The sequence below is a fragment of the Brevundimonas sp. DW-iso22 genome, from assembly GCF_058725425.1.
This window is the reverse complement of the sequence record NZ_JBZXEB010000009.1, coordinates 56,071-113,741: the sequence shown is the minus strand read 5'-3', so window position 1 is coordinate 113,741 and position 57,671 is coordinate 56,071. Positions and strand designations below refer to the sequence as shown.

The following is a 57,671-nucleotide window of genomic DNA, read 5'->3' as shown; positions in this document are numbered from 1 at the left end:
ACGTTGGGAATCGCGCCCACCGAGGCTTCATCGGCCTATGGATACATTTGTCCGGCGGGATCCGGTCTGGTGGCTGTCCAACGGTTTGTCGAAAAACCGGATGCCGAGACAGCCGCCCGCTATGTGGCCGAGGGGTATTTGTGGAACAGCGGCAATTTCATCGTCAGTGCACAGACGCTACTGGCAGAAATCGACATCTACGCTCCTGAAATGGCCGCCGCCGCGCGGGCCTCGCTGCCGCCCGAACCTGATCACGACACTGTCAGACTGACCGAGGCCTTTCGCGCCGCGCCACGCCTTTCGATCGACTATGCCGTCATGGAGAAAAGCAACCTCACCAGCGTGCTGCCCGTCACTTTCGACTGGTCCGATCTGGGAGCGTGGGACTCGGTTCTGGCGACGGGCACCGGTGCCTCGGGCCTGCACATAGGCATCGACAGCGAGACCTGTCTCGTCCGCGCGCCCGAGGGCATGGTCGTCGCAACCATAGGACTGAAAAATCTTGCTGTGATCGTGGAGCCGGACGCTGTTCTGGTCGCCGATCTGGGCCGGTCGCAGGAGATCAAGTCTCTGGTGGAGCGGATCAAGGCCGAAGCCCCGCATCATGCCGATGCACCAGACCTGCGTGAAGGACAGCCTTATGTCCGTTTCGCGGACTGGATGCGCACGGCCGCCCTGCCGCTGTGGTCGACCTTGGGCGTGGACGACCAAGGCGGCTTCGTCGAGGCGCTCGACCTGGACGGTCGGGCCGCGCAGATGAAGCGACGCGCCAGGGTCCAGACTCGCCAGATTTTCGTCTTCTGCCGCGCAGGACAGCTGGGATGGACCGGCCCCTGGCGAGCGCGGGTGGAAGCGGGACTCGATCGTCTGTTCGATGCCTATGTCCGGCCAGATGGCGCGATCCGCAACATGCTGGAACTGGACGGTTCCGTTCTGGACGACAGTGCACCGCTGTATGAACAGGCGTTTGGATTGCTGGCTCTTGCTGCGGCACACGAGGCCGGGGTCATGGTCGAGCGATGCGCGACCCATGCCGGTATAATGCTGGAGACCTTGCTGGCGACCCAACCCTCACCGGGATCCGGCTGGCCCGAAGTCGGCAGCCATCCGTATCAGTCCAACGCCAACATGCACCTCTTCGAGGCCGCTCAGGCCTGGGAAGCCCGCGGCATCGATCCCCGCTGGTCGCAAATCACGGACCATATAGCCAACCTGGCCCTGACCACGCTCATCGACCCTCGAACGGGTGCTTTGCATGAGTTCTTCGACGCCGACTGGAAGCCCGCCGCCGGCGAAGACGGCCGATTGATCGAGCCCGGCCATCAGTTCGAATGGTCCTGGCTGCTGTCCCAGTACGGGCGGACGCGCGACGACGCGCGCGCTGTGGCTGCTGCGCGCATTCTGTATGATCATGGGATGCGGGGGGTCGATCCGCGCCGGCTGGTCGCGGTGGACGCGCTGAACAAGGACCTGACCATGGCCACGGGGCGTGCCCGGCTCTGGCCCCAGTCGGAGTGGTTGCGGGCGGCCCTGAACATGGCGGCGCACAGCCAAGGCGAAGAACGGGAACTGCGCCTTGACGATGCGGCCAAGGCCATGCGGGCACTGCGGCGCTATCTGTCGCCAAACGGCACCTGGCGAGACAAGCTGGACGAGCACGGGACATTCCTGCCTGAAGCGGCCCCGGCAAGTTCGCTCTATCACATCATGGGAGCACTGGATCAGGTCTGCGTGGCGGGGCGTTCGGGCTTGCTGGAGGACGCACGCGCGGACCTGACCTGAACCGTAACGCCTTGAGCACGTTGGTGCACGGCCATGCCGATGCCACGCTTGCAAGATTAGAACGCGCTCCGGGCATCATGCCAATCCGGCGGCGACCTTAGGAATTCGATCGTGATCGATCTGCACTGTCATATCCTGCCTGGCATCGACGATGGCGCACCCGATCTGGAGACGTCGCTGGCGATGGCCCGCATCGCCGTCGCGGACGGGATCACCGTCACGGCCTGCACCCCGCACATGATGCCCGGCTACTACGACAACACCTCGGCAGGCATACGGGCCGCGGTCGACAGTCTGCGGATCGAGCTGGAGAAGGCGACCATCCCCCTGCGGCTGGTAACCGGGGCCGATGTGCATCTGATCACGGGTCTGGCCGGAGCCCTGCGTCGCGACGAGCGGCTGACGCTGGCCGATACACGCTATTTCCTGTTCGAACCGCCCCACAATACAGCTCCCCCACGCATGGCCGAGACCGTCTTCGACTGCATGGCCGCCGGCTTCCATCCCATCATCACCCATCCCGAACGGCTGCGCTGGATCGAGGAACACTATGACCTGATGGGTCAGATGGTGGATGCCGGGGCATGGATGCAGCTGACAGCAGGCTCAGTCACCGGCCGTTTTGGCAAACGCACCCAGTACTGGGCAGAGCGCATGCTGGACGAGGGACTGGTTCATATTCTTGCTACCGACGCGCACAATCTGCGTAGCCGGGCACCGGTGCTTTCGGAAGCCGCCGAGGCTGTAGCCGGGCGACTGGGCCAGGAGGCGGCGAATGACATGGTGTTGACCCGCCCCCTCGCCGTGCTGGAAAACGCCTCTCCCGCTTCTGTCCCGCCTGCTGTAGGACACCGTCGTCCGACTGCACGGTCGGGATTTTTCAAACGGCTGTTCAAAGCCGCCTGAGGTTCAAGGTCATGTCGCCCATGATGCGTGTGTTCCCGCTGGTTCTGTCACTGACAGCCGTGATCCTGTCCGCTTGCGCCGGCGGCCCGAAGATGGACGCCAGCCAGATGACCGCGGCACAGCCTGTCGATTCCCAGATCTTCTCACCTCTGGGGCAGGCGCAGGAGTATCGCATTGGGGCCGGCGACAAGCTGAACGTCCGGGTGTTCCAGGTTGAGGACCTGTCGTTCGAAGAGCTGGTGGTCGACACTTCAGGCGAAATTCAGATGCCCCTGATCGGCGTGGTGCGCGCCTCGGGTCGCACGCCCAACGAACTCTCGACCGATATTTCCGGACGTCTGGCCGCCCAATATCTGCGCAATCCGCAGGTCACCGTCACGGTGACCGAAGCCGCCAGCCAGAAGATCACAATCGACGGGGCCGTTACCAAGCCGGGCGTCTATGAGATGCGGGGCACGACATCACTGCTCCAGGCCGTGGCAATGGCCGAAGGGCCCACTCGCGTCGCCGATCTGAGCAAAGTCGCGGTGTTCCGTACAGTGAATGGCCAACGTTCGGTGGCCTTGTTCGATCTGGGCGCGATCCGTCAAGGACGCGCCGATGACCCTGCGGTGCGTGGCGACGACATCGTGGTGGTGGATACATCGCGCATGAGCGCCTTCATGCGTGACGTGATCGCGGCGCTGCCGGGTCTGTCCGTCTTCCGCCCTTACTAGGCTATGATGCGGCCCCTCCGCCGCATCGCAGCCTTGCTGGCGCTCTGTCTGACCACAAGCGCAGCGGTGGGGTGTGGGCATACTGCGATCAGCCCCACCGTCGAACAGGCGCAGAAGCTCCCGGCCGACGACGCCGCGTCGCGGCTCACGGCGCTCATAGCCAAGGACCAGCGGGTCGCGGAAATCGCGTGGCGTCTGGCCTTGAGCAACGCCGACCTATGCCCAGTCACTAGATTGCGCGCCGGATGGGTTCTCCAATCGGCCGGCCAGTACAGCACCGAGTTGCGCCCTGTCGCCGAGAGGCAGTACGGCCTGCAAGGCGACCTGCCCGGCATCCTGTCGGCACCATTGAACAGTCCGGCCCGTGCCGCAGGTCTTCGACCCGGGGACCTCATCCTGGCCATAGAGGGTGAGCCGCTGAACTCCGGCGCGGGCGGTGGACGCGAGTCCTACGACGGGTTGCAGGCAAATATCGATCGTTTGAACTCTGCGGCCGTTATGGGACCGATGTCACTGACGGTCAGACGCAACGGCACGGAGCGCGCGGTTGCGGTAATGCCCGTGCAGGCTTGTGCCTACGTGACCCAGGTGGAGGTGCGCGACGATCTGAGAGCCCTTTCGGACGGCCGAACCATCTTTCTGTCAGCGCGTATCGTGGATGTTGCACAGGACGATCATCAGCTGGCCTTCCTTCTGGCCCACGAACTGGCGCATGCCGTGCTGGAACACGCCACAGTGCCGGACGTCCAGGGTGAGCGCGGCGCATTGAACACCAGCCTCAGCCTGCGCCGCGGCCTGTCCTCGCGCGCCGAAAGCGACGCAGACACCCTAGGCCTATACCTGCTGACGCGCGCTGGCTTCGACCCACGTCTAGCGATGCAGTTCCTGAACGCCTACGCGGCGACGGCTCCCGGTGCCCGATATCCGCAGATCAATCTTCGCGGCGTCTATCCATCAATACCGGACCGTCATCGCGCGCTGGAGCCTGTGGTCTCCGAAATCATCGACAAACAGGCAACGGGCATGCCGCTGATACCCTGACGGGTCAGCGTTCAGGAGGATACCTCGACGCAAGTGCGATGAACAGCAGCCCGAGCAATGTTCCCGCAACGTCCGCGACGACATCAAGAACGTCGGCATCGCGCCCTATCACGGGAAGCCCCTGTACCAGTTCGATGGCAACCCCCGCGACCACCATGATCAGCAACAGCGAGGTTGAAGACAGCCGCGGCCAACCCAACCCGGTCAGAACCGTCAACACCATGAAGGCAAGTGCGTGATTGCCCTTGTCCCACGGCAAGCCGCCCGTGACCTCGGTAGCAGGTCGGAAAGCAAGCCAAGCCACAATCAGGGCAAGCCCCGCAGCACACACACGCAACGCCATTCGAAAGTCAGGCGAGCGGACGAGGTGGGTGTTGTTCACTGGCAACCAACATGAATCTGAAGCCTGCAGATTCGGCCTCGGAAGCGACACGTCTTGTCATCAAACTGGCCATCACGCACAAGGCCAACGCACGGTGCGAACGCCTGATTGGCGAATTTCGTGTGCGTGGCGAGTGTGCTTGGGCTATCAGCCCGAGAGTTTCAATGCGTGGTCAATGGCCACGCCAGTGCAAGCGGATACCATATGTCGGCCGACAAACCGTTCGTAGACGAGCGCAATACCCAGAGCCAGCGCACGCCTGCAGGCTTCGCTCCCGTCGGCATGCCTCAAATGGACCAGGGTGGCTGGGCTGCCGACGAAGAAGGGCCTCCCGTATTCGATCTGGCCGCATACTGGCGTCTCGCTCTGAAACACCGCGTTCTGGTGATCGCCTGTTTTCTTTCGGCCTTGGCCATTGGCGCCGCCCTCACCCTGTTGATGACGCCCATCTATACCGCTCAGGCCACGCTCCAGATCGACCGGGAATCTGCTCGGGTCTTTAATTCCGAAGACGTGACCCCGCGTGAGAACCTGAGCCAAGGGGAAGACTTCTATCAGACCCAATACGGCCTGCTTCGCAGTCGCTCGCTCACCGAGCGCGTCGTTGACAGCTTGGGTCTGGCCAGTTCCGATCAGGCGCTGGCCAGCCTGGAAGTCACCTTGCCCGATGGCGAGGGAAGCGCTGCAGACCGGGCCCGTGCCCGTCGTGAACTGGCCATCAAGACGATACAGGACAATTTGAGCGTAGCCCCCATTCGCGGCTCTCGCCTGGTGGCCGTAGGCTACGACAGTCCCAACCCTGACGTCGCCGCCCGTGTGGCAAATGCATTTGCGGAGAACTTCATCCAGGCCAATCTGGACAGGAAGTACGAAAGTTCCTCCTACGCGCGCGAGTTTCTGGAAGAACGCATCGCGCAGACCAAGGAGCGTCTGGAGGATGCCGAACGGCAGTTGGTCGATTACGCCACTGCCCAGCAGATCATCAACGTAGGCGACAATGAAGACGGATCCGGGGTTGGAACGACCCAATCCCTGACCTCTAACGATCTGGTGGCGATCAACTCGTCCCTAGCAGAAGCCAAGGCGACCCGGACAGCGGCCGAACAGCGCTGGCGTGCCGCCCAGGCCAGTTCTGTGTTGAACCTGCCCGAAGTTCTGGCCAATGGCTCGGCTCAACGGCTGATCGAACAGCGCGCGACCCTGACCGCCGAGTACCAGCAGAAGCTGAGCCAGTATCAGCCGGACTACCCGGAAATGGTCAGTCTGAGAGCTCAGATTACTGAAGCGGACGGCCAGCTACAGGCCCTGGCCAACAACATCCGCTCTTCGATCAGAAACCAGTACACTGTTGCGCTGAACAATGAGCGAGCCCTTCAAGCCCAGGTCAACGGACTCAAGAACGATGTCCTGGACCTGCGCGACCGGTCCATTCAGTACAATATCCTGCAGCGCGAACTCGATACCACCCGCACCCTCTATGAGGGTCTCTTGCAGCGCTACAAGGAAGTCGGGATCACCGGCGACATCACGGCGAACAACATATCCATCATCGACCGCGCCGTACCGCCCACCAAACCGTCCAAGCCCGACATGCTGATCAATCTGGCATTGGCCGCCCTGTTCGGGCTTGGTCTCGGTGCCGTGCTGGTCATCGCTCTCGAAGCGCTTGATGAAACGGTTGCCACACCTGACGATGTCGAGCGCAAGCTGGGCGTGCCTGTCCTGGGAGTCGTGCCTCTGCTTGCCAAGGGCGAAACCACGGCGGCGGCGCTGGCTGATATTCGATCAGGCTTCTCCGAAGCCTATTACTCGCTCAGGACTGCGCTGCAGTTCTCGACGCCCGATGGTGCGCCCGCCAGTATCCTGGTCTCCAGCGCCCGTCCTGCGGAAGGCAAATCGACCACGGCCTATGCCACAGCGCTTAACCTCGCTCGCGTCGGCAAACGGGTCCTTCTGGTAGACGGCGATTTGCGTAATCCCTCGATGCACCGGGTCGTCGGGGTCGACAACGAAAAGGGGATGAGCAACCTGCTGTCCGGTTCGGCCGATCTGGCCTCGGTGGTTCAGCGGACCCGCCAGGATACCCTGTTCTTTATCCCTTGTGGCCCACTGCCGCCCAACCCTGCCGAACTGTGGGGCGGCGACCGTGTGCGTCAGTTCCTGGCTGAATGCAGCAACAGTTTCGACCACGTCGTGATCGATGGTCCGCCGGTTCTGGGTTTCGCAGATGCGCCTCTGCTGGCAGCAAACGTGGGCGGGACACTCTTCGTGCTGGAATCCCGAGGCACGCGTCGCGGCCAGGCGCGCGGAGCTCTCAAGCGGCTTCGGGTTGGCCGCGCCCGCTTGCTCGGGGCGGTTCTCACGAAGTTCAACACCAAGGCCACAGTCTATGGCGGCTATGACTACGCCTATGACTACAACTACGGAGGGGACTCGCCCGAGGCGGAGGGGAACAAGTCCAAAGGCAAACGTCCTTGAGGGATCGGGTCGCCTCGCCGCCGGCATCTCCCCGCGCCAAGTCGCGTGGTGGCCCGGCTGGGTGGGCCCCCTACCTGCTAACGGCAGGTGCAGTGTGGCTGGCATGGCAGGTTGTCTTGCAGCCTGTCATTCAGCGCGCGCCTGCCGAGTTGGCGATCCAGGTCGCGCCAGGATCTCCTACTGTCCTTCGTCGAGCAGCCGAGACGAGACAGATCAGGGCAGCCGTCGAGGGCCAGTCCGCCGAGTCTGTGACACGCGCGAATGAGGACGCGGGCGTTTTGGGACGTGAAGCCCTGGCGCGCGCGCCGTTCGATGCCCGCGCTCTTCGCGTCGTGGGCCTGAGCGAAGCCAGAGCCGGTCGCGAAGCGCAGGCCGACGAACTTCTGACCTTGGCCGGAAACTGGTCGTTGCGGGACGATCCGGCCCACGCCTGGCTGGTCGATTATCGGCTTCGGCGGGGCGACTATGTGTCGTCTTTTGCCCATGCCGACACCCTCGCCCGTCGACGTGAGGCCATGCGCCCGAATATCTTCCGCCTGTTCACGACGGCGGCTACGGTCGATACCGAGCGCGCATTGCCCGTCATTGCCAAGCTGGTATCGGAACAGCCGTCGTGGCGGCAGGACTATCTGGACAGCCTGTATTCGACCACGGACGGTTTGCGCGTCGCCATCAACCTGGCCGTGGTTCTGGAAGCCGGACAGGCTCCTTTGAACAATGCGGAACTGCGGCAGCTATACCTGTATCTGATTGATCGCGGTCTACTCGATGGCGCGCGCACCGTTCGAGAGAGCCTGAATCGCCCGGCGATGCAGATTAGTGTCGCCAATGGCAACTTCGATGACCCGTCATCTCCAGAACCATTCCAGTGGCGCATAGCGCAGGGGGCCGGCATCGTCGCTGAAATTCTGGAAGATGATATTCGCTCAGCAGATCCAGCGTTGCGCGTTTCGTTCGACGGGTACACGGAAGAAACCATCGCCGAGCAACTGATGTTCCTGTCCGCTGGACAATACCGGATGACATTTGAAGCAAGGGCAGAAAATGGCGACCCCAACAGGCACCTGAACTGGACCGTCATATGCGCGCCAGGTGACAGGCGGATCATGAGGGCCCCCAGTGCTCCAGCAGGCGCACAAGTGTGGACGGCCGGGGCGGCAGAGTTTGTGGTACCTGACAACTGCCCCGGTCAGTGGCTACAACTTCGCTCGGTGCCTGATCAGAAGCGGGCAAACACGGTCGCATGGTACGACCGGCTCGTGGTCACAAGGATTGGTCCGTAAGCAGATTTGTTCGCGCTCAGCGAGCAACGGTTTCGCCTGAGAGCCGAAAATCGTATTGATTTGGCAACCTCCCACGGCTATACGAGTTCAGCATGCAACGCGGTCTTAGCCGCATAACGACTGTAAAAAGGGGATTCACCATGCGTAAGACTATCGCCGCCGTCACCGCCGGCCTGCTGCTCGTGGCGGGTCAAGCCGCTGCCGCCAACAACACCGCCGCTGCCCGCGTTGGTGACCGCGTGGGCGCCCGCGCCGATGCCGGTTCGGAATTCGCTGGCATTCCTCTGCCGGTCGTTCTGATTGGTGCCGCCGTGATCGTCGCGACCATCGTGGTCGCCACCGACGACGATTCGGAAAGCGATTAATCCATTCTTGCACGCGGGCGACTGCTGAATAGCTGACGTACGCGTGACAAGCAGGGTTTCGAAAAGCCAGTGGGATGCTGTTGCGATCGCAACAGTGGTCTTGCTGGCTTTTTCTTTTGTTTTCGGCGGTGCAAGTCGCGAGCACGCACTTCGGCTGGCGCTGGTGGAACTGGCGGCGCTGCCTCTTTTGGTTCTGGCCGCTTCTCGATTGATCCGGAGTGGTCAATGGCAGACTCATCGCTTCGTTCTGGGTCTGCTTGGGGCTATTGCCCTGATCCCTCTGGTCCAGCTGGTCCCGTTGCCTGCGGCCATATGGACAGGATTGGCTGGACGGTCCGAAATGGTGCTGGCCCTGGAACTGGCCGGTCTTGAGCCGGGCTGGCTACCGCTGTCACTTAGTCCCGACATAACATGGCAGGCCTTTCTGGCACTGCTGCCACCGATGGCGGCGTTTCTGGGGATTTTGTCCCTCCCGCAGACAACAACCTCACGATTTATCGGCTTCTACCTTATAGCCACAGTCCTCAGTGTCCTGCTGGGGGCAGCGCAGCTGGCCAGCGGCGGCCAACAACTCTATGTCTGGGCGACGACGGCGGCAGGTTCTGTCAACGGACTGTTCGCAAACCGGAACCATCTCGCGACACTTCTGGTCGCTCTATTGCCGTTCGCCGCTGTGATGGGGGCGGCTACCCTGAGGCGTCGGCACGACGATCGACGCCTGCCACTGTGGTTGGGTGCTGTGTTTATCGGCATCGTCGTCATCGGGCTTGCCGCCATCCGTTCCCGAGCCGGCGTCATACTCCTTGGACCTTCCATCATCCTCAGTTTGCTTGCGGCCTGGGTTGCAGCAGGACGGGGTCGACCCGGGCCAGCCCTGATGGGCTTGGCCGCTATCCTCGTCGTGGGATTAGTGAGCGTCTCGGCCGTGGCCCTTCCCCCGATCCTTGAACGTTTCGACAGCCAGTCGGCACCAGAGGGGCGATTTGAAAACTGGCCGATTGTGGCTCAGGCTTCAGACGATTACCTGCCCCTCGGCTCAGGCATCGGCAGCTTCGACGCCGTATTCCGGTCGGTAGAGCCCCTCGAAACCCTTGATCCCACCTTCTTCAACCAAGCCCACAACGACTACCTGGAAACCTGGCTGGAGGCAGGATGGCCGGCCGCTGCCCTGCTCGTCGGCTTCCTCATCTGGTACGGACGGCGCAGTTGGGCGGCCTGGCGGGCTGGAACCTCACGCGAGCGCGACCTGCAACGGGCAGCCAGCGTTGGGATTTTGATGATGTTGCTCCATTCGGCGGTTGATTACCCGCTAAGAACAGCGACCTTGGCAGTCCTGTTCGCGGTCTGCGCAGCCATGCTGGAAAAGGCGGGGCAACCCTCGGAACGTCAATCGATATCCTGATCTCCCAAGATGGGTTGTGGCAGCCGCGATCCATCGGCGGTATCGCTAATCCATGAGCATCGTAGGCCCCGTCCTCGTCACCGGCTCCGCCGGCTTCATCGGATTTCACACCGCCCGCCGCTTGCTGGCACGCGGTGAGACCGTGATCGGGATCGACAACTTGAACGCCTACTACGATCCCGCGCTGAAACAGGCGCGACTGGAGGTGCTGCAGGCCCTTCCAGGCTATCACCACTCTACCCTCGACCTGGCCGATCGTGCTGGCATGCGGGACCTGTTCTGCGAACACGTCCCACGCCGCATCGTGCACCTGGGGGCCCAGGCGGGCGTCCGCTACAGTCTGGAGAATCCTGAAAGCTACGTGGACTCCAACGTCGTCGGCTTCCTGACGATCCTGGAGGGAGCCCGGTCCGTTCAGGCGGAGAACCTCGTATTTGCTTCAACGAGTTCGGCGTTTGGAGCCAATGGCGCCCTGCCCTTCTCCGTGCGACAGGGGGTGGCTCATCCCCTCACCGTCTATGCCGCGACGAAGATCGCCAATGAGGCGATGGCGCACAGCTACGCCCACCTGTTCGGCTTTCCCTCCACGGCCCTGCGGTTCTTCACCGTCTACGGGCCATGGGGCCGACCCGACATGGCCCTGTTCAAGTTCACCAGGGCGATACTCGATGGCCAGCCGATTGACGTCTATGGCCACGGCGAGATGGAGCGGGATTTCACCTATATCGATGACATCGTCACGGGCGTCATAGGTGCGCTGGACCGACCGGCCGCGGTTGATCCGCATTGGGACGCCAACGCACCTAGCCCATCGACGTCCGGCGTAGCGCCCTGGCGGGTGCTGAACCTGGGGGCCGGACGGCGCGAGACGCTGATGCGGTATATCGAAGTGCTGGAAGAGGCTCTGGGCAGGAAGGCTGTTCTGAACCTGATGCCCCTACAGGACGGGGATGTCAGTCGGACCGAGGCCGATGTGACCGAGACGACGGCAGCCCTGGGCTATGCCCCCTCCACACCGATCGAGGTCGGAGTCCGCCGGTTCGTGGAGTGGTACCGGGATTTCTACGGCGTCTGACTAAGAAAGGGGCGGTGCCGTCGCCGACACCGCCCTTCCCTCTACTTTCGCAGACCGATCACTGGGTGACCGGCACACCCTCCGGCGTCACGACCTGAACGTCGGCAAAGCCAAGCGCGCGGATCTTCGGCTCGATCGTGGCGCGGTCGCCGACCACAACCCACAGGTCAGGGCCATCGCCGACAATGCCCTGGGCCGCCTGGGCCGCCTGGGCGGCCGTCATCGACCCGACCCGCTGGCCGTAGGTTTCGTAGTAGTTTTCCGGCACGCCCCAGACGACCATGCTCTGGAGCTCCCCGGCGATGGCGGCATTGGTTTCCCAATTACCCGCCATACCCTGGACCATGTTGGAGCGGGCGGCTGTGATTTCCTCTTCGGTCAGAGGGCGAGAGCCCACTACCTCGGCCAGCTCACGGCGCAGTTCAGCCAGGCTTTCGGCCGTCTTGTCCGACTGGACGCCCGCGCTGACCGAATAGATCCGCTCTCCACGAGCGTAGGGTACGCCGCCGCCTGCACCGTAAGACCAGCCCTTGTCCTCACGCAGGTTCATGTTGATCCGGCTGGTAAAGGAGCCGCCCAGGGCGGTGTTCATGGTCTCGATGGCGGGCTCGCTGGCCGGATCGAAGGCGGGCACGATGCGGCCGCCGAGGATGGTCGACTGCGGCCCGGCACGGTCCACGATCAGGATGCGCGGCTGGCCCGGCTCTGGCGCATCGGCCGGACCCGGCTTGGCGGGCATGGGCGTCGACGGGGCGCGCCAGTCGGCAAAGGCCCGCTCCAGCTTGGGTGTCAGTTCGGCCAGTGTGGTGTCGCCGACCACCACCAGGGTGGCGTTGTCGGGACGGACCCAGGTATTGTGCCAGGCCTCGGCGTCTGCAGGCGTCAGGGTGGCGACCGTAGCCTCCGTACCCGAAGACGGCCGGCCATACGGGCTGCCCGGACCCTGCAGCTGCTGGGACAGGATCCGCGAGGCGATGGCACCGGGGTTGCGGTTCGCCTGCTGGATGCCGGCAATCTGCATGGTACGGCCCCGCGTGAAGTCTTCCTCGCGGAAGGCTGGGTTCAGGATGACGTCGGCATACAGGTCCAGCGAGGGGTCCAGCCGTGACGACAGGGCCGTCATTGACACGCTGGTCGAGTTGGAGCCCGAACCAGCCCCCAGGGTCGCGCCCAGCAGTTGCAGACGGTCGCTGATCTCGATGGCCGTCAGGTCGTCGGTGCCGTTGGTCATGACCTGCGGCGTCAGCTGGGCAAGACCGGCCTGGGCATCCGTGTCGACCACCGCCCCGGCGTCGAGAACCAGGTTCATGCTGACCGTTGGGACGCTGTCACGCTGCACGAACATGACCTTCAGCCCATTGGACAGCTGGGCACGTTCGACGTTCGGGAAGACTGCGGCGGGCGCGGGCGGTGCGGGCGGCACGCCAGCCGAGCGATCCACCCCGGTCTGGGCCGTGGTAAAGTCCGGGAAGGGCTGGACCTCCAGGGCATAGCTGCCGTCGGTCAGCCAGCGTTGCCCGGCCTGGGTCAGATCGGCGGGACGGGCCGCGACCACACGCTGATAGCTTTCGCGCCAGGCCCCGGGATCGCCCAGGAAGACCTGGGATGCGGCCAGACGATCGGACTTGCCGCCGAAACCGCCAATTCGCTCCAGACCCCGGATATAGCCGGCAGCCGTCTGGGTACGGACACGCTCCAGTTCCTCGTTCGTGGGGCCATCGCGCAGCAGGCGGGCCATTTCCTCATCGATGATGGCTTCAATCCGCTCCAGATCGCCACCCGCCTTGGCCGTAGCGACGACGATGAATTGCCCGGCGATCTGGCGGCTGCCCTGGCTGGCCGCGACCTGCGTCGCCAGTTGCTCGTCGATGACCAGGCGCTTGTACAGGCGCGATGAACGGCCCGAGGACAGGACGTCGCCAAGCATGCCCAGATAGTCGCTGTCGGCATCGCCCGTCGGGGTGGTGTTCCAGACCTTGTAGAGGCGTGGCTGACCGACACGGTCGAACATGACCTCGCGCTGCTCGCCCACCATCGGCACGATCATCCGGCGTGGCTGGGTGACCGGAGGCCCGGAAGGGATGTCGCCGAAATAGCGCTCGACCTTTTCCCTGGCCTCTTCCGGGCTGATGTCGCCGGACAGGACGATGACGGCATTGGCCGCGCCATAGTAGTCGCGGAACCACTGTTGCACGGTCGGCAGGTCGGCGGCGTTCAGATCGTCCATTGAGCCGATGACCGTGTGGCCATACGGATGCTCGTCGGGCCAGGTGGCGGCGGTGATGGCGTTGAAGACGCGGCCATAAGGCTGGTTCTCGCCCTGGCGCTTCTCGTTCTGGACCACGCCGCGCTGCTCATCCAGACGCGCCTGGTCGATGGCCCCGAGCAGGTGGCCCATCCGGTCGCTCTCCAGCCACAGCAGGCTGTCCAGCGCCGTGGTCGGCACGTTCTGGAAGTAGTTGGTGCGGTCGGTGTTGGTGGTGCCATTCTGGTCAGTGGCGCCCAGCAGCTCGGTGCCCTTGAAGAAATCGGTGTTGAAGTTCTCCGAGCCGTTGAACATCAGGTGTTCGAACAGGTGCGCAAAGCCGGAGCGCCCCTCTGGTTCCAGGGCCGAGCCGACGTGGTACCAGATGTTCACCGCCACGATCGGGGCCTTGCGGTCCTCGTGAACGATCAGGGTCAGGCCGTTGTCCAGCACATAGCGGGTGTAGGGGATGTCGACGTCCGGCAGGGGGGCCAACTGACCCCGCGACTGCGGCGCAGCGACGGCGGTCGCGGCGGGCAGGGTCTGGGCCGACGCGGCCCCGGCCAGAATGACGCCGGCGGCGACACCGCCCAGCAAGGTGAGACGATGGGTCTTGCGCATGAAATGATCCCCTGTTGCCCGATCTGAAAGAACGCGGTGTCAAAGAGGTACCCGGCGACGCTTTCGACGCAAGACTGTAATTGTTGCAGTTTCGTAATCTGAAGCCGCCAGATCACGCATCAGCGAACATGTCGGGTCGGAATGTGCATGATTCCGGTCAGATGGCCTGACTCGCGCAGACGCGGGAGATTTATTTCGCCGCACACGAAATGATTTGCCTGTTGCGCCGCAATGGCATCCTATTCGGATCCGCGGCCATGAACGGGGTTCGGGCCGACCTCCTGTCGCCTCCTGTCCGGACCTAGCCTATGCTGAAAACCCTTCTCCGCGTCGCCTGTCTGAGCTTCATCGGCACAGCAGCAGCATCCCCTGCATGTGCGGCCCCCCTGCTGGATCATCAGGTCCCGCTGGTGCTCAACGAGGCGTCGTCAGCCTGGATCCTGACGTCCACGGCCCTGGTCCTGTTGATGACCCTGCCGGGGCTGGCGCTGTTCTACGGCGGCATGGTGCGGCGCAAGAACATTATCTCGACCATTGCCCAGTCCACCGCCTCTCTGGCCATCGTCACCGTGCTGTGGTTCGCCCTGGGCTACAGCCTGTCGTTCGGCACGGGGCCAGAGGCCATCAACGGCTACATCGGCGGCTTGCAGGCCGTGCTGCTGAACGGGGTTGGTACAGGCACGGCCCACAACCTCACCCCAGGATTGCCCGAATTCCTCTGGATCGCCTATCAACTGACGTTCGCCATCATCACACCGGCCCTGATCGCCGGGGCCTTTGCCGAGCGGATGAAGTTCTCGGCGACCATCCTGTTCTTCGTTTTGTGGCATCTGATCGTCTATGTGCCGATCTGTCATCAGGTCTGGGGCGGAGGCTGGATGGGGTCACTGGGCGTTCTGGATTTCGCTGGCGGGGCCGTGGTCCACGTCAATGCGGGCATTGCGGGTCTGGTCTGCGCCCTGGTTCTGGGTCCGCGCCAGGGCTTCGGGCGGGACAATATGGCCCCGCACAACCTCGCCCTTACCGCCATTGGAACCGGCCTGCTGCTGGTCGGCTGGCTGGGCTTCAACGGCGGCTCGGCCTGGGCCGCGGACGGCATTGCGGCGGTGGCGGCCTTCAACACCTTGCTGGCGGCGGCGGCGGCAGCCATCGGCTGGACCGCCATCGAATGGTTCGATCACAAGCGCCCGACCTTGCTGGGCATGCTGTCGGGGATCGTGGCGGGACTGGTCGGCATTACGCCAGCCGCAGGCTTCGTCGATCCCAAGGGAGCTTTCCTGATCGGCATCCTGTCCGGTCCGGCCTGCTATGCGGGCGCGGTCTGGCTGAAGCGCGCGTTGAAGTACGACGACAGCCTGGATGCCTTCGGCGTGCATGGCATGGGCGGCATCGTCGGGGCCCTGCTCACCGGGGTCTTCGCCTCAGCGGCAATCAATCCGGCGGGCGAAGGGGCCAACATCCTGAATCAGGCCATCGGTCTTGTGGCCGTGATCGCCTGGAGCGGGATCGGCACCTGGATCATCCTGATGATCTGCAAGTTCACAACCGGCCTGCGCGTCAGCCGTGAGGACGAGATCGAGGGGCTGGATTACACCCAGCACGGCGAAAGCATCCACCAATAACAAATGAGGCCGCCGGGCGATCTGCCCGGCGGCCTCCATTCATCAGCGTCAGGACGACTATTCGGTCGGGTCAGGCACCCGGCGGCGTGCTGGTGGCGGCCGGCGGCGCAGTCGGTGCGGTTTCCGTTGTCGGTTGGCCGGCAACGCCTTCGATAGGAGCCCCGACGGTGGCATTCGCACCCGCAGCGGGGGCTTCGCCCTCGGCCGGTGCGGCCCCATCGGCCGGAGCCGCAGCGCCGGGCTGACGGGTCGGGTCGGGGGCCGGAATGGCCAGGCTGGAGCCCTGCGAGCGCAGATAGGCGATCAGATTGACGCGGGTCGGGGTGTCGCGCAGGCCGGCGAAGGACATCTTGGTGCCGGGCACATAGCGGGCCGGGGCGGTCAGGAACTGGTCCATCTCGTCATAGCCCCAGATCGGAGCCTCGGCCTTGTGCGCCGTCATGGCGTCGGAATAGGCAAAGCCGGCACTGTGCAGGACCGGCCCGCCCAGAACGCCGTACAGGTTCGGGCCGATGCCATTGGCCCCACCCTGGTTGATCGTGTGGCAGGCCTGGCAGCGCGCGAAGGCAGCTTCACCGGCGGCCAGGTCGGCAGTCGGCAGGACTGTGCCCCAATCTGGAGCCAGTTCAGGCGCTTCGGCTCCTGCTGCGGCTTCTTCCGGCGCATCGACGAAATAGCCCATCTTCTCGGGCGCTTCCTGGTGATAGATCGCGCCCGCGATCTGCGGCACGGCGATGATGACCAGGGCGGTCGCCAGACCAGCGCCAAAGATCTTGTTAAACGTCAGATCGCCGCTCATGCGTAGGGTCGCATCCTGTTCAGTAGACTTAAGACAACGGCCGGACAGCGCACGCGATCCGGCATATTCTTGCGTGGCCGTCTCTTACACGCTAGCGCCGCCTTCGCAACGGGCCGCAAGCTGTTTTGAAGCGACCTGATAGCGCAGACGCGAGGCCATGCCGATGAATCCGCTGATACTGATACCCGCTCGCATGTCTGCGACCCGCCTGCCCGACAAGCCGCTGGCCGACATCGGCGGCAAGCCCATGATTTTGCGGGCCTGGGAGCAGGCCATGCTGTCCGGCCTGCCCGTCGCTGTGGCCGCCGGGGATCAGGCGATCGTGGACGTCATCGAGGCGGCGGGTGGCACCGCGGTGTTGACCGATCCGGACCTGCCCAGCGGGTCGGACCGGATTCGGGCGGCATTGAATGTGCTCGATCCCGATGGATCGCATGATGCGGTGATCAACCTGCAGGGCGACATGCCCTTCGCAGATCCCGGCCTGGCCACCGCCTGCGCCGCCCTGCTGCACGGCGAGCCGTCGTGCGACATCGCCACACTGATCGCACCGGAGGCCGACACCTCGGACCGCAGCAATCCCGATGTGGTGAAGGCCATCGTCGCCCTGACACCGGGCCACCATCATGGCCGCGCCCTGTATTTCACCCGCTCGACCCTGTACGGCGACGCGCCGGTCTGGCGGCACATCGGCCTGTATGGCTATCGCCGCGAGGCCCTGGAACGCTTCTGTGCCGCACCGCCTTCGCCGCTGGAAACCCGCGAAAAGCTGGAGCAACTGCGGGCCCTGGAGATGGGATTGCAGATCTGGGCCACCATGATCGAGGAGGCCCCGCTGTCCGTCGACAACCCGTCAGACCTGGAAGCGGCCCGGGAGATCGCCGCCAACCGCGCCTAGACCTCGAACCCGTCCACCCAGGCCTGAAGAAGTGTGCGGGCGATGGCGACGGGCGGCGGGGCCTTGATCGCGGGATGTCGCCCGGCCAGCACATCGGCAGCCTCACTCCGCGTCAGCCAGGCCACGGCTTCCAGCTCCGTCTGGTCCGGGCGCGCATCGTCCGAATCGACCTCGGCGATCAGGCCGATCATGAGCTGTGACGGAAACGGCCAGGGCTGGCTGGAGTGATACCGGACCGCCGTCACCGTCAGCCCCGCCTCCTCCTCGATCTCCCGCGCACAGGCCTCCTCAACGGTCTCACCCGGCTCCAGAAACCCGGCCAGGGCAGACATCCGCCCCTCGGGCCAGGCCGCCTGACGGCCCAGCAGGCAGATCGGTTCGGCACCGCCGCGATAGACGGGCAGCATGATGGTCACCGGATCGACGCGCGGAAAATGTTCGGTGCCGCAGGCCGGACAGACGCGTTTCCAGCCGCCGCACGCCGTCTCGCTCTCGGTCCCGCAGGCGGCGCAGAAGCCGTGACGGCGACGCCAGTCGAACAGCGACTTGGCCGCGCCTGCCATGGCGGCATCCGGGCCGCTGAGCAGACCCGCCGCCTCGCGCATCTCGTGAAACGCCCCCAGCCCCTGCAACGGCCCGCTGGTCGGATCGACCGATCCCTCGACCTCGACGGCAAAGACCGGTGCGTTCTTCCACAGCCCCAGGAAGAGCTCCCTATCCGGCACCACCGCCCGGGCGTGTGCAAGCGCCAGCCAGGCCAGACGCGGCTCGTCCCCAGCCTCCAGCAGCGGCCGCCCCTCCCACATAACCAGGGCCAAGGCGTCGTCGCGCGCACCCTGCTCGGCCAGCCAGTCGGGATAGCTGCGCCGATCGCCCGCCCGGTCGAGCGGATTGCCAGCGAATGTGTTGAGGGCGGTCAGGGACATGACCCTTCTCATAGCTTCACTCACCCGTCATTGTCGCGTGGGGGACTTCGATGTCAGACAATTCGGCTCAGTTCAGGCCTGCGGGCGACGATGTGTTCGGCCGTATCGCCGGACGTTACGACCGATTGTGCGACCTGTTCAGCCTCGGCATCCACCGTCTTTGGAAGTCGCGGATGGCGGATCGCATCGCACGTGAGCCGGGCCGCCACCTGCTGGACCTCGCCTCCGGCACAGGCGACATTCCGCTGAGGCTCCTGCGCCAGCTCGGACCATCCGCCTCGACCTGGCGCATCCGGGTTTCCGACATCTCGTCCGAAATGCTTCGGATCGCCCGTGGGCGACTGGCTCCGTTCGGGTCCAGCATCGAGATCGAAGACCAGAATGCGGAGCGGATCAATTCTCCCGACGGCTCCATCGACATCGTCTCCATGTCGTTCGGGCTCAAGATCGTCGATCGTTCCAGGGTGCTGCCCGAAGTGTTTCGTGTGTTGCGCCCCGGCGGCGTCTTCCTGTGTCTGGAGGCGTCCCGGATCGTCGTCCCCGGACTGCACCCGCTTTATCTCACCTACATGGACATCTGCACGCCACTCATCGGTCGCTTGGCCACGGGCGGAGACGCAAGCGCCTATGAGTATTTGCTGAGGGGTGTTCACGACTTCCCGGATCAGCGGGCGCTGAAGAAGGAACTGGAGCAGCACGGTTTCGAAGACATCACCTTCGAGAGCCTGTCGTTGGGCATCGTGGCCCTGCACCGCGCGATCAAGCCTTTCACATCTTGATCTCCGGCACTCGAACCGCGATATAGGCCTTGGAGATCGCGGGCGAAGGTTTCGCCAATCTGGTCAGGGCCGGAAGGCAGCAGCCACAACGAATTCCCCTTCGGGTCGCGGTCTCCACCCTCTCTCATTTTGTGCGCTAACGCTTACGACGCAGTCTCTCGCTGCTTGAGCGCATGGTTTGGGCGCTACCGCTCGCCGCTCACCGCTCGGCGGCTCGCTGCTTGAGCGCGAGATCGCAAACTCTTCACGGAACGCTCTGACGGCTCAGCCGCTTGTGAAGCTTCACCTCAAGGGAGCGATCAAATGAGCATTCTCGGCAAGATCATGGGCAGTATTTTCAAGCGCAAGCCGGACACTCCGACCGCTGCCGCGCCCACGCCCGCCGCACCGACGGCATCCCCTGCCGCTCCCGTCACCAACGCCGCCGCCACGGCCCCTCAGCCGCAGTCGGTCGATGTCGACGGCATCCTGGACTTCATGAACGAGCAGCGGGACCAGAAGCTGAACTGGCGCACCTCCATCGTCGATCTGATGAAGCTGACCGGCATGGACAGCTCGCTGGCCGAGCGCAAGGAGCTGGCGGGCGAACTGGGCTACACCGGCGACACCTCCGACACGGCCACGATGAACGTCTGGCTGCACAAGCAGGTCATCCAGAAGATCAAGGACAATGGTGGCCAGATCCGCGACATGACGGACTGATTTCACACGCGATGCGGTGAGGGGGTGCGCAGGTGCCCCCGACCGCGATAAGACTGTCGCCATGAGCGACGTCGACCCGAATCTGGATGGCCCTCCCTGGGAGGAGGACGCCCCCGAAAGGGATGAGAACACCGACGACATGTTCGGTTCGCCCGAGCCGTCCGGCATGCGCGAAGCCGAGGCGGCAGCCATTCCCGTGGCGGCGGAACCGGCGGCCCAGCCCGTTTCCGACGGCGGCCCGGCGGCTCATATCGACGACGGCGAGGCCTACACGGTTCTGGCCCGTAAATACCGGCCGCGCACCTTCGAGGACCTGATCGGTCAGGAGGCCATGGTGCGGACCCTCACCAATGCCTTCGCCACGGGCCGGATCGCCCACGCCTTCATGCTGACCGGGGTCCGCGGCGTCGGCAAGACGACCACCGCCCGCCTTCTGGCCCGCGCCCTGAACAACGAGACCGACGTCATCGACCGGCCGTCCCTGACCCTGACCGCCCACGGCCGGCACGACGCCGCCATCATGGCCGGCCAGCACATGGACGTGATGGAGATGGACGCGGCGTCCCACACCGGCGTCAACGACATCCGCGACATCCTGGAGAGCGTCCGCTATGCGCCGGTCGAGGCGCGGTACAAGGTCTATGTCCTCGACGAAGTGCACATGCTGTCGAACCAGGCGTTCAACGCCTTGCTGAAGACGCTCGAAGAGCCGCCGCCGCACGCCAAATTCATCTTCGCCACCACCGAAATCCGCAAGGTGCCGGTGACGATCCTGAGTCGCTGCCAGCGGTTCGACCTGCGCCGCGTCGAGCCGGAAATCCTGGTCGGTCATCTGGAGCGGATCGCCGAGCGCGAAGGCATGCGGATCGAGCAGGACGCCCTGGCCCTGATCGCGCGGGCGGCCGAGGGCTCCGTGCGGGATGGCCTGTCGTTGCTGGATCAGGCCCTGGTCCAGGGCGAGCGCGGCGAGACGGTCCAGACGACCACCGTGCGTGACATGCTGGGCCTGGCCGACCGGACCCAGACCATCGCCCTGTTCGAGGCCATCATGGCTGGCCGCACGCCCGAGGCGCTGGAGCTGTTCCGCACTCTGTACGGCTATGGCGCGGACCCGGTGCAGGTGACCAACGACCTGTTGGAACACTGCCACGCGGCCTCGGTCGCCAAGATGCTGGGGCCACAGGCGACGCGCCTGCCCAACGATCAGGCCCAGGCCCTGACCGCGCTGGGGGCCGTGCTGTCGGCCGGGACGCTGGCACGGGTCTGGCAGATGCTGCTGAAGGCGCTGGACGAGGTGCGCCGCGCACCCAGCCCGGCCGATGCCGTCGAAATGGCCATTGTGCGCCTGGCCTATGCCGCCGACCTGCCTGGGCCGGAAGAGGCCCTCAAGGCCCTGCGCGACGGCGAGCCGATGCCGGGGGGGCCATCGCCCCGAGGCGGCGGTGGCGGCGGTGGCGGTGGAGCTTCGGCCCAGTTGGCGGCGCGGCCGGTCGCGGCCCCTGCCCTTCCCGACCCGCAGACCTTCGAACAGGTCGTCGCCCTGATCGGCGAGAAGCGCGAGGTCGGCCTGCAAATGGACGTCCAGCGCTATGTGAAGCCCGTCGCCTTCAAGCCCGGGGCCATCACCTATGAGAGCGCGCCCGGAGCTCCCGTCGACCTGGCCCGCAAGCTCTCATCACGCCTGAGGGACTGGACCGGCCGGACCTGGCTGATCGCCGCCAACGGCCAGGGCGGCGGCGAGACCATGATCGAGATCGACCGCCGCAGGCGCAGTCAGGAACGCGCCGAGATCGAGGCCGACCCGTTTGTGACGGCGGTCATGGCAGCGTTTCCGGGTGCCGTGATCGGAGAGGTAAAGACCATCGCAGCCCCCGTGGCGCTTCCAGTCATTCCCGACGAGGCGATGGAGGAGGATTGATTGGCAGGGGGGCTGTTTCCGCAGGCGATCCCATCCTATCTATCCCCACATGAAAGACCTCAACGCCCTGATGCAACAGGCCCAGGCGATGCAGCAAAAGCTGCAGGACGCCCAGGCGAAAATGGCTGAAACCAGTGCCGAGGGCACCTCGGGCGGCGGCCTCGTCTCCATCGCCCTGAAAGGCCCCGGCGAGATCACGCGCGTGGTCATCGATGACAGCCTGCTGGTGCCCGGCGAAGGCGAGATCCTGGCCGACCTGATCGTGGCCGCCCATGCCGATGCCAAGCGCAAACTGGACGAGGTCAACAGCGCCCTGATGCGCGAGGCCGCCGGGCCCATGGCCGGGATGAACATCCCCGGCATGCCCAAGCTGTTCTGACTTTGGCGGCCTCAGCCGGACCCGAGATCGAGCGGCTGATTTCGCTGCTGGCAAAACTGCCCGGCATGGGTCCGCGCTCGGCCCGGCGGGCGGCCCTGGCCCTGCTGAAGAAGCGTGAGCAACTGCTGGTGCCGCTGGCGGCCAGTCTGGCCGAAACGGCTGACAAAGTGACGTCGTGCAGCGTCTGCGGGGCCCCCGACACGCGCAATCCCTGCTCGATTTGCTCCGACCCCGCGCGGGACAATGCCCTGATCTGCGTGGTCGAGGAGGCCGGGGCGCTGTGGGCCATGGAACGGTCCGGAGCGTTTCGCGGCAAATATCATGTGCTGGGCGGGCTGTTGTCCGCGCTGGATGGCGTCGGGCCGGATGCCTTGCGCGTCGCCGAACTTGTCGGGCGCGTGCGTGGCGGTGAGGCCAGGGAAGTCGTGCTGGCCCTGCCCGCCACGGTCGATGGCCAGACCACGGCCCACTATATCGCCGAGCGGCTCAATGGATCGGGCGTGGAGATCAGTTCCCTGGCACGCGGCGTGCCGGTCGGGGGCGAACTGGACTGGCTGGACGACGGCACCATCATCCAGGCGCTGAGGCAACGGCGCCCAGCCTGACACCAAAGCATCAAGCTTGGCCGCTGGCGTTTAGGTCCCGGCTGTGTTGGAATGTCGCTGCTCGTTCAAAAGGACCGTTTCAGATGACCTATGATCCCGGCCACGCACCCGTCGCGTCGGATAGTCACAAGACGCTGACCATCATTCTGTATGCTCTGTGCCTGGCCGGTTTCGTGACTGGCATCACCGCACTCGTCGCCTTGGTGATCGCCTTGGTGAAGAAGGCTGATGTGCGCGGTACCATCTATGAGAGTCACCTCGACTTCATCATCTGGACCAATGTCTGGGCAATCGTCGCCAGTATTGCGATCACCATCGTCGGCACGCTGCTGCTCATCGTGCTCGTTGGCGCTGTTATTTTGCCGCTCGGCTTCCTGGCCTTGGCCGTATGGTATGGCGTGCGTCTGATCCTTGGCTTGATCAAGCTGACGAACAATCAGCCGATCGACAATCCGCGCGGCTACCTGTTTTAGGCCAAACGACCACCTGAGTTTTACGACGCCGTGGAGATCGCTCCACGGCGGCATTATCGGCTTTGGTGGTCTGCGCTTTTCGGCCATCGCGAAGCAGTCTAGGAACGGAGCATGAACATGTCCGTCCTGATCCTGGCTATCGTCTGCGCCGCCCTGGCCGCCGCCTTCCTCTGGGCCTTCACCGGCTGGCAGAAGACAAGGGCGCAACTGACCAGCGCGGAGGATCGTATCGCCCTGGTCGAGGACAGCCGCATCACCATGGCCGACCTGCTGAAGGCCCAGGCCGCGCAATCGGCTCAGGTCGTGGCGGACCACATGGTCAGCCGGGCCACCGAGACCTTTCGCCAGCAGGACTTGCTGGCCCGCGAGCGGATGGAGGCCCAGCTCAAGCCCGTCAGCGAGACTTTGGCCAGGTTCCAGGAACACGTGACCGCCCTCGAGAAGGTTCGGGCTGAAGAGACCGGCGGGCTGAAGGAACAGCTGGCCCTGCTGATGACCGCCTCGACGGCTACGCGCGACGAGGCGCGGCGCCTGACCGAAGCCCTGAAGGGCAATACCGGGCGGCGCGGGCGTTGGGGCGAGCAGACCTGCCGCAATGTGCTGGAGGCCGCCGGCATGGCCGGGCGGTTCGACTTTCAGGAACAGACATCCGAAGCCAACGAGGAAGGTCGCCAGTCGCGGCCCGACTTCATCGTGCGCCTGCCCGGCGGCGGCATGTTCGTAATTGACGCCAAGGTGTCGCTGGCGTTCGGCGATGCCACCGACGGCGACGAGGAGGCCCAGGCCCGCGCCGCTTCCTTGCGCACCGCCACCAGCATGAAGACCCACGTCCGCCAGCTGTCGTCCAAGGCCTATCAGGACCAGTTCAAGCCCAGTCCGGATTTCGTCGTCATGTTCGTGCCCGGGGACGCCTTCCTGGCTGCGGCCCTGGACCATGAGCCGGAGCTGATGACCCAGGCCATGGCGTCGCGCGTGGTCATCGTGACGCCCACGACCCTGTTCGCCCTGTGCAAGGCGGTCGCCTATGGCTGGCGTGCCGAGGAACAGTCGCGCAATGCCGACGAGGTCGCGAAGCTGGGCAAGGAGCTGTACAAGCGTCTGTCGGTCATGGGTGGACACGCCGCCGCTGTCGGCCGGGCGCTGGACACGGCCGTCGGCAAGTACAACCAGTTCGTCGGCTCGCTGGAGAGCCAGGTCATGGTCTCGGCCCGGCGGTTCGAGGACCTGCAGGTTGATCACGAGGGCAAGGCTTTGCCCGGGCTTGGCGTCGTCGACCAGTCGCCGCGCAGCCTCAGCCGCCCCGAGCTGATCGCGCCGGAAGAGACCCGCAAGCTGGTCTGACTCTGCATGACAAGGCCGCTTGACAGCACCTTTACATGATGTAAAACACCTTTGTCTAAACGACAGGGACAGTTGTCATGAAAGCCAGCCCACCGAAACGCCGTCGCCCGCTCAGCTATCTGGGCGTCCTGGGCTACAGCGCGCTGCTGGGTGGAGGCATCGGACTGGCGGCGGTCCTGACCGATGAGTTCGGCGGGCCCTATACCCCCGTGCTGCGTACCGTCCTGCTCACGGCTGCCATTATTGCCGGTGTGATCCTGTGTGTTCGCTGGTGGCAGGGTGCGGACGAGGCCGTTCGCGAGGCGCACAAATGGGCCTGGTACTGGGGCGGCTCGGCCGGCATCGCAGCCGTCGTCGTGCTGTTCGTTCTGTCCAGCTGGGGCGTCATAACCTTGAACATACCGCCCTATGGCGACGGACCTGACGGCTTGCTGCTGTCGGGATCGGCCTTGACGCTGGGGCTCATGCTGGTCGGCTATCTGGTCGCCTGGGCGGCCTGGTGGCTGCGGCACCGGTAGGAGCAGGATCCATGACAACCAAGCCCATGAAAACCCGTACCATCATCGCCCTTTGCGTCGGCGGCCTGGCCCTGATGCTGATCCTGCCCTTCGTCATCGCCTTCATCGCCGGCTTCATGCAGGGCTATGCGGGCAGGGAGCCGGATATCGGATCGGCGGTGCCCGCCATCGTCTCGCCCCTCATCGTCGGGGCGATGGTCACCGCCCTGATCGTCACCTTAGTGTGGATGCGGTTCATCGACGAGGCCGCGCGCGAGGCGCACAAATTCGCCTGGTACTGGGGCGGGCTCAGCGGTCTGGCCACCGGCGGCGTCTTCGTGATCCTGGCCACCCTGCCGCAGGCGGCTGCCTTCGACGCCCAGGCGATGTTGGGGGTTCGGGACGACCCGGCGGCCTATATGGCGCTGGGCGCGACACTGCTGGCAGCGGTCATGACGGCGGGATACCTGGTGGCTTGGGCCGCCTGGTGGCTGCGGCACCGGTAGGGGGGGAGCATGAACAACCGCCTCAAGGTGCTGCGCGCCGAGCGTAACTGGTCCCAGGCCGAACTGGCCGAGCGGCTGGGCGTCTCACGCCAGACCGTCAACGCCCTGGAAACCGGTCGCTACGACCCGTCCCTTCCTCTGGCCTTCAAGATCGCCCGGGTCTTCGACCAGGCCATCGAAGCCATCTTTCTCGAAGACTGAAGATCGTCACCTCCCCTTCCTCCAACAGGATCAAGACCATGGCCTTTTTCTCCCGCCTTAAGTCCACGACCACCGCCGTCAGCCGTCTGGCGCTCGGGGCCGCCCTCGGTCTCGGTCTGGTCGCCGCCATCGTCGGTGTGCCTGCCAAGGCCCTCGCCCAGGCCGCGCCGGCTCCCGTCGCTGAAGCGCCCGCCGCCGCGCCGGCCCTGCGCGCCGTGCCCCAGGCTCAAGGGCAAGGCCCGGCCCTGTGGGTTGTCCGTGATGCGGACTCGACCATCTATCTGTTCGGCACGGTCCATGTGCTGCGCCCGACCACGGCCTGGGGCACGGCGCGGGTGGATGCCGCCTTCGACAGCGCCGACGAACTCTGGATGGAAATCTCCAATCCCGACGACCAGGCCGCCCTGATGCCGATCATCCAGCAGCACGGCCTGGACCCCGCCAATCCCTTGTCCAGCCGATTGACCGCCGAGGAGTTCGCCAAGTTCGACGAAGCGGCCAAGACCCTGGGCGCATCGGGCGCGCAGCTGGACGTCTTCCGCCCCTGGCTGGCGGCGCTGCAGTTGTCGGTAGCGCCGCTGGTAAAGGCCGGATACGACCCGCAATCGGGTGTCGAGATCGTGCTCAAGGCGCGCGCCGAGGCCGCCGGCAAGCCCATCAAGGGCTTCGAAACCCTGGACCAGCAGATCCGCATCCTGGCCGACATGCCCGAGGACATCCAGTTGGCCTTCCTGCGCTCGACGCTTGAAGACTACGACGAGGCCGCCACCATGCTGGACGGAATGGTCAACTCTTGGTCGACCGGCGATGTCGACGCCCTCGACCGCGTCATGGTTGAGGAGATGAAGACCGAAATGCCCCAGGTCTACGAGGCCCTGTTGACGCGCCGGAATCAGGCCTGGGCCGGCCAGATTCAGGACCTTCTGGCCGGATCGGGCACCGTCTACATCGCTGTGGGAGCCGCCCATCTGGTCGGTGACGACAGCGTCCAGTCCATGCTCGAAGACCGCGGTATTGAGGTGGACGAGGCCTCGTAAGGAGGCTGGAGCGGGCACGGAACACGACCCCGCATGCAAATCAGAGGACCGGGGCGGTGCGCAGGAGAAGCAGCACTTTGACGCCCAGCCAACAGGAAATCGGCTCTGAACGCTTCAATGCGTGGGAGCCGATTTCCCAGCTGTCCAAGGCAAGTTCAGCGTGAGTTTCGCGCCGGCAAGGCAAAGTGCCTTGCCCTGCGAGCACGCTCGACCTCAGGACGTCGTCAGCCGGGACGCCAGCCGGATGGCTTGCGCCAGCCCGCGAACGTTCATCTTGCTGTAGATCGAACGCAGATGTGTGCGGACCGTGTTGGTAGAGATCGACAGGCTGGCAGCGACCTGTTTCGGGGCCTCGTCTTCCAAGATGAGCTTCATCACATTGGCCTCGGCGAATGTGAAGCCGAATGCCTCGCTGAGCTGGTCGATAACCTTGGACGCGCTGTCGCTTTGCGCGAGGGCGACAAAAGCCATGTTGCGGTTCGACGCAGGCAGGACCCAGATCATTCGCCATTCCGCGTCATCCGCGCGAAGTAGCCGCTGCACCCTGTCCTTGCCGCCCTTGCAGACTGCCGCCAGCGCGTTGCAAAGCAGCCGCTGGCTCGCCGCACAATGAAAACGTAGCCGACCTCCGCACTCAGACAGATATGACCCGGCAGCGAGAACTCGGCGCGCTTCCCAGTTGGCGACCTGAACCCGACCTAACGCATCCACCAGAAAACAGGCCCGAGGGCTGATCTCGAACCATTCGGCCGTCTGCTCGGTCGGACGACCAATGGCTGGGGGTAGCGGCAGTTCCGACTGTATCGGTTCCCCGAGCGGTTTGAGATCGCTGACGATCAAAGGATGAATGCGTGGTGTATCTGGCGAACGTGTAACCTGCATGGTCGTCTCGCTCTATGAGGGAGGCACCGGATGGATCAAAATGGTACTGCCCGTCGGATCGAAATAACTGAACTCTACAGGACGGCTTGGCACGTGGTTAAGACAGCGACCAAAACGACCGTTTATCTAACATTGTTATCCTTGAAGGTAATCTAGTCCTTCCCTGACGGAAACCAAAACGGAAAGCAGCGCCCGAATCTTTGAGCGGGTCAGTTTGGATCAATGTCGATCATCAGCAAATCCTCGTAGCGACCTGACTTTCGCGCCAGCGTTGAATCGAGTTCGAAGTCCAGAGACAGAGATTGGCCCTGCAAAGTCCGGGGCGGGTCCACGCTGCGCACCGCCTGTTGACGCAGATCGAGTGGTTCGCCTTGCAGAATGACACGATACTCGATGCCAGGTTCGTCCCCGGTCGCGCCGAGCCGTCGCATCGTCCCCGAATGCTCGGACACAAACGTCAGACGGGATTGGGTGTTGGCTCGAATCTGCAGAAAGGCGCGCTTGACCGCTCCAGTTCGAGCTTCGCCGAAGTCGATCACTTCGACACTCGAAGTCGAGCCGAACGCACCCGCAGCGCCGGCGATGCTGAGTTGGGCGCGAGGTGGAGAGGACAACACAACATCGATCGGGCCGATAAGGACCATCGGGTCGCTGCCGACAGGACTGATCTCGGCGCGAAAAGCGGCATGGTGCTCGCCAGCTTCCGCGACTGTGTCCGCCGTTGCCAGGAGGGCTAGCGCCAATGTTACCGGGGCACCCGCAGGCACAGACAGGGTGAACCGGTTTGGATCGAGACGAGTCGCGCCAGCAGTCCCGCCTTCGCGCAGGCGAATATCCAGGGTTACCCCGCCAAGGTCGAGAGCACGCAGGGGCTGTCCGTCAATGTCCATAAGACGCAGTTCCAGATCACATCGCCCGTCGCCGGCGTTGACCAGATCCAGATCAAGATGGCCGGGAGGACGGCTGAAGGCGAACGGGTCATAGTCGATCCGCACCGGAACGGGGTCGCGCGCCAGTCGCAGATCGCAGGGCTCGGTGCGGGCCGCGTGCGCTGCAGCCACGATGGTCATGGTGACTGCGGCGAGCAGCCAGCCGCGACTAGGGCAGGCGGATCTGGATGAGGCCGACATCGGTGATACCCTCGCTCTCTTCGGAAATAGTGAACTCGCCAATAGAAATGTCCCCCACCACAAGGCGATATCGGCCTGGCGCGAGACCATCGCCGACGAAGCGACCGGCGCGATTGGTGAAAAATGGCTTCGGTGGTGCCGTCGACTGGCTCGGATCGAGCGATACAATTGTGCCGCTGATAAGGGCGGCGGGAGCGCCTTCAGGCGTGACCAGTACGCCTATGGCCGTACGGGACGCGTCGCTTCCGATCGTCACCGCGTATCCTGACCCGTACCCCGGGAAGGCAGAAATGACACCGCTGCCCAGATCGTAGCCGCTGGGCAGCGGATCGACGGCCACCTCCAGGCGTTGCGGGCTGTAGGCCCGGTCGATCGGAGCGACGGCCGGGCCGAACCAGCCTGCGTGCGCAATGGCGCGGCCATTGCTGTCCGTCAGCGCGAGGCGGCTTTTGCGCAGGCTCTCATGACGGCGCGCCATGATGAAACCTTCGCGGCCTGGACGTCCTATTCCAAAGGATCCATCGGCGTAGACCAGGCCGGTGGAAACCCGCCATAGCGATTCCTCTGTCGTTGCCCCCCCGGATGTTCGTGACGCCAGCCGACTGCCGATCAGCTCGGCGTCGAAGCGGTTGTTGATGTAGCGAAGGTCGCCGCCGATCGTCTCGCGACCGGAATCACGGCTGATACGAACGCCGCCGGACAGGTCGTTAAGATCGCCATTCGAGGAGCGTCGCAGCACGACTTCACGGAAGTCGTCGCCACTGTCATAGCGAGCCTGCGCGTTCCAGCGGCGGCCCAGGCCCATGGTCAGTGACAGTCCGACACGCGTCTCGTCCTCACGTCCGTCGACACTGCGATGCCCGATCGAAACGGTGACCCCAATCCTGCCAAAGCTGCGACCGAGAGAGAAATCCACCGACCGCTCGTCGGGAAGGTTGTCCCGTCCACGCACATAGGCAGCACCCAGATTGACCGTGTAGCGGTTCAGACGGCTGGACACCTGTCCGGCGATCCGCCAAGCCTCGGGGTTTGACGCCCCGCGTTCGAAAGCGTCCTGGAAGTCCCGGCTGGTCGCTTGGCTGGTGAAGATTACGCGGGTATCATCGCGTTCGAGAACCGAAAACGCCTTCACATAATCCACGGAAGCGGCAAATCCTGACCGCCCCGTCTGTCCGTTCCGGCTCGCAGCCAGTCCGACCTCTACAAGACCCAGCGGCGAGCCCCATGTCGCGGTCGCACCTGCCATGACACGGTCGTCCACCCACTGACCTGACGCCCCCAGTGACAGGGCATCGGTGAAGCCTTTTCGGACATAGCCGCTCACCGCCGGCGTTCCGCCGTACTCGTATTCACCTCCGTCCTGAAGGAGCCCCGCCGACAGGCCAAAATCGATGATGCCCGGGTCGAGCAAGGAGGCTCCGCCAAAGAGGTCGAAAACCGCGATCTCCCGACGTCCCGCCCCGTCCTCGACGAGGAATCGGACGGTGTTGGCCCCCTGGCCAAACGGAAAATCGCTGAGCGAATAGGGGCCTGGATCGAGCTGCAACCGCTCGACGATCACGCCATTGACCTCGACCTCGACGAAGGCCGCCCGATCCAGGACGAACTCGCGTCGACCCGACGGGCGCACGTTCTGGAAAGGGCGGATGACGGAATAGGCGCGACCGGCGCTGACGCCGAGGATCCGGTCGGAGCCCTGAAACCCTGTCACGGGCGGCGAGAACTCCCCCGCTGTCAGCCGGACGGCGGACCCGAACAGGTCCTTAGTGAGCCGGAACTCGTGGCGGCGGAAACGGTCTTCGGATTCGCCGTCGTAGTCGAAACCCCCGACCAAGGTCACGCCACCAAAACCGCCCCAGTTGAGGATGACGTCCGTCACACCTCGAAGGCTCCTGAAGTCTCCCGCATCGTGGTCAAAGGTCTGGGCAAGCGAGACATTGGCCTGCGCCGAGAAGGCGGCGGGCGGCTCAAAATCGGCCGGGTTCAGGTTGTCCGAATGTCCGAAATCAATTCGTTGGCGGTTGCGAAGGCCAGCCTCCAGCCGAACCTCGAACGACAGGGCGTAGGTGTCAAATGACAGGCTGAAGTCCTCGCTCGCGAGGCTGTCGAATGACACCCTTTCTCGCCCGCCTGCCCTATCCCTCAGCGCCTGAAGGCCGGCCGGGGCCATGACCGGCTCGAGCAGGTCGAGCAGACGCGCTGCGTCCACAAGCCCCGAACCGTCCAGCCCGACCTCACCACTGATATCGCCAAGATAGCGCCCGTCCAGTTTCAGCGGTCCCTGGATGGGCGTCAGCACGCGCGCCTGACGACCCGCTGCTGGACCGACCTCCTGAGTGTCTGTTGTCGGCCCGGCGGTGACCGGTTCTGGATCGGTGCCGGGCGGCGTCACCGAAACAGCGCCCTCGGTGATCCTGGGCGCGGTCATGATAGGCGCATCAGGGTCGCCGTGGGCGAGCACCGTACTGGCATGACCCGAGATATACAGCAGGACGGCAAGACCCAGTTGAAGGCGCAGGATGGCGTGATGGCTTGTCGCGGTCATGTTGCATCCCCCGACAGCGCGTCATTCGAGCCGGATGACTGCACTGATCTCCCCGGCCAGGGCGGTGATTGCGGCCGCAGGGATTCTCAGTTCCCGGGTTTGGCCTGCGGGCAGCGCACTGACCTGGCCGAGCTGGACGTCCGAGGCGGAAGGCTCGACCTGGTGGCCGGCAGCGTCGCTCAGCTGGTAGCGTGCTCGGCGGAGCCGGGCGATGCCGGTCCCTGCGTTGAACACCGAAATCAGGGCGTCGCCATTCTCCGCGCGGCGTACCGACGACACCCTGACTTCGGGCTCCGTGCCGGGGGGGGACACGAAGACATGCGTGTTGATGTTGAATCCAACCTTGACCTCGGCCGCATCGCTGGGTGCGTCGGTCTGGGCATCGCCGAGGCGGACAGGGAGCTGGGCGGCGCGGACGACATACATCTTCGGCGACGTGATATCGGCGGCACCGACGTAGCGGACATTGACGAGTTGCTCGCGTCCGGGCGGGATGATGGACTGGGGCGGATAGGCGATGATATCGCCCGTATCTTCCCCAAGCGTCTGGGCTCCCTGATCATCCACCGCCAGGCTGAAGCTGACGATCTCGACGGTGATTGGCGTCGCGCTGTCGTTGCGGATGGCCATCCGGTAGGTGGATTTCGGGCCGCTGGGTGTAATCTCCGCCACCATGGGCGAGACCTGCATAGCCTTGGCCGAACTGGCCCAGACGCCGGACGCGGCGACGGCCAGTCCGACGGTGAAAAGGCGTCGGGACAACATCTTTCGATCCCCCCTGGATTGCGATGTCGATGGAAACGGCAAGAGGCCGAAGCCGCCCATGGCGGCTCCGGCTCCTGTTGGCGTCAGGCAGGGTTCAGGTCGAAGGTGAAGGTTTCCTGATACATGCCGGCCGGGGCCGACAGGGCCTCGGAATCAGCGCCCCCGCAGCCCGTCGAACCGCCTGGTTCCTGATAGCAGAGGTTCAGGAAGAAGTCGGCCGACACACCGTTGGCCAGGCCTTCCGAATAGGCCGCATTGGTCACCGTCGGACCATCCCCGGGGAAGGTGTCCGCCGGTGCGAAGCCCAGGCTGGCGGCCGGATTGGCTACGACCAGCTCCCAATCGTAGTTGATGATCTGGAAGCCACCGGAGCCCGGTCCCGGAGGGCCACGCAAATCACCATTGGCATTGTTGGTGGTCAGTACCGCACCATCTGGATCGTTGCAGGCGAGACGCATGGTGGTCACCTTCTGGCGCAGGCCGTTGGCGACGGAGACATTGCTGCCGGCGACATTGGCCAGCGAGATCGCACAGTAGCTGGCGACATTGGTGCTGACGACCAGGGTGGTGTCCTGAGCCATGGCGGCAGGAGCCGTCATCAGGGTGCCGATGGCGGCGGCAGCAAGGTAGAGTGCACGCATAATTTAGCCCTCCGTTCGTGTGGACCGGCGGCCATTCATTGATGGAACCCCCGGACGCAGGCACAGCCGGCGCACACGCTGCCTACCCGGCCCGGCCTTGGCGAACATCGGCATTTCAAATCATTAAAATTGATTAACCGAACGGCCCCGCCGGCGCTCCCACCAGGCTCGAAGCGCACCCGCAACCGTGAAGGAGTAAGGTCGGCCCGCCGACGGATTAGCTGACCGCGTCAGGTCCGGGAGAACGAGCAGGCGTGATGGCTCAGTTATTTCTGTCATAGAGGGCTTCTATGGCGTGCCACGTACGTCAGGCTAACTCTGCCATGGGATTTCGCGTCGGAACCGCCACAGCGGCCAGCGGTGACACTCCGCATACAGACCCTCTGGACGCGGATTGGGGGGGGCGGTTCGACATGCGGTGCTGACCTATGTTCGTCGTCGGGGCCATTCCCGGGATGTCGCAGAAGATGTCGCACAGGGAAGCCTGACGAAGCCGCTGCACTACACGCGGCAGGGCAGGTGGCGAGCCTCTATGCGCTGGCTTTCCAGATCGCGTCCAGCAGCCTCATCGACCGGTTCGTGCCGATGTTGGATATGGAACCCGAGTCGGGAGCCACGCCTGCAAGGAACCGCTACCAGACAAGATCAAGCCAGCCGACGCCCTTGCGATATGATCGCATGGTGAGCCAGTTCTATGCTGTCCCGACAAAATGTCGGCACCACTTAACACCGGCTCACTCAGGGACCGCGAACGTTTGGCTTTGGAACCTGACCACGTAAGCCGACCAGTTAAGGCCTACTCAAATCGGGCCCGAACCAAGTAAGACCTGCTCAGTCCTGGATCGGTAGTGGGTTGGTCAGTGGAAATCAAAGCCACGGCGTCCCGCTTCAATAAGGCCGAGGAGCTCACGCAGCGGCCTCTCAATCGCCTCGAGCTTGATTGCTTGAAGCTGCCCTCGCCGCCCCGACGCAACAAGCATCGTGTCTAGCACTGCATCGGAATGCTTCATGAGCTCGACGAGGTTCTCGCCACTGGGCCCGTTGCGCGCTTCGAACCAGTTTTTCACGGCTCGCTCGTTTGCATGGGTTATTCGGCTGACGATCTTTCGAGACGAAAGAGTCGATCCCCATTCGGCGTGCAGGGCATCAGCGATAAGCTTCGGGAAGGCGTCCATCATACACCTCACAAACTGGAAATTGTTTTCTGGTTTTGGACCGAAGTTTTCAGCCCAAAATTGGAAAAGACTTTCACCAGCCCTGTGACTACGCCCCTTCTTTGACCGCCTCGTAACGGCGGCGAGCTTGTGCGTGCGATATGGACCGAGACCGCGTTCAGCACGAAGGCGATCCCAAGCGCGTCGTGCGCGCGGCGCAGTACGTGCGCATGTCTACGGAGCACCAAAAGTACTCTACCGAAAACCAGGCCGAGGCCATAGCTGCCTATGCAGCCCGGCGCGGATTTGAGATCGTCAAGACCTACGAGGACGCTGGTAAAAGCGGCCTGCGAATGGATGGTCGCGCGGGCCTTCAGAAGCTGATCGCTGACGTACGAAACGGCCTCACCGATTTTAACGCCATCCTGGTTTACGACGTCAGCCGCTGGGGCCGGTTCCAGGACTCTGACGAGAGCGCCTACTACGAGTTCATTTGCCGCGAGGCGGGCCTGGCGGTCCACTACTGTGCCGAGCAGTTCGAGAACGACGGCAGCCTCAGCGCCACGGTCATCAAAAGCATGAAGCGCGCCATGGCTGGAGAATACAGCCGCGAGCTATCGGCCAAGGTCTTCGCCGGTCAATGCCGCCTGATCACTCTGGGCTACAGGCAAGGCGGTCCGGCCGGTTATGGCCTTCGGCGACAGCTTGTTGACGAACACGGCAAGCCGAAAGCCATCCTTTCGCGAGGCGAACACAAGAGCTTCCAGACTGACCGCGTGATCCTAACCCCTGGTCCGCCCGAGGAAGTGGAAGTCGTCCGCCGCCTCTATCGGCTCTTTGTGCTGCAACAGCGGTCGGAGACGGAAATCGCGACCCAACTGAACGTCGAGGGCCTGGTAACGGATCGGGGACAGCCCTGGACGCGAGCGTCGGTGCACCAGGTCCTTACCAATGAGAAGTACATCGGCAATAACATCTTCAACCGCTCGTCTTTCAAGTTAAAGGCCAAGCGGGTGACGAACGCACCGGACATGTGGGTTCGGAAGGATGGCGCGTTCGAGGGCATTGTAGACCCCGACTTCTTCGACGCGGCTCAGCGGATCATCCAGGCTCGGTGCGCCCGATTTACCGATGACGAACTGCTGGCCAAGCTGACACAACTGCTGGAACGCAGAGGGGCATTATCCGGCGTCGTCATTGACGAATTCGACGACATGCCGTCGAGTTCTGTCTACCGCCATCGGTTCGGTAGTTTGCTCCAAGCCTACCAGCTGATCGGCTACTCACCTGCGCGGGACTACCGCTACATCGAGGCCAACCGGGCGATCCGCGCGATGCACCCGGACGTAATGGCCTCAGTCCTCGCCGGCCTTGTCGATGCTGGCGGCCAAGCTGTTTCCACAGACGACGGTCTCGTCACCATCAACGAGGAGTTCACTGCGTCCATCGTCATCGCGCGATGCATGGAAACGCCAGCAGGCGGCTTGCGGTGGAAGATCCGTATCGATCAGGGCCTGCGCCCAGACATCACGATCGCAGTCCGCTTGCAGCCGGGAAACGTCGATGTTCGCGACTACTACCTGCTTCCCTGGATTGAGTACGGTTCCGACCCAAGCCTTCGCCTGGCACCGGACAACGGCATCCTCCTCGACACCTTTCGGTTCGACACCCTCGATGCTTTCTACGACCTCGCCAAGCGTACAGAGCTAGCCGCCGCATGATCGACGCTCCAGAAATCCGTATGATCCCTGTGAACGGCATCACCGTCCTGAACCCACGCGCACGCAACAAGCGTGTGTTTCAGGAACTGGTCACCAGCATCGAAAGGCTCGGACTGAAAAAGCCGATCACCGTCAGCCAGCGACCCGGACGGTCACGCTACGATTTGGTGTGTGGCCAAGGCCGTCTGGAAGCCTTCATCGCTCTTGGGCAGGAGCAGATACCCGCCGTCATCATCGAGGCGTCGGAGGATGATTGCTACGTTATGAGCCTGGTTGAGAACCTTGCCCGTCGCCAGCATACGCCCCTTGAGTTGGTCCGCGCCATCGGCACCCTGCGTGAGCGTGGCTATTCGATCAATGAGATCGCCGCCAAAGTCGACTTCAGCGCCGAGTACGTGAGCGCCATCTGCTACCTGCTTGAGAACGGCGAAGAGAAGCTGATCTCCGCCGTCGAACGCGGAGTCATCCCACATACGATCGCCATGGAAATCGCTCGCGCCAAGGAGGGCGACGTTCAGCGGGCGCTCGCCCAAGCCTATGAAGAGAAGGCCATCCCAGGCAATCAGATATTGGCAATCCGGCAGATCATTGAGCAGAGGAACACCAGCGGCAAAGGCATTCACAATCGCCGCACCGCCAATCGCAACCAGAAGCCGGTCACAGCCGACACACTGATCCGCTCACTTCAGCGCGAGACCGAACGCCGTCAGTCCTTCGCCCGTCGCGCCTCCTTGACTCGCTCGCGTTTAGTGTTCGTCATCAATGCTCTCAAACACTTGCTGGGCGAAGAACACTTCCAGATGCTGATGAGGGTTGAGGGTATCCAAACCCTCCCATCTGCCTTGGCCACAAGACTGGGCCAGGAGCGCGGATGATGGACACCGTCAAGATCGCGTTTGAACAGCGGGTGCGCGTTCTCCCGCTCGAACAAATCCTCCCGTCTAAGATGCTGTCAGCCGCTGTCATCGAGTCCGCGAAGTACAAGAGAATCGCTGCTTCGGTGGCGGAGGTCGGCCTAGTAGAGCCCTTGGTCGTCGCGCACGTTCGATCTGGCAATGCCTATCCACTCTTGGATGGCCATGTTCGTCTCAGTATCTTGAAGGAGCTGGACATCGAGGCCGCGCGATGTGTGGTGTCCTCCGACGACGAGGGTTTCACTTACAACAAACGTGTGAACCGGCTGGCGACGATCCAGGAGCACTACATGATCGTGCGGGCCATCGAACGTGGCGTGTCTGAGGAGAAGCTCGCGCGAGCACTCAACGTCGACATCGGGGCGATCAGGCAACGACGCCAGCTTTTGAATGGCATCAACGCCGAGGTAGCCGAGCTCCTTAAGGACAAGCCCGTCGGTATAAGCGCCTTCCAGAAACTGCGTAAGATGAGGCCGATTCGCCAGTTGGAGGTGGCGGAGCTGATGGTGTCTGCGAACAACTACAGCGCCAGCTATGCGAGGGCATTGCTGGTCACGACCAAACCGGCCGATCTTGTTAATCCAGAAGCAAAATCCATTGCAGGTCTCAGCCCTGAGCAGATCGAAAAGCTACAGCGGGAGCTCGATGCTGGCTCCCAAGATTACCATGAGCTGGAGGCGTCATTTGGCGACGACACCCTAGTGCTCGTCATAGCAGCAGGATTCCTGGAACGGCTGCTCTCGCGGCCCGCGATCGAGAACTATTTGGCCGAGGCACACACCGAGATGCTGCAGACTTTCCGTTCGGTCGTGGCGGCCACGTCTTTGGACCAAACTGCACAGGCCGCTTGATCGAAGTGCGTATGGGGACCGGGACCCAAGAAGCGCCGGGACCGTCGGAGAAGCCGTCGTGTGGGGCGGATCAATGGCGGCGGCGGGGATGACGGCGATCCCGTTCGGAGCCCGCCAAGGTTGGCCGACATCTGGCTCGCCGAAGCCGACGGCTGGAGAGAGGAGCGTGTGTGCCCCTCTCTCCAGTTGCCGGAAGTCAGCGAGCAGCCCTAAGCGCGCAAGTGGCATAATCTTTCCGAAAGCCCGGCCTAGACGAGCCCCCGGTGTGGACCCTTTACGGAAGCTTAGCGTCAAAGCAACCGCCTCAGGTCGGGACTAATGCGCCGCCTCATCTCATCTGAAATGCCAGCAAGGTCGAGAACGTCTACTTCGACCTCCATGAGCTCCTGGAAACGCACCAGAACCCAGCCCAAATCCCAGGCGTCGAATCCATCATGGGAGGGCGAACGCTCAATGGCGATGTCGATGTCGGAATCCGGACGATCCTCTCCTCGCGAGACCGAGCCGAACACGTAGACGGCGGCTACACCCCGCCGCCTCAGTTCCGCCTCCATCGCTCTTGCCGCAGACTGAGCTCGCTCAAACCGACCGTGAACACCGTCCAGGCTGCGATCATCGGGATCGGCACCAGCTTGCGCCAAGACAAGCTTTGCAAGGCGCACAAAAGCGATGACCCTATCGACCGTCTCGCGCTTGTTCTCGGCGGTGGGGTTAATGCCGGACCAGCCTGTCTTCAACTGGCGTTCAACCAGATCAGGTAGCCCGGCGAGACCGCCTAACTCAGCCAGCCGATACGTCAGCAAGTCGAAACCATCGACGTCAACGGCGAGCTCTAACCTGTCATTTCGTGCGACCCGGCGATCGATCAGCTGAACCAGGCGGCGGGCCCGGCGCAACGGCTCACTGATGCTGCGCTGACTGGTCATGCCGTACGCCGCAGGATGAATGGTGCCAGATCCTCTGGCCATGTCCCCGTCTCCCGTTCAAACGCCAGGGAGCGCACAACACCTTCCAGATCAGAGCGAGGATAGAAGCCGCGACCGAGCCCCGGCTCAACCGGATGAGCCTCTATGAGCCGCCATAGCCCGCGAGGTTCGACTTCCAACCTTGCGGCCGCTTCACGTGTGGTCATCCATTGGTGCCCGAAGGCTTCGACGTCGGCACGGTCATAGATGGTTGGGGAGATCCACTTCTGTGGCATCAGAAGATTTCGCTCCCGCAGCCAAGAGATCTCGACGGCCGAGCAGTTCAGGTAGTCCATAACCTCCCCCGGCGTCATCCAGGCGGGCGCCGTCGCGCCAAAAGCCTCGTATCGAAACGCCAGCGGAGACAACGACTGCGGACCACCAGAGAGCAGTTCGCGGGCGACAAGACGCGACATCGAGAACACGCCGGCGTCGGGGAAGGTGCTCACAAACACGAGGCCCCCGGGCAGTTCACGAGCTAGTGCCGCCTTGATGACGGTACCCCATGGCTTGTCTCGCCCACCTATGGCCGTGAAAGCCTCGCTGAGCGGAATCCATTTTCGCGACGGCTCAACGACAGGACGCCTATTGACCCACTCAGCCAGCACTTCGACATCGCGGGCGTCCACCCGGTGATCGCCTCTCAGGAAGACGGATACCTTGCTCGGCTGCCTTCGAAGGATGTTGAGGGCGACGAGCTGAGGGATAGCGCACACAGGTATCGCCAGATCCGATGCCGCCACCCTGTCAGCCAACCCTTCGGTCAGCTCATCTCGCATGTCTTTCACGGTCTGGTAGTCGAAAAGGTACTGCTTGCGTTGCGTTCCTGAGCTCGACAATGGGGTAAGCAGGCCTGCATCAACCAGCCGGGTCACATCGCCAGGTGGCACGCCCAGCAAGCTAGCAGCACCTCGCGACGTCAGCTCACCAGTCGGCGGCCGCCGGTCTCGAGGCAGCAGCATCATCGGACTGTCGGATAGAATGTCCCGAAGTGTATCTCTGACGATCGGAACAGCAGTATCCCGTGAAATCCGGGCCATGATTCCGTAGAACTTGTCGCGCTGCCCCCGTGGCCGCTTTTGAAGGATGTCCCAGCGTGAGCGAGGATAATCGAGCACGAAGCTGGCAGCGGCGTGGAGGCTTTTGTAGCTGCATCCAACGCTGGCATCGTCATCTTCGGCCTGCCCCATGAGACTTCTGGCGTGGACCATCGCAACGACGAACTCATACACATCTGTTTCAGAACTGAGCCTGAAGGCTGTCGGGACCTTTCGCATCGCTGCCTGACGTTCGGTCTCGCAGTCAGAGAACAGGCTCGCTAGCCAGGACAATACCGGCTGGAATACCTTTGGCACTTTTTCAGGCTTCCCCTGATCTAGAGGCTCACGGCAGTGCCGGCACAGGCGCAGGCTGTCAGCCCTTGGCCAGGTGAGGGGTTTCGCGCAGAACCGGTTTGGACACTGCCGAACGAGCACATTCCAGCTGCGTGGACAGAAGTCGAAGTGCCTGACCATCCAGATGGCCTGGTCGCCTTCCCCCTTGGCGAGCTTCGGATCGACGCGCCGGCGGGCCTGGTCGATAAGCTGAGGGCGAAGAAACACCCCGCCCAGCCTGCGCCTGCCTTGCCCGTCAAGTGCCTCGGCTCCCCACAGTCGGGGCAGTGTACCGAGAGGCTCGCCGACCAGATCTTCCAGCAACGGCAATGAGCGCTGCAAACGCCCCAGCAGGTCGCCGGAGATCGAAAGGTCGATGGCCGCCTGGCGCAGGAACTGTACCGGCGTGCCGAGGTGGTTTCGTTCGACGCACCGCACGATGTAGCTCAACAGAGTTTCGCCGGTTGCGGGCTCAACGGGGAAGAGCAAGCCCTTCCCCGCGTAGGATGGAGCCGCGATTGACGACGCAATAGCACCATCAGCCATGACGACCCCGCTTGAAGGGGTTGTGGTCGATGAAGGACTGCTCCACCGCCCAGGCATCTACCGCCCATGACAGATCAGCGCGCTCGAGATGAGTCGCACCTCGACGAACCGCCACCTCGATCGCTGCCTCCATCAATCGGTTGACCCTTCCAACCACTCCTTTGGAGACGTCGAAGAGGGCACCAAGCATCTCAAGTTCGCTGAGTCCGGAGCGCTGCTTGAAGATACCCTGATCGACCAAGGCCTGATCGAGATGCGCGACATATCCGGCGAACAGCTTTTGGTCTCGTCCACTACGGACATTCAGCGGATGCAGATCGCATGGAGGCAGGAGCCGTCCGTTGAGTTGGAGGTTTCTCCTGAACATCGGGAGCGCTTCCTCTGTGCCCAGAAAGGCGATCGGTACCAATCCGGCGTCGAGCATACCTTTCAACGTGTCGGTGACGTCATTTCTGACGCCATTGCGATAGTTCAGATGCTGAACCTCATCCACGATCAGGAGCACCGTCCCGAACCGCTCGAAGCAGGCTAGGACGCGCCTTTTTAGCGTCAGTTCGTTGCCATAGGCCGCGTACGGATCCCGGAAGGCTTCCAGGATCAGGATCATCAGCTTTTTCGAAGTCGTGTGCCGTTCGAGGTCAATTTTGATCACCGGCACAAAATCGTGGGTTCGCGGGAGACGTGTTTCGACCAGAGCGATGTAGGCTTCTGCAGCGGTACTCTTGCCAGAACCCGATGGGGCGAGGATGCGCAGTCCCATCTGCGGTCTGCCTCGGGTGCGCTGGCCGATCTTCTGGAGGTAATCCAGGCGACCATGCAGAGCGACATGCGGCGGGTACGGGATGAACACCGACTTGAAGCGCGCGACCATTTCGGCAGCTTCGTCGTTGAGATCAGCGATGCTTCGGGTCATTGGAAGCCCTCCCAACGCTCGTCGGCAGAGCCTTCAAGAGCGGTCCATGCGGGACCGATCGAGATCGCAGGAGCCTGTTCAACTTTGGTGCGAGCTTTGGGCTTCCCGCCTCGGGCCGGGCGGACTGGCTTGGCACCGTCGTCGGTCCGCTCGGGAGCTAGAGCCACTGTAGGAATGACAGGTGCCATTCCATCATGCCGCGGCTTAGCATAGTCGATCCGCAAGCTTCCTTGCGCCATGGCTTCAATCTTCGGCGACGACAGAAGGCGGGCTTGAGCGCGTTTGTTCCGGGTGAGCACCTTGACCGGCGTAGCGGCTTCGATCTCCTTTCTCAGCTCGATACGGCGTCCGCGTCTCTCCTCCTCCGTCGTGCGATGCGCTTCACGAGTCCAGGCTTCAATAAGGTCGTGACGCCATTTGCAAAGGCCTTCGGCATAGTCAGGATCGGTGCAGGGCAGCGCAACGAATTCCCCTTCGCCAGGTGACCAGACATAAATCGCCCCAAGGTTGGCTGGGTTGTATTTGATGACGACCTTGGCCGTCGCTGAGCCCTTCCGACGTCCTTTGCGCGGCTCGCCCCGGGCCAGGTCTTCCAGAAGAGGACCCGTGATCGCCGGATCGTGGTACTGAAGATTGAAGAGCGTCACGCCTGAGCGATTCAGGCTGGCGTCACGGCGAGCACCCAACATCCGATCAAGCTGGCTGTCGTCGCCGATTACCTGCACACCCCCCTGCTCCCGGACCTTGCGTTCCCAAGCCGCCGCCGGCGCTTCACCCAAGGTGGAGTGGAGTTCCTGGTGATAGTTTGCAATCGCGGATATCAGGAGGTCTTCAGCCTGTTCAAAGGTCAGGACAGCAGCCTTGCGGGGGTCGAGACCCCACTCGCGCAGTTGTGCAACCGGGAAGGTCCCGCCCGGCATCTTGCGGTGCAGGCGCGTATTGAAAGTTCCAAACAGCCGCTCGACCACGGCTTTGTAGGTTGGAGATCTGACAGGGGCCCAGCGGACGCTGGTCCCCATGTCCACCAGAGCGGCCTCGAAAGAGGTCCCGGTAAACTCCCATCCGTTATCGACGACAATCTCGTCGAACTTGCCGTGGATACCCACCAGCGCTGGCTGCTCCGGACACCGATCAGCCATCCGGACTTTCGGCCGGTTCGCCCGCTTGATGCACTCCGTGACCGAGTAGAGAGAGGGCGGTTCGAAGGTCAAAACCCAACCGACGATGCAGCGCGTGTGAACATCGACAATGATGGTGAGCCACGGCCGTCCAAGCAGCTTCCACCCCTTGGAGTTTATGACGACGTGATAGTCGACCTGGGTGTGGTCCATGGCGCCAAGCATCAACGGACGCTGAGAAACAAGCCCTTGGCCAGAGGCTTTGAAGCGCTGGTCGGCAACCTTCTTTCCGAACTTGGCCGCCACCGTCTCATGGCACTCGAGCGACCATACGTATTTTCGAAAGGTCTCTCTGGACGGCACGGGAACTGCCCGCCACCTGGCCGACCGCTGCCTGAGCCAGTTATTCGGCTTTTGGAGCCGCGTACAAAGGTCGTCGTAGGCGTCGCCCATCGAAGTCTGGTGATCGGTCCAGAAAGCTATGGCCGTGTCATGCATCCGCCGTCGTACTGATTTCGGGAGCCGCTTTTTGCGGGGCACCCTGCCCGACATGCTGACCATCGCTTTCATCGGCCGCTCACCAACCTCCCCTCGATCGGCGAGCCATCGACGGATGGTGGTGGGCGACGGCAACTTTCTGTTACGGACTAGCTCTGGCTTGGCCTTGGCGATGGCCGCCAGAGCTTTACGGATGCCGTCATCACTTCGGGAAAAGCCGCCGATGCGGTCAAGCGACTTCAACACAGCTCGCCGAAATGGCGCCGCACGATCCCGAGACACCACCATCTCATAGTCCCCACCATAATCGAGGGCTGCTTTACGAACGGAAGACTTGGCCGCCTTTGGGTCAATGCGGTGCGCCTGGCCAGCCGCGAACTGCTCCGTGAGCCAAACCGAGTTGGGGGTGACCAGATCGCCGTTATCGCCTGTCACCTGGAGCGGCGCGCCGGTTCGCTGGCATCGCAGGTGCAGAAGGTTACTGCCCATGACCTGCTCCAGGATGTAGTGTTCGTGGCCGATGACCCAGGTTTCTCCCGCATTCAGTTGGATGGCGTTCATTGGATTTCCTCCCGCGGTCCGTCGACCAGCGTCACAGTCGTTGAGTGGTTTGGGATACTGGTGAGGTCGAGGCGGACGATGCGCGCGACCATCATGGCTTTGAGCTTGGCGATGCCGAGAAGACGTTCGCCCAAGCATTCGGCGAGTTTGCCTAAAGGCAGTGGTCCATGGGCGCGCAGCTGTCGGACGACCTCAAAAACATCAGCCGTCCGGTACTCGGTGAAGGCCCAGGACTGGACATCCTCGACAGCACGGTGCGCCTCGACCGGCTCGAACAGATCGCTTCGAAACACGATCCGGAAGCGCCAACCCACTGCTTCACAGATCTCTTGGACGGCGCTGAGTTTTAGCCGGTAGTCTGGATCCCGCAGAGCGCGGCGGTCATTCTTGATCTCGACGATTTCGACGGTGCCGTCCGACCGCAACGTGACGGCATCGACGATGTAGGCTCGCTTCGTGCCCCCGATGACGAACTCGAACCGGAAGGGCTGGGCGGCGTAATCAACGACGTCGGTATCGACTTCGCAGTGCATGAAGAATGCACGCTCGATCATGCTTTCGTAGGGCTGGGCTCGCCCTGATTTCCGGCTCGCGTACACACCGGTCGTGATGACGCGTCTGCCGGTCACGATGGTCCGTATGGATCCCCCCGTGGTGGCCAGTACGATTGTGGCAGTGGCTGCCAGACTTTCCCAGGACAGTCGATCGTCTGAGCATGCGGGTTGTAGCAGCGCCTTTTCGAGAGCCCGTTGAGGCTCGAAAGCAGGCAAGCGGAAGTCGTGATGAACGAGGTTCATCCTGGTCTCCTTGAGCTTAAGATGAGTTGGGCCTGGCGCGAGTTCGAGCGACCGGCGTCTCTGAAAACGCCGTTGACTTAGTGCCCTGAGCGGAGGATCATCATCACATCGTCGCCAAACGAATGTGGATGCGAATCCTCCGACCGGGCCTTGGGTTTTCACCTGAGGCTCGCGTCAATTCTGCGGTAAGCTGCAGATAAGACGCCGGATTTTAGGGCGGACGCATAGTTGGGCTCCTCGGCAGTCCGGGTTACCGGGTGATTTTCAGGCCGACAGGTCGGGCGAAGGACTCACCAGTCAGCGGAAATAGTTTTCCAGAGCCGATTGCTGTATGCACGGTTTTAATTTTGAGCTCTCACGAGCTGAGCCACAGCTGCATGCCGCGTTATAGTCTATCGTATATAATACAGCGCATGAATTATATTTGGGCTTTAAGGCCGCCAGCTCAGCTGGATCATTGCTCGGCTAGGCGGTTCAGCCATCGTGAGGTAAGCGCCGAGTTATAGCACCGGTCGCAACTGGTGCTATCCAGCCGTTCGAGGACCGGGTGTGCAGTCCCAGGTTGGCAAGTCCGCAAAGCGCCAGTAACGGACGTTCCGGTCTGGGCACGGAGCGGATATTCGGGACTCTATCCTGGGTGATGCGCACCTGCTGCCAGCGCGCTAGAGCGTGGACCCGATATCGAGAATGGGATGCTGTCCAAACCAGTCTGTGAGCGTCGCCATCGCCGACGGGTCCAGCTTCTGCGTGAACAGGAGTGCAAGACGACGCTTCGGACGAGAAACCGCAACATAGAACAGATTGCGATAGCGCTCATAGGCGGCGGGCTTGGCCGCTATCTGAGCCGTATTACTCGCCATTCCCAGATAGGCGTTGAAGTCATACTCATTCCAACCGCGACCAAATACGACGAGCACGTTCTCGAACTGATCGCCCTTCACGCCGTGCTTGGTTTGAAACGGCGAGTGGCCGTCGAGGTAAGTGCAAAGCGCAATGACGTCCGCGTAGGCGACTTTGTGCAGCTTGCTCAGTTCCTTCTGGCGGCTCGACAGCTCCCCCCCAACGGCGATTACATCGGCCAAATCCTTCTCCTGACGCTCGACCGCGTCCGACAAGATCGGCAGCTGTGTGGCCTGAAGGTGGGCAATGACGTCGCCGACCGTGCCGATACCACGCAGCTCGCAAAGGCGCTTCATTGCGCCCGCCCATTTCGCCTTGTCCGCCGGTCCAGACATAACCGGCCGCCGGGCATCAATGGCCTCGAACATCGCGCCGTACTTCCCGTCGAGGAAGGCGCGCGCCGCCGGTTCGAGATGCTCGTGAAAGTACGCGATAACCTCGTTCGACTTTCTCGTATAGGAGTCGGCGTAGCTGAAGACGTCCCGCATTGAGTTGTAGCCCATCTCAGTCGCGAGTGCCCGATGGGTGAGCATCAGAATCTTGGTGTCGCCCGCAAAATCCCAGCCATGCTCAGCAGCCAGCGTCGCGCGCACCTTTGTCAGCGCGCTTGCGGCCTTCGTGCCAGGCAAGTCACCCTGCCAGTGGTTTTTCGTTTCCCGTGATCCGGCCCACCCGTTCGTGTGGAAGACGTGCACCGAGCCAGGCGCAGAAGGGTCTTTCACCGCTTGGGCAAGCTCTGGCCGCATCAGGTTCAGAGAATCGACGATCGGCTTTGCACTGCGGAAGTTGGCCTTCTTCCCGATACGCTTCAGCGATTCATGTTCGATGGCTCCGCAGGTGTCATCGTAGATGCGCTGCCAGTGATCGCCGAAGAATCCAAACTGCGGTGACTTCGGCTGGCCGAGGAAGTGAGATGATAAGCACTGGACGAGGGACTTATTGCTGTCTTGGTACTCATCGACCAACACAATCGGGAACCGCGACGTCACTGCATTCCGAAATTTCTCCGATTTCATCAGCTCTATGAACATCGGAAAGATATCGTCGTGGTGCAGATTGGCGGTGCCGTCCTCGATCGTACGCCGCCCGAGGGCGTAACCAACGCCTCTAATGTTGGCTGCGTCCAGCTCCTCAACGCGGTCGGCCCAACTGGAAAGCGTGGGCACGAGTTCGACGAGCCGTTTTTGAAAGCCGCTGATGAGCATCCACGCGAAGGCGTGGGTGGTATCACAGTAGATCGCCGGATGACCGTCCGTCTGAGCGACGATCATATCGCGCGCTACGTTGGTGTAGGTGATGCAGGCAACTTGCTGATGGTACCGTTGGAGTTCGCGGGAGCGATTTTTCAGAATGTGTCGCAGCGACTCGACCAGCGAGAAGGTCTTCCCAGCCCCGGCCCCCGCTTCGAAGACGAAGCTCGACCCGTCATCGAGGTAGCCGCGAAGCTCGTCCCAAGAGAGAACCGCCGCCGCTTCAGCAGGATTGAGTTCCACCGCCTCACTCATTCGGCGGCTCCCGTGATCGTCTCTTCTCCAAGAACTTCAATCGCGTTCGCAGCCTGTGCTTCAGCCGCCAGCGCCACGCCAGGATCGACGACAGCCGCGTTGCTGCCGGCAAGCCAAACTACGCCATCTTTAATGTAACGGGGCGTCGTCCAGTTCGTCTTGCCGATGGCGTAGGTTAGAGCAAATTTGGACTTCTTCTGCTTGGCCGCCTTATCGGCAGCTGCTTTCGCGAGCGACTCGTTCGTGGTGCCGGTTATGCCAAACAAGCCTTGGTTTGCGAGGATGAAAGCATCTTCAAATGTGCGGCCACATGGCCCCCCATCCGCCTCTGGGACTTGATAGGCAATGCGGACCGATCCGCGGGTCTTCTTCGCAGCGTCAGCTGTTGTCGCGCCTGCGAGGTCGAACAGGGTCGTGCCCTCCTTCAACTCATCCTCGTCATCATGAGCGAGATCTACGACCGCTTCGGCTACGGCTTCGACAGCCGCCTTTGCCTGCGCCTCTTCGACGTCTTCAGCTTCCGCAGGGACCAGCGGATCGGGCTCGACCTCAGCGAACCAGCTCTTGATGCACGAGTTGCTCGTACTCTTTCCCTCGTGGACGAGGCACGCTTCGAGCTTGCCATTCTCGTTCTTCCTTACCGCATCCAGGTCGGTCACGATCAGGCTTCGAAGTCCAAGGAATTGCAGCAGAGGTATGAATAGTTGGGCGTATGCACCGCCGACCTCCATGATCGTCGTGTACTGACTGCCGAGCTTCAGGGATGGATCGGCCTGCTCCAATGCTCGCATCACCTGCGGCAGCATCAACCGCTCTGTTGTGCCCTCGATCAAGATCGCTTTGTCCGCGAAAAATAGGTCGCATCGCGTTAGCGTGAGATACTGGTGCAGGAAGTTTGCGACTGGCCCTTTGAGGCCCGCGAGGTCGCTACTTAAATCCCTAACTTCCGTGCAACGGACGCCGACAGGTTGATCCTTCGACGTGATCGCAAAATAGCGGATGGTATCGAACCTCGCTTCGTTCGCGACATGCGGAGAGTGGGTCGAGACGATAAACTGCACTGGCCAGGTGACGTTCTCTCCCTCGAGTGAGCACAGCCTTTTGACGATCAATGGAAGCTGCCGAATGAAGACTTCCTGCATCTGAGGGTGCAAGTGCGCCTCAGGTTCTTCAATCACGATGAGCTGGAGGCCGGGTGCCTGAGCGTGCGCGCGGAATTCGCGGAAGAACCCAACGATCTTGAGAAGTATGTAAAGGAGGTTCCGGTAGCCGAGGCCGTTGTAGGACTCTGGAAGCTGGACGCCGTTGTGACCCGCGTACTGGACCTTGGTGAAATTGGTCAGGAGCTTGCCAATTTCGAGCTTCGTTTCCGGATAGAGCGGGCCGCTATCCAGGCCCGGATAGCCAAAATATTCGATGGCCGGCATGAGCTTGGCCAGTTGTTCCTTGAAGTCCCTATCGATCCCCGTCTGGATTTCCTCGACAGCTTTCTTGAGCCCTTCGGCGATATCCTTTTGCGAACCGTCGGCTGTCGAAACAGAAGCACTTTGGAAGAGGCCCTCAAGTACCTTCGCCAAAACGTCAGTGTCACGGCTGCCGGTCCCATCAAGCCCGCGCTGAGCGTTCACGAAACCAAGCGACAAAAGCTTCGCGACGGCCGTCGGCGTCACCTCACGCGTGTTTGTCGAGTCATTGGGATCCTCGGCCCACATACGTGTAGTGAAGTGGCTGGGGATGCGTTCGGCCAGGCTTCGGAAGAGTGCGAGCTTGTCCGCTTCGGTGTGCTGCGCTGGATCGCCTTCCAGTACGACCTCGCCGTGGCTGTCGAAGAGTGAATCAATGCGACCCTCAGCCAGAGCACGCCGACAGACGATCACTGCCTCGGTACATGTGTCGTCAGTGTCGATTACGAACTCCTGCAACGGCCCGAATTCTGGAACGGCCGGGTCATATTCGACGTGAATGCGAAGCTCGATCGTCGGGACCAAAGCGCGGACCTCCTGCGGGTTCGCGTTCTTGAGGTAGGCCCGATGCGCGCACAGAAGTTTTCGTAGGATGCACTGGAGAAGTCAGCGATCTCGAAGCTACTCTTTTCTGAGAGAAACTTTCTGATGACGTCAGACAATGACGTTTTGCCGCAGTTGTTCCTACCCACAACCACCGTCGTCTCTTTTTCAATCTGAAGTGAGACGTCATGCAGTAGGCGGAAGTTTTTGACTTTCAGTTGGCTTATTTTCACGAAGCTGGCCCCACTTTTCAATCTCTGACAGGAAGCTAGATCATCAGCGCAGCCAACGGTAGTATCGAAATGACGCTGATCGGGCAGGTAGTTGGGAAAGGCGGCGTGCCGTGAAACGCGCCACTCGAACTTCCCCTATGAGTCACGAGCGGCGGTCAAACCTCAAGGTCTCAGAAGCGCCAACAGTGGACATGAGCATTGTGCTCGGAAGGCGACATACAACCCCTCGCCACAATGGAGTGGAAAAGCACAGCGAACGCCCGCCTTCCCCATGCGGCGCCGGGCTCACTTGGCTGCAGGTCAGTCCCACGAGCATGATAAGGAAAGCCGATAAGTCCGTGCTTTGACCGAACACCCTGCGGCAGGGCGTAGTTCGTAGTATCCGGCCAGTGGGATGTTCCGCCTGGCCGAGCACCTCTCTAAAAAGGTTGGACGCGTCGGCGCGTCTTTCTTTCAACCTGCGCCTTCGGCGCCAAATGAGCACGCCCGTGGCCAAGTCTCCGATTAACACTGCTGGCTCGCGCGCCGGACGCGGCTTCCGCTACCAGGACGCTGTCGCGGCCTTGCTGGCGGTGCAGGGCTGGGCGGAGGTCTCGCTCTTCGGCCGCATCATCCCGGAGGGCAACGACGACTGCGATCTCGAAAGCGCGACGGCGCGGGTCTTCGCGCAGATCAAGTCGAGACGCGACGATGTCGGTCCCTTCCCGCTCAGCGGCGTGGCGACCTTCGTGATCGAACTGTGGGACCGGCACGACGCCGCCGCCATCGAACCCGACGAACTCTGGCTGATCCTCGAACGGCCGTTCAAGGATGCTCCAGCGCTGACGACGCTGCAGATGCTTCCAGAAGTTATTCTGGCGGCGCCGAAGCTCCGCGATGATCCGCGCTTCGCGACACTGGCGGCGAAAACGCGGATCATGGTCGTCACCGCGCCCATGGAGGACGCGATCGCGGTCATCGCCGAGACGCTCGACTGCACCTCGGCGGAAGGATCGATCCACTACGCCAGCGTGCTGCACCAGGTGGGGCGACTGTCCGATGTGAACGGCACGGTAAAAGCCGGCGCCTTTGAATCGATCACCCGGACCGACGTCAGCGCCCTGATTGACGGCATGCGCGCCCTAGTGTCGCTCGGCGACATGGACGCCGCGCTCCGTGATGGGATTTGCGAGGCGATCGACTTCCTGACGCCAGTCGACGACCCCGACTTCTATCTCGGTGTGGATGTCGAACCGGGGCATCTTGCCGCCGGCTTGGTCGCAGAGCGCCCCGAGGCGCGCACGGCCTTGGTTGAAGCGCTCGGTCGGCGGGGACAGGCGCTCGCGATCGGTCCGTCCGGCGCGGGAAAGTCCGCCTTGATGTGGGATGCCGCGGCGACCACGCGGCACGTCATCCGCTGGTATCGCGTCCGCACGGCGACGGAGGCGCAGGTTCCGGCGCTCGTCCGGCTTGCACGGGCGTTGCGCGCATCAGCGAGCGCGCCAGTCGGTTTCGTGTTCGACGATGTCGGCGGCGACCTGCATCCGGCGTGGGATGCGCTGTCGCGGGGGACGCCGGCGGGGTCGGGCGTGGTGATGCTCGGCTCCATCCGCGAAGAAGATCTCTTCCAGATCGAGACGCGCGCGCGTGTTGGCGAGGTTCGCGCCGAACCCGATGAGGGCCTCGCCGAGCGCCTCTGGACCGAGCTGCGGGAACGCGGCGCAACGATCTGGGCCGGCTGGCGCGAGCCCTGGGCGATGTCGGGCGGTCTAATGCTCGAATACGCGCATATCCTGACGCAGGGCGATCGGATGATCGACGTGCTCACCGCGCAGGTGGATCGCCGCGAACGCGAAAACCGCGACCTCGAACTGAGGATCCTGCGCGTGACCAGTTTCGCGGGCGCGGCCTCCGCGCTCGTCGACACCACGAAGCTCGCGCGACAGCTTCAGGTCAGCGACGGCGACCTCGGGCGGGCGATGCGCCGTCTCGTCGACGAGCATCTGGTGCGCGAAGCTCGCGACGGCCTGGTCGGCGGTATGCACCAGCTGCGGTCGAAACATCTGCTGACGCTGACGCATCGCATGCCCCCACCCACGCTCGAGGCGACGGTCGCGGACGCGATCCCGACGATCCCCGCGACTTCGCTCGAGGCGATCGCCGCCATTGCCGATCTGGATGCCGAAGGGCTCGAGGCGCTGCTTGTAGCGCTGGCTGCGCGTTTCGCGATCGAGCCCGATCCCGACGCCGCGGCTGCGGCGTTCCGCGGGCTTGGCCAGCGCCAGATTCATACGACCTTGGCGGCGTGGATCCCGACGGTGACCGCACGGGGCATCGCACCGGCGCACGTCAGCACCGCAGTGATGTTCGGCATTCCCGGCGCCACGCCGATCGATTTGCCGCAGCTTGAGCAATACAACGCCGCTTCGGCTGACCTGCTGGCGGCGGGCGGTGAGGACCTCAGGGGGTCGCTGCTGGCGCGCATGGCGCCAGAGACGCTCCTGGCGTTCGCCTCCGCCGATCTCGAGCGTGTCGAGATGTTCTTGGCCAGTCTGATCGGCGCGGATGCCAGTCCGCTCATTGACGCCCTGCGCCATCGGACGTTCGACCTCGCAGCACACAGTCTCGAGACCGTCATTTCGTTTCTCGGAACGCTGGCCTTCTTCGATCGCGCGCTGGCGCAAGCGGTTGTCGACGCCGCAGGCCAACAGACTCTTCTTGATCGCCTTCATGCGGAAACGCTTTGGTCTTCGCCTTTCGGTGTTGCGGATGAGGCCGACGGCCGGGTCGTACATGGCGAGATCCGGCTTGTGGTGCCAAGCGTCCAGAGCGACGTCCACGCGGAGGTCGTCGCTATCGTCGACAGTCTGTTCGCGCTTGTTCCTGACGCCGAAATCGCCGCGGTCAGCGCGATCGCGCCCGACGGTGAGCCCGCGGGCTTCCGGGACTATCCGCTTGCGGTGAAGCGAATACCGCGCAGCAATGCGCCTGCCGCCTCGATCCCCCGCTGGAACCGCCGATGGATGGGCGCGACGTCGGCGCAGTTGGGCGCCAAGAGCTACACAGACTTTCTCGAACGCAGTTATACCGGACTGGCGACGGCGCTCGACGCGCTCGACGCTGTGTTCGAGGCGTATCTGCGTGGCAAGCTCGTGACGCAGAATTCGCTCGACCGACTGGGCGAGGCCTACGAAATCTCCCGACACCTGACCTCTCCCGCCGGCGCTGCCGTCGACGTCGGCGGCCCTGCGCGGGAAAGCGGAGCCTATGTCTCGGATCTGCAGAGCGTGATCCACGATGCCTCGACCGAACTGCCTCGCAAGTTCGCGGCTGTCCCCGACGCGCACGGCGCCTTTCTCGTCTGGACGAACGGGTTGCTCGACCGCATCGACAAGGCGCGGCTCGAGCCCTGGCTGTTGATCGACAGGGACCCGGCACCGCTGTTCGATCGCCTGCGGGACATGACCCTCGCGCTCCAGGTCATCGCAGGCGAATCCGCCCGTCGCGGCGGGAAGCCTGCCGCGCTGTGGGCCAAGGATGCGAAGGCCGCTCGCAAGGGCAACGCGCTACGGCTCGTCGCCCATCAGGCGGCGGCCGCACGAACGCGGCAGCTCGACGCGCTCAAGGCCACGGTCGAGCGTCAGGTCGTCGCCCTGGGACTGACGGGGATGGTCCAAGTCCTTCCCGAACGCGACGCGTCGGTCGACTGGCCCTTCGCCAGCGTCATGATCGTGATCGATGTCGAAACCCAGGCGGACTTCATTCCGATCGCCCTCAAGCACTGGGAGACGCTGAAGGGCGTCGTCGGCGAGGGCCGCCGGCTGACGCTCGCCCCCAGTGTTCATGGGCTCGTGATCAGTCGCCGGACAATCGAAGGGTGGTCGACCGCATATCCCGGACCGGGCGCGGCCGACGATCGGCTGCGCAAGGCGGGCTGTACCCTGCTCGAGGAGACGCAGACCGCCCGCCTCGGGGTGTTGCTCGACGCGCTCTTCGAGATCGATGCGATCCGCCAGTTCGACTACGCCACAGCCGGGCGCCCGGAAGGCGAGCACGACGCGCTCGCGGCGGCGATCCGGAGGCGCGATGAGAGCCACGCCGCCCTGATCCATGGATTGCGCGGCGAGCTTCCGGACTTCCCGGCGTCGCTGGCTGAATTCCTGCGCATGATCGAAGACGGTGAGATCGCCTTCGCCGCCGATGTCGCCTCGGTCGGCCATGGTGATCGCCCCCCGGTCGCGGAGTCGATGGAGCATCTTCAGGCCGCGATGATCTGTCTCGATCTCATCGCCCACCTTCAGCGACGCGATGGCGACGACGACCTCGGCGAAAACTGAAGTATTGCAACGGACACTCAGGGGGGATCTGGCGCAACGCTACTGTCGCTGAATCCCGCCGGTAAGCGGCACTGAATTATGGGTGTAACGCCTCACGCTTAATGAGGCCGCCGCTTCAGCCGCCGACAAGCCTTCGAGCGGACCCTCTGAGGGTCCGCGATGAGTCAGAAGCAGACACGAGGCTGCTATCAAAGGGTCGCGAAGGCGTGGCGATCTCGCTTTTGCGACTCGCTCGCGTGTTGAGCCATTCTTAGCTGGTTTTGAGCCGGTTCTAAGTTTTCCCGACACAAAAAGGTGGCGATCCCGGAGGGACTCGAACCCCCGACCTCTGCTTTAGGAAAGCCTTGCTCTATCCGGCTGAGCTACGGGACCACGCGAGCGTGAACTAGCGTCAGAAGCGGCGCGGGGGAAGCGGGCAGATAATCAAAACCGTCGTCGTCCCGGCAGAAGCCTCGCCCGCGCCGGACGCTGCCGAAAAGCGATTGTGGTTAATCGTCGTTAAGATACAATATCTTGTGGAGAACAAACCCCGAATCGGGCGGTGTCACTGATTCGGTCCTGATTCGTTTCGCCCCTGTTCCGCCAAGGCGTTTACGCGCATTAATCCTTCAGGGAGATGTTGCCGCCATGACCACCGAACGCCTGTTCGACATCGCCAATCTGATCGCTCTGTTGGGGTGGATCGTCCTCGCTTTTGCGCCGCTGGCGAGGGGCCGGCTGGTGCTGGCCGCGCGCGTGATCGGCGTGACGCTGGCCTTGGCCTATGCGGGATTGCTGACCACCTCGCTGGCAGGCGGCGGCACCGAAGGCGGCGGGTTTACGTCTCTGGAAGGCGTCACGGCCCTGTTTTCCCGACCCGAGGCGGTGCTGGTCGGCTGGGTCCACTATCTGGCGTTCGACCTGTGGGTCGGGGCCTGGGCCGTGGAGGACGCCGGCAAACGCGGCGTGCCGCATTGGGCCATGGCGCCGGTGCTGTTCCTGACCCTGATGGCGGGTCCGATAGGACTGCTGGTCTATCTGGCCGCGCGGGCGGGATTGTCGCGGTCGCACCGCACTGCTTGAGGAACCAGCGCGAAGTCGCCACCTTATCGATATCATGAGCGACCGTTCGACCGGCCAGGCTCCTTCCCGCGTCGTCGCGGTCCTGGGGCCCACCAATACCGGCAAGACCCATCTTGCGGTGGAGCGGATGCTGGGCCATGCCTCGGGCATGATCGGCCTGCCGCTGCGTTTGCTGGCGCGCGAGATCTACGACCGGATCGTCAAGCGGCGCGGCGTGTCGTCGGTGGCCCTGGTCACCGGCGAGGAGAAGATCGTCCCGCCACGGGCCCAGTTCTTCGTCTGTACCGTCGAGGCCATGCCCGTGGAGCGGCAGGTCGAGTTTTTGGCCATCGACGAGATCCAGCTGGTCGCCGACCCGGAACGCGGTCATGTGTTCACCCAGCGACTGCTGCATGCGCGCGGGCGGTTCGAGACGATGTTCCTGGGCGCCGGCACTATGGCCCCCCTCATCCGCTCGCTGATCCCGGATGTGGAGATCGTCACGCGCGAACGGCTATCGACGCTGACCTATGCGGGCTCCAAGAAGCTGACCCGCCTGCCGCCGCGCAGCGCCATCGTCGCCTTCTCCACCGATCAGGTCTATGCCATCGCCGAGCTGATCCGTCGCCAGCGCGGGGGCGCAGCCGTGGTCATGGGCAGCCTCTCGCCCCGCACCCGCAACGCCCAGGTCGAGCTGTTCCAGTCGGGCGAGGTGGACTTTCTGGTCGCGACCGACGCCATCGGCATGGGGCTGAACATGGACGTGGACCATGTCGCCTTTGCGGGCCTGCGCAAGTTCGACGGGCGGCGCACCCGCTGGCTGCATGCGCATGAGATTGGCCAGATCGCGGGCCGTGCGGGACGGCACCTGCGCGACGGCACCTTCGGCGTCACCGCCGAGGCGACCGAGCTGGATCAGGACATCGTCGAACAGGTGGTGGAGCACCGGTTCGATCCGGTCGAGGCGGCGGAGTGGCGCAATGCTCGGCTGGACTTCGACACCCTGCCCGACCTGTTGCGGTCGCTGACGGTGACGTCCGGCTTTCGCGGCCTGAACCTGACCCAGCCGGCGCTGGACGAGACCCTGCTGCGGCGCGCGATCAAGGATGAGGACGTGGCCCGCATCAGCCGGTCGCGCGGGACCATCATGCGGCTGTGGGAGGCGTGTCAGCTGCCCGACTTCCAGAAGACGACGCTGGACGAACATGCAAGGCTGTCGAAGGAAATCTTCCAGGCCCTGACCGGGCGGCATGGCCGGCTGACCCAGGACTGGATCGCGCCGCGCTTTGCCGAGGTGGACCGCGACGACGGCCAGATCGATCAGCTGTCGGCCCGGCTGAGTGGCGTGCGGACGCTGTCTTACATCGCCAATCGTCCCGACTGGCTGGATGGAGCGCAGGGTTGGCGCGACAAGACCAAGGCGCTGGAGGAGCGGCTATCGGACGTGCTGCACGAACGGCTGACGGCGCGGTTCGTGGACCGGCGCACCACAGCCCTCATGCGGGCGCTGAACGTGACCGAGGATACGGTCGCCGACGTCGGCAGCGATGGAGCCGTGGTCGTCGAGGGTCATGCGGTCGGCCAGTTGAACGGGATCGACTTCCAGATCGAAAAGGGGGCCGGGGCCCTGGAAGATCGCGCCCTGCGCCACGCGGCGCGTCAGGCCGTGACGCCAGAGATCGCCCGGCGGCTGGGCCGGCTGGCCGCCGATACCGACGACGCCTTTGCGGTCCTGCCAGACGGCGCGGTGCTGTGGCGCGGAGCTCAGGCCGGTCAGGTCACGGGCGGAGACTGGTTCGCGCCCAGGGTCCGCCTGCTGGGTGAACTAGGGCCTGTCGCCGCGCGCGAGCGGGCGCAGCGCCGGCTGGAGGCCTGGCTGGCAGCGGAGGCCGGACGCGCGCTGCGTCCCCTGCGTCGGCTGAGGACGGCGGTGGAGACCGGCGCGCTGAAAGGCTTGCCGCGCGGCCTCGCCTTCCGCCTGCTGGAGAGCGGCGGCATGCTGGATCGGCGCGATGTCGAGCGGGATCTGGCGGCGCTGAGCCAGGTCGAGCGGCGCACGCTGAAGACGTTCGGGATCCGGGTGGGAGCGCACTCCGTCTGGCTGCCCGCCCTGCTGAAGGACCGCCCCCGTGCGGTAGCGCAGGCCTTTGTGGCGCGCGAGCCGTTCCGGCCTGCGGGTACGCTAACCCTGCTGCCCGATCCCGCCCCCTCCCCGCGCCTGCTGTCCGCGTTCGGGCTGAGAGCCGTCGGGCGATGGGCCCTGTCGGTGGATGTGCTGGAGGCGATCGGCGAGGCGCGGGCTAAAGGCAAAGGCACCGTCAGCGAGGCCGATCTGGCTGCCTTGAACCTGACGAAAGGCGAGGCTCAGGCGTTGTCCGCGGCCCTGAAATCCAAGCGGACACAACCGGCGCAAACCACGGAACGCTCAGTTCGCCCGCTTAAGGATTCGCCGTTCGCGGCCTTGTCGGCCCTGACCCAGCCAACGCCGGCTCCGGACAGCGCCAAGCGTCGGCGGCCCCGACGGAAGAAGGCTGTTGGGGTGAGCGGGTCGTGAATGGTTGAGGCCTGCCGCATCGATGTCTGGCTATGGCGCGCGCGGTTCGTGAAGACGCGGTCGATGGCCGCGACACTGGTCGAACAAGGCGCGGTGCGGATCACCCATGCGGGGCGTCAGGTGCGACTGGACAAGCCCAGCCGCTGTGTTCACGTCGGCGACGGCCTGACCTTCATGGTCGGCCCACGCCTGATCGATCTGACGGTGGAAGCACTGGGCGAGCGGCGCGGACCGGCGGAGGAGGCCCGCGCCCTGTATGCCCTGATCGAGGCGGACTGACCTCTATTGTTGCAGGACGAACTCGCCCTCGAGATGCAGTTTCACCTCGTCCGACACGGCCGGCAGCGCATAGTTCACGCCGAATTCGGAGCGTTTGATCGTCGCCTCGCCGTCGAAGCCGACCTTGTAGGTGTTGCCCATCGACGGACCGGCCTGGTTGAACTCGACCTCCATGGTCACGGGACGGGTGACGCCGCGAATGGTCAGGTCGCCCAGTACATCAGCCTCGGTCGGATCATCGGCGTCGATGGTGATCGAGCGTGAGACGAAGGTCGCGGTCGGATGGTTGGCCGTGTCGAAAAAGTCTGCGGTCTGCAGATGCGCATCCAGACCATCGGAGTTGGAATCCACATCCGTCAGGGGAATGGTCGCCGTCAGGGTCGAGGCCGACGGATTGGCGGGGTCCAGCTTCAGCTCGGCCTGCACGTTCACGAACTGGCCGTAGTAGGTGGAAAAGCCCAGGTGATCGACCGACCAGGTGATC

Annotated in this window: 48 protein-coding genes, 1 tRNA gene and 1 other RNA gene (2 of these 50 only partly in view); 30 read left to right on the top strand and 20 right to left on the bottom strand. The window is 63.4% G+C overall.

All coding sequences use genetic code 11. The features are described 5' to 3' along the window. The 4 genes from AC4PRM_RS15530 to AC4PRM_RS15515 all read left to right on the top strand — a co-directional run. A protein-coding gene (locus tag AC4PRM_RS15530; RefSeq protein WP_492040547.1) for an AGE family epimerase/isomerase crosses the window boundary here: on the top strand, positions 1–1,782 show its 3' portion. The gene continues 435 nt to the left of window position 1, outside the view; only the last 1,782 of its 2,217 coding nucleotides appear in the window; its start codon lies beyond the left edge, outside the window; its stop codon occupies positions 1,780–1,782. A gap of 111 nt (positions 1,783–1,893) precedes the next feature. Next, entirely contained in the window at positions 1,894–2,688 is a 795-nt protein-coding gene (locus AC4PRM_RS15525) for a tyrosine-protein phosphatase (protein ID WP_373258807.1), read from the top strand. Positions 2,689–2,708: 20 nt separating this feature from the next. Further along, positions 2,709–3,404 (top strand): polysaccharide biosynthesis/export family protein, encoded by a 696-nt coding sequence (locus tag AC4PRM_RS15520; protein WP_373258808.1) that lies wholly within the window; start codon positions 2,709–2,711, stop codon positions 3,402–3,404. A gap of 3 nt (positions 3,405–3,407) precedes the next feature. After that, positions 3,408–4,445, top strand: coding sequence for a M48 family metalloprotease (locus AC4PRM_RS15515; RefSeq protein ID WP_492040546.1), 1,038 nt, complete (start codon positions 3,408–3,410; stop codon positions 4,443–4,445). A 4-nt stretch (positions 4,446–4,449) separates the two neighbouring features. Here the strand turns inward: AC4PRM_RS15515 and AC4PRM_RS15510 are convergent, their stop codons facing one another. Then, positions 4,450–4,827, bottom strand: a complete 378-nt coding sequence (locus AC4PRM_RS15510) for a VanZ family protein (protein WP_487920981.1) — start codon at positions 4,825–4,827, stop codon at positions 4,450–4,452. Between the two features lie 204 nt (positions 4,828–5,031). Between AC4PRM_RS15510 and AC4PRM_RS15505 the strand changes: the two genes are divergently transcribed. The 5 genes from AC4PRM_RS15505 (at position 5,032) to AC4PRM_RS15485 (ending at position 11,430) form a co-directional block, all read left to right on the top strand. Next, entirely contained in the window at positions 5,032–7,305 is a 2,274-nt protein-coding gene (locus tag AC4PRM_RS15505) for a GumC family protein (RefSeq protein ID WP_492040545.1), read from the top strand. 92 nt (positions 7,306–7,397) lie between these two features. After that, positions 7,398–8,588: a hypothetical protein gene (locus tag AC4PRM_RS15500; protein ID WP_492040544.1), complete on the top strand. Its 1,191-nt coding sequence runs from the start codon at positions 7,398–7,400 to the stop codon at positions 8,586–8,588. 140 nt (positions 8,589–8,728) lie between these two features. Next, positions 8,729–8,953, top strand: a complete 225-nt coding sequence (locus AC4PRM_RS15495) for a hypothetical protein (RefSeq protein WP_373258815.1) — start codon at positions 8,729–8,731, stop codon at positions 8,951–8,953. 43 nt (positions 8,954–8,996) lie between these two features. Beyond that, positions 8,997–10,355: an O-antigen ligase family protein gene (locus AC4PRM_RS15490; protein WP_492040543.1), complete on the top strand. Its 1,359-nt coding sequence runs from the start codon at positions 8,997–8,999 to the stop codon at positions 10,353–10,355. Positions 10,356–10,413: 58 nt separating this feature from the next. Further along, positions 10,414–11,430: an NAD-dependent epimerase/dehydratase family protein gene (locus AC4PRM_RS15485; protein ID WP_492040562.1), complete on the top strand. Its 1,017-nt coding sequence runs from the start codon at positions 10,414–10,416 to the stop codon at positions 11,428–11,430. 58 nt (positions 11,431–11,488) lie between these two features. Here AC4PRM_RS15485 and AC4PRM_RS15480 read toward each other — a convergent pair whose 3' ends face one another. Then, positions 11,489–14,296 carry a M16 family metallopeptidase gene (locus AC4PRM_RS15480; RefSeq protein WP_492040542.1) on the bottom strand — a complete coding sequence of 936 codons (2,808 nt, stop codon included), beginning with the start codon at positions 14,294–14,296 and terminating at the stop codon, positions 11,489–11,491. 308 nt (positions 14,297–14,604) lie between these two features. On the opposite strand from AC4PRM_RS15480, the gene AC4PRM_RS15475 reads away from it, so the two are divergent. After that, complete coding sequence (locus tag AC4PRM_RS15475; protein ID WP_492040541.1) at positions 14,605–15,918, top strand: ammonium transporter; 1,314 nt, start codon at positions 14,605–14,607, stop codon at positions 15,916–15,918. A gap of 70 nt (positions 15,919–15,988) precedes the next feature. Here the strand turns inward: AC4PRM_RS15475 and AC4PRM_RS15470 are convergent, their stop codons facing one another. Next, positions 15,989–16,717, bottom strand: coding sequence for a c-type cytochrome (locus AC4PRM_RS15470; protein ID WP_492040540.1), 729 nt, complete (start codon positions 16,715–16,717; stop codon positions 15,989–15,991). Positions 16,718–16,880: 163 nt separating this feature from the next. On the opposite strand from AC4PRM_RS15470, the gene AC4PRM_RS15465 reads away from it, so the two are divergent. Continuing rightward, positions 16,881–17,615 (top strand): 3-deoxy-manno-octulosonate cytidylyltransferase, encoded by a 735-nt coding sequence (locus tag AC4PRM_RS15465; protein ID WP_492040539.1) that lies wholly within the window; start codon positions 16,881–16,883, stop codon positions 17,613–17,615. Here the strand turns inward: AC4PRM_RS15465 and nudC are convergent. Further along, positions 17,612–18,541 carry an NAD(+) diphosphatase gene (nudC, locus tag AC4PRM_RS15460; RefSeq protein ID WP_492040538.1) on the bottom strand — a complete coding sequence of 310 codons (930 nt, stop codon included), beginning with the start codon at positions 18,539–18,541 and terminating at the stop codon, positions 17,612–17,614. The genes AC4PRM_RS15465 and nudC overlap by 4 nt on opposite strands. Positions 18,542–18,591: 50 nt before the next feature. Here nudC and AC4PRM_RS15455 point away from each other — a divergent pair, with 50 nt between their 5' ends. The 12 genes from AC4PRM_RS15455 (at position 18,592) to AC4PRM_RS15400 (ending at position 26,979) form a co-directional block, all read left to right on the top strand. Then, positions 18,592–19,320 (top strand): ubiquinone/menaquinone biosynthesis methyltransferase, encoded by a 729-nt coding sequence (locus AC4PRM_RS15455; RefSeq protein ID WP_373258828.1) that lies wholly within the window; start codon positions 18,592–18,594, stop codon positions 19,318–19,320. Positions 19,321–19,347: 27 nt separating this feature from the next. Further along, positions 19,348–19,443, top strand: an RNA gene (gene ffs, locus AC4PRM_RS15450) — signal recognition particle sRNA small type. 180 nt (positions 19,444–19,623) lie between these two features. Continuing rightward, entirely contained in the window at positions 19,624–20,022 is a 399-nt protein-coding gene (locus AC4PRM_RS15445) for a DUF3597 domain-containing protein (RefSeq protein ID WP_373258829.1), read from the top strand. A 61-nt stretch (positions 20,023–20,083) separates the two neighbouring features. Continuing rightward, positions 20,084–21,940, top strand: coding sequence for a DNA polymerase III subunit gamma/tau (locus AC4PRM_RS15440; RefSeq protein ID WP_492040537.1), 1,857 nt, complete (start codon positions 20,084–20,086; stop codon positions 21,938–21,940). A gap of 49 nt (positions 21,941–21,989) precedes the next feature. Further along, on the top strand, positions 21,990–22,319 hold the full coding sequence (locus AC4PRM_RS15435; RefSeq protein ID WP_492040536.1) for a YbaB/EbfC family nucleoid-associated protein: 330 nt from the start codon (positions 21,990–21,992) through the stop codon (positions 22,317–22,319). Positions 22,320–22,321: 2 nt separating this feature from the next. Beyond that, positions 22,322–22,924 carry a recombination mediator RecR gene (gene recR, locus AC4PRM_RS15430; protein ID WP_373258833.1) on the top strand — a complete coding sequence of 201 codons (603 nt, stop codon included), beginning with the start codon at positions 22,322–22,324 and terminating at the stop codon, positions 22,922–22,924. Between the two features lie 83 nt (positions 22,925–23,007). Further along, positions 23,008–23,397, top strand: a complete 390-nt coding sequence (locus tag AC4PRM_RS15425) for a DUF4870 family protein (protein ID WP_492040535.1) — start codon at positions 23,008–23,010, stop codon at positions 23,395–23,397. 111 nt (positions 23,398–23,508) lie between these two features. After that, positions 23,509–24,738, top strand: coding sequence for a DNA recombination protein RmuC (locus AC4PRM_RS15420; RefSeq protein ID WP_492040534.1), 1,230 nt, complete (start codon positions 23,509–23,511; stop codon positions 24,736–24,738). A 77-nt stretch (positions 24,739–24,815) separates the two neighbouring features. Continuing rightward, positions 24,816–25,256 (top strand): hypothetical protein, encoded by a 441-nt coding sequence (locus AC4PRM_RS15415; RefSeq protein ID WP_492040533.1) that lies wholly within the window; start codon positions 24,816–24,818, stop codon positions 25,254–25,256. An 11-nt stretch (positions 25,257–25,267) separates the two neighbouring features. Next, the gene (locus AC4PRM_RS15410) at positions 25,268–25,741 is read left to right on the top strand and encodes a hypothetical protein (RefSeq protein ID WP_492040532.1); all 474 of its coding nucleotides are present in this window, start codon (positions 25,268–25,270) and stop codon (positions 25,739–25,741) included. Between the two features lie 9 nt (positions 25,742–25,750). Next, positions 25,751–25,942, top strand: a complete 192-nt coding sequence (locus AC4PRM_RS15405; protein WP_292171488.1) for a helix-turn-helix transcriptional regulator — start codon at positions 25,751–25,753, stop codon at positions 25,940–25,942. Positions 25,943–25,980: 38 nt separating this feature from the next. Next, positions 25,981–26,979 carry a TraB/GumN family protein gene (locus AC4PRM_RS15400; protein ID WP_492040531.1) on the top strand — a complete coding sequence of 333 codons (999 nt, stop codon included), beginning with the start codon at positions 25,981–25,983 and terminating at the stop codon, positions 26,977–26,979. 213 nt (positions 26,980–27,192) lie between these two features. Here AC4PRM_RS15400 and AC4PRM_RS15395 read toward each other — a convergent pair whose 3' ends face one another. The 6 genes from AC4PRM_RS15395 to AC4PRM_RS15370 all read right to left on the bottom strand — a co-directional run bounded on the left by AC4PRM_RS15395 (position 27,193) and on the right by AC4PRM_RS15370 (position 34,120). Next, entirely contained in the window at positions 27,193–27,861 is a 669-nt protein-coding gene (locus AC4PRM_RS15395; RefSeq protein WP_373258842.1) for a helix-turn-helix transcriptional regulator, read from the bottom strand. Between the two features lie 209 nt (positions 27,862–28,070). Continuing rightward, on the bottom strand, positions 28,071–28,931 hold the full coding sequence (locus tag AC4PRM_RS15390) for a hypothetical protein (protein WP_492040530.1): 861 nt from the start codon (positions 28,929–28,931) through the stop codon (positions 28,071–28,073). Between the two features lie 28 nt (positions 28,932–28,959). Then, positions 28,960–31,536: a fimbria/pilus outer membrane usher protein gene (locus AC4PRM_RS15385; protein ID WP_492040529.1), complete on the bottom strand. Its 2,577-nt coding sequence runs from the start codon at positions 31,534–31,536 to the stop codon at positions 28,960–28,962. 21 nt (positions 31,537–31,557) lie between these two features. After that, positions 31,558–32,301, bottom strand: coding sequence for a fimbrial biogenesis chaperone (locus AC4PRM_RS15380; RefSeq protein WP_492040528.1), 744 nt, complete (start codon positions 32,299–32,301; stop codon positions 31,558–31,560). Between the two features lie 83 nt (positions 32,302–32,384). Continuing rightward, positions 32,385–32,942, bottom strand: a complete 558-nt coding sequence (locus AC4PRM_RS15375) for a hypothetical protein (protein WP_373258847.1) — start codon at positions 32,940–32,942, stop codon at positions 32,385–32,387. A gap of 857 nt (positions 32,943–33,799) precedes the next feature. Then, complete coding sequence (locus tag AC4PRM_RS15370) at positions 33,800–34,120, bottom strand: hypothetical protein (protein WP_492040527.1); 321 nt, start codon at positions 34,118–34,120, stop codon at positions 33,800–33,802. Between the two features lie 137 nt (positions 34,121–34,257). Here AC4PRM_RS15370 and AC4PRM_RS15365 point away from each other — a divergent pair, with 137 nt between their 5' ends. Genes AC4PRM_RS15365 through AC4PRM_RS15355 form a run of 3 tightly spaced genes read left to right on the top strand, consistent with a single transcriptional unit; the run spans position 34,258 to position 37,582 of the window. Next, a complete protein-coding gene (locus tag AC4PRM_RS15365) occupies positions 34,258–35,817 on the top strand; it encodes a recombinase family protein (RefSeq protein ID WP_492040526.1) in 1,560 nt (519 codons plus the stop codon). Then, positions 35,814–36,692, top strand: coding sequence for a plasmid partitioning protein RepB C-terminal domain-containing protein (locus tag AC4PRM_RS15360; protein ID WP_492040525.1), 879 nt, complete (start codon positions 35,814–35,816; stop codon positions 36,690–36,692). Before AC4PRM_RS15365 ends, AC4PRM_RS15360 begins: the two co-directional genes overlap by 4 nt. Beyond that, positions 36,689–37,582, top strand: coding sequence for a plasmid partitioning protein RepB C-terminal domain-containing protein (locus AC4PRM_RS15355; protein WP_492040524.1), 894 nt, complete (start codon positions 36,689–36,691; stop codon positions 37,580–37,582). The genes AC4PRM_RS15360 and AC4PRM_RS15355 overlap by 4 nt, the downstream gene beginning before the upstream one ends. 290 nt (positions 37,583–37,872) lie before the next feature. Here the strand turns inward: AC4PRM_RS15355 and AC4PRM_RS15350 are convergent, their stop codons facing one another. The 8 genes from AC4PRM_RS15350 to AC4PRM_RS15315 all read right to left on the bottom strand — a co-directional run bounded on the left by AC4PRM_RS15350 (position 37,873) and on the right by AC4PRM_RS15315 (position 48,997). Further along, the gene (locus AC4PRM_RS15350; protein ID WP_492040523.1) at positions 37,873–38,508 is read right to left on the bottom strand and encodes a nucleotidyltransferase family protein; all 636 of its coding nucleotides are present in this window, start codon (positions 38,506–38,508) and stop codon (positions 37,873–37,875) included. Beyond that, on the bottom strand, positions 38,505–40,370 hold the full coding sequence (locus AC4PRM_RS15345; protein WP_492040522.1) for a hypothetical protein: 1,866 nt from the start codon (positions 40,368–40,370) through the stop codon (positions 38,505–38,507). The genes AC4PRM_RS15350 and AC4PRM_RS15345 overlap by 4 nt, the downstream gene beginning before the upstream one ends. An 88-nt stretch (positions 40,371–40,458) precedes the next feature. After that, on the bottom strand, positions 40,459–41,379 hold the full coding sequence (locus tag AC4PRM_RS15340) for a TniB family NTP-binding protein (RefSeq protein ID WP_492040521.1): 921 nt from the start codon (positions 41,377–41,379) through the stop codon (positions 40,459–40,461). Beyond that, positions 41,376–43,556 (bottom strand): transposase, encoded by a 2,181-nt coding sequence (locus AC4PRM_RS15335; RefSeq protein ID WP_492040520.1) that lies wholly within the window; start codon positions 43,554–43,556, stop codon positions 41,376–41,378. Before AC4PRM_RS15335 ends, AC4PRM_RS15340 begins: the two co-directional genes overlap by 4 nt. Next, positions 43,553–44,353 carry a TnsA endonuclease N-terminal domain-containing protein gene (locus tag AC4PRM_RS15330; protein ID WP_492040519.1) on the bottom strand — a complete coding sequence of 267 codons (801 nt, stop codon included), beginning with the start codon at positions 44,351–44,353 and terminating at the stop codon, positions 43,553–43,555. The genes AC4PRM_RS15335 and AC4PRM_RS15330 overlap by 4 nt, the downstream gene beginning before the upstream one ends. 662 nt (positions 44,354–45,015) lie before the next feature. Continuing rightward, positions 45,016–46,758: a UvrD-helicase domain-containing protein gene (locus AC4PRM_RS15325; RefSeq protein ID WP_492040518.1), complete on the bottom strand. Its 1,743-nt coding sequence runs from the start codon at positions 46,756–46,758 to the stop codon at positions 45,016–45,018. Next, a complete protein-coding gene (locus tag AC4PRM_RS15320) occupies positions 46,755–48,746 on the bottom strand; it encodes an ATP-dependent nuclease (RefSeq protein WP_492040517.1) in 1,992 nt (663 codons plus the stop codon). Before AC4PRM_RS15320 ends, AC4PRM_RS15325 begins: the two co-directional genes overlap by 4 nt. Beyond that, on the bottom strand, positions 48,665–48,997 hold the full coding sequence (locus AC4PRM_RS15315; protein WP_492040516.1) for an AAA family ATPase: 333 nt from the start codon (positions 48,995–48,997) through the stop codon (positions 48,665–48,667). Before AC4PRM_RS15315 ends, AC4PRM_RS15320 begins: the two co-directional genes overlap by 82 nt. Before the next feature lie 488 nt (positions 48,998–49,485). Here AC4PRM_RS15315 and AC4PRM_RS15310 point away from each other — a divergent pair, with 488 nt between their 5' ends. Next, the gene (locus AC4PRM_RS15310; protein ID WP_492040515.1) at positions 49,486–53,313 is read left to right on the top strand and encodes a hypothetical protein; all 3,828 of its coding nucleotides are present in this window, start codon (positions 49,486–49,488) and stop codon (positions 53,311–53,313) included. Positions 53,314–53,608: 295 nt separating this feature from the next. On the opposite strand, the gene AC4PRM_RS15305 is transcribed toward AC4PRM_RS15310, so the two are convergent. Further along, a tRNA-Arg gene (locus AC4PRM_RS15305) sits at positions 53,609–53,685 on the bottom strand. A 255-nt stretch (positions 53,686–53,940) separates the two neighbouring features. Here AC4PRM_RS15305 and AC4PRM_RS15300 point away from each other — a divergent pair. From AC4PRM_RS15300 to AC4PRM_RS15290, 3 genes are read left to right on the top strand one after another with little or no spacing between them, the layout of a single operon-like run. Beyond that, a complete protein-coding gene (locus AC4PRM_RS15300; protein WP_492040514.1) occupies positions 53,941–54,375 on the top strand; it encodes an ABA4-like family protein in 435 nt (144 codons plus the stop codon). 34 nt (positions 54,376–54,409) lie between these two features. Then, positions 54,410–56,908, top strand: coding sequence for a helicase-related protein (locus AC4PRM_RS15295; protein WP_492040513.1), 2,499 nt, complete (start codon positions 54,410–54,412; stop codon positions 56,906–56,908). Next, positions 56,909–57,187: an RNA-binding S4 domain-containing protein gene (locus AC4PRM_RS15290; RefSeq protein ID WP_492040512.1), complete on the top strand. Its 279-nt coding sequence runs from the start codon at positions 56,909–56,911 to the stop codon at positions 57,185–57,187. Between the two features lie 3 nt (positions 57,188–57,190). Here the strand turns inward: AC4PRM_RS15290 and AC4PRM_RS15285 are convergent, their stop codons facing one another. Next, positions 57,191–57,671: the 3' portion of a YceI family protein gene (locus AC4PRM_RS15285; RefSeq protein ID WP_492040511.1), read on the bottom strand. The gene runs 146 nt beyond the window's last position; the window shows 481 of its 627 coding nt (coding positions 147–627); its start codon lies beyond the right edge, outside the window; the stop codon is at positions 57,191–57,193.

Bases quoted from the DNA above. Each gene is read 5' to 3' on its own strand.
- AC4PRM_RS15520 (WP_373258808.1), top strand. From the start codon at position 2,709: ATGATGCGTGTGTTCCCGCTGGTTCTGTCACTGACAGCCGTGATCCTG.
- AC4PRM_RS15515 (WP_492040546.1), top strand. From the start codon at position 3,408: ATGATGCGGCCCCTCCGCCGCATCGCAGCCTTGCTGGCGCTCTGTCTG.
- AC4PRM_RS15505 (WP_492040545.1), top strand. From the start codon at position 5,032: ATGTCGGCCGACAAACCGTTCGTAGACGAGCGCAATACCCAGAGCCAG.
- AC4PRM_RS15495 (WP_373258815.1), top strand. From the start codon at position 8,729: ATGCGTAAGACTATCGCCGCCGTCACCGCCGGCCTGCTGCTCGTGGCG.
- AC4PRM_RS15480 (WP_492040542.1), bottom strand. From the start codon at position 14,296: ATGCGCAAGACCCATCGTCTCACCTTGCTGGGCGGTGTCGCCGCCGGC.
- AC4PRM_RS15475 (WP_492040541.1), top strand. From the start codon at position 14,605: ATGCTGAAAACCCTTCTCCGCGTCGCCTGTCTGAGCTTCATCGGCACA.
- AC4PRM_RS15470 (WP_492040540.1), bottom strand. From the start codon at position 16,717: ATGAGCGGCGATCTGACGTTTAACAAGATCTTTGGCGCTGGTCTGGCG.
- AC4PRM_RS15465 (WP_492040539.1), top strand. From the start codon at position 16,881: ATGAATCCGCTGATACTGATACCCGCTCGCATGTCTGCGACCCGCCTG.
- nudC (WP_492040538.1), bottom strand. From the start codon at position 18,541: ATGTCCCTGACCGCCCTCAACACATTCGCTGGCAATCCGCTCGACCGG.
- AC4PRM_RS15455 (WP_373258828.1), top strand. From the start codon at position 18,592: ATGTCAGACAATTCGGCTCAGTTCAGGCCTGCGGGCGACGATGTGTTC.
- AC4PRM_RS15445 (WP_373258829.1), top strand. From the start codon at position 19,624: ATGAGCATTCTCGGCAAGATCATGGGCAGTATTTTCAAGCGCAAGCCG.
- AC4PRM_RS15440 (WP_492040537.1), top strand. From the start codon at position 20,084: ATGAGCGACGTCGACCCGAATCTGGATGGCCCTCCCTGGGAGGAGGAC.
- AC4PRM_RS15435 (WP_492040536.1), top strand. From the start codon at position 21,990: ATGAAAGACCTCAACGCCCTGATGCAACAGGCCCAGGCGATGCAGCAA.
- AC4PRM_RS15425 (WP_492040535.1), top strand. From the start codon at position 23,008: ATGACCTATGATCCCGGCCACGCACCCGTCGCGTCGGATAGTCACAAG.
- AC4PRM_RS15420 (WP_492040534.1), top strand. From the start codon at position 23,509: ATGAACATGTCCGTCCTGATCCTGGCTATCGTCTGCGCCGCCCTGGCC.
- AC4PRM_RS15415 (WP_492040533.1), top strand. From the start codon at position 24,816: ATGAAAGCCAGCCCACCGAAACGCCGTCGCCCGCTCAGCTATCTGGGC.
- AC4PRM_RS15410 (WP_492040532.1), top strand. From the start codon at position 25,268: ATGACAACCAAGCCCATGAAAACCCGTACCATCATCGCCCTTTGCGTC.
- AC4PRM_RS15405 (WP_292171488.1), top strand. From the start codon at position 25,751: ATGAACAACCGCCTCAAGGTGCTGCGCGCCGAGCGTAACTGGTCCCAG.
- AC4PRM_RS15400 (WP_492040531.1), top strand. From the start codon at position 25,981: ATGGCCTTTTTCTCCCGCCTTAAGTCCACGACCACCGCCGTCAGCCGT.
- AC4PRM_RS15395 (WP_373258842.1), bottom strand. From the start codon at position 27,861: ATGCAGGTTACACGTTCGCCAGATACACCACGCATTCATCCTTTGATC.
- AC4PRM_RS15390 (WP_492040530.1), bottom strand. From the start codon at position 28,931: ATGACCATCGTGGCTGCAGCGCACGCGGCCCGCACCGAGCCCTGCGAT.
- AC4PRM_RS15385 (WP_492040529.1), bottom strand. From the start codon at position 31,536: ATGACCGCGACAAGCCATCACGCCATCCTGCGCCTTCAACTGGGTCTT.
- AC4PRM_RS15380 (WP_492040528.1), bottom strand. From the start codon at position 32,301: ATGTTGTCCCGACGCCTTTTCACCGTCGGACTGGCCGTCGCCGCGTCC.
- AC4PRM_RS15375 (WP_373258847.1), bottom strand. From the start codon at position 32,942: ATGCGTGCACTCTACCTTGCTGCCGCCGCCATCGGCACCCTGATGACG.
- AC4PRM_RS15370 (WP_492040527.1), bottom strand. From the start codon at position 34,120: ATGATGGACGCCTTCCCGAAGCTTATCGCTGATGCCCTGCACGCCGAA.
- AC4PRM_RS15365 (WP_492040526.1), top strand. From the start codon at position 34,258: ATGGACCGAGACCGCGTTCAGCACGAAGGCGATCCCAAGCGCGTCGTG.
- AC4PRM_RS15360 (WP_492040525.1), top strand. From the start codon at position 35,814: ATGATCGACGCTCCAGAAATCCGTATGATCCCTGTGAACGGCATCACC.
- AC4PRM_RS15355 (WP_492040524.1), top strand. From the start codon at position 36,689: ATGATGGACACCGTCAAGATCGCGTTTGAACAGCGGGTGCGCGTTCTC.
- AC4PRM_RS15350 (WP_492040523.1), bottom strand. From the start codon at position 38,508: ATGACCAGTCAGCGCAGCATCAGTGAGCCGTTGCGCCGGGCCCGCCGC.
- AC4PRM_RS15340 (WP_492040521.1), bottom strand. From the start codon at position 41,379: ATGACCCGAAGCATCGCTGATCTCAACGACGAAGCTGCCGAAATGGTC.
- AC4PRM_RS15335 (WP_492040520.1), bottom strand. From the start codon at position 43,556: ATGAACGCCATCCAACTGAATGCGGGAGAAACCTGGGTCATCGGCCAC.
- AC4PRM_RS15330 (WP_492040519.1), bottom strand. From the start codon at position 44,353: ATGAACCTCGTTCATCACGACTTCCGCTTGCCTGCTTTCGAGCCTCAA.
- AC4PRM_RS15325 (WP_492040518.1), bottom strand. From the start codon at position 46,758: ATGAGTGAGGCGGTGGAACTCAATCCTGCTGAAGCGGCGGCGGTTCTC.
- AC4PRM_RS15300 (WP_492040514.1), top strand. From the start codon at position 53,941: ATGACCACCGAACGCCTGTTCGACATCGCCAATCTGATCGCTCTGTTG.
- AC4PRM_RS15295 (WP_492040513.1), top strand. From the start codon at position 54,410: ATGAGCGACCGTTCGACCGGCCAGGCTCCTTCCCGCGTCGTCGCGGTC.
- AC4PRM_RS15290 (WP_492040512.1), top strand. From the start codon at position 56,909: ATGGTTGAGGCCTGCCGCATCGATGTCTGGCTATGGCGCGCGCGGTTC.